37 protein-coding genes (1 of these 37 only partly in view) are annotated in these 57,671 nt (G+C 57.2%); 19 read left to right on the top strand and 18 right to left on the bottom strand.

The window, feature by feature from the left end; genetic code table 11:
- Positions 1-15 precede the first annotated feature (15 nt).
- On the top strand, positions 16-555 hold the full coding sequence (locus tag SK50_RS13140; protein WP_017384500.1) for a DUF2058 domain-containing protein: 540 nt from the start codon (positions 16-18) through the stop codon (positions 553-555).
- A gap of 7 nt (positions 556-562) precedes the next feature.
- On the opposite strand, the gene SK50_RS13145 is transcribed toward SK50_RS13140, so the two are convergent.
- Together SK50_RS13145 and azoR are read right to left on the bottom strand one after the other, a co-directional pair.
- A complete protein-coding gene (locus tag SK50_RS13145) occupies positions 563-1,249 on the bottom strand; it encodes an RluA family pseudouridine synthase (RefSeq protein WP_040117617.1) in 687 nt (228 codons plus the stop codon).
- Between the two features lie 90 nt (positions 1,250-1,339).
- Complete coding sequence (gene azoR / locus SK50_RS13150; RefSeq protein WP_015570577.1) at positions 1,340-1,945, bottom strand: FMN-dependent NADH-azoreductase; 606 nt, start codon at positions 1,943-1,945, stop codon at positions 1,340-1,342.
- A 203-nt stretch (positions 1,946-2,148) separates the two neighbouring features.
- Between azoR and hrpA the strand changes: the two genes are divergently transcribed.
- Positions 2,149-6,051 carry an ATP-dependent RNA helicase HrpA gene (hrpA, locus tag SK50_RS13155; RefSeq protein ID WP_048229527.1) on the top strand — a complete coding sequence of 1,301 codons (3,903 nt, stop codon included), beginning with the start codon at positions 2,149-2,151 and terminating at the stop codon, positions 6,049-6,051.
- Positions 6,052-6,136: 85 nt separating this feature from the next.
- Here the strand turns inward: hrpA and SK50_RS13160 are convergent, their stop codons facing one another.
- The 4 genes from SK50_RS13160 to SK50_RS13175 form a co-directional block, all read right to left on the bottom strand.
- Positions 6,137-6,796, bottom strand: a complete 660-nt coding sequence (locus SK50_RS13160; protein ID WP_045345243.1) for an O-methyltransferase — start codon at positions 6,794-6,796, stop codon at positions 6,137-6,139.
- Positions 6,797-6,869: 73 nt separating this feature from the next.
- Positions 6,870-8,249 (bottom strand): efflux transporter outer membrane subunit, encoded by a 1,380-nt coding sequence (locus SK50_RS13165; protein WP_048229528.1) that lies wholly within the window; start codon positions 8,247-8,249, stop codon positions 6,870-6,872.
- Positions 8,246-9,328: an HlyD family secretion protein gene (locus tag SK50_RS13170; RefSeq protein ID WP_015570574.1), complete on the bottom strand. Its 1,083-nt coding sequence runs from the start codon at positions 9,326-9,328 to the stop codon at positions 8,246-8,248. Before SK50_RS13170 ends, SK50_RS13165 begins: the two co-directional genes overlap by 4 nt.
- A gap of 22 nt (positions 9,329-9,350) precedes the next feature.
- The gene (locus tag SK50_RS13175; RefSeq protein ID WP_048229530.1) at positions 9,351-11,003 is read right to left on the bottom strand and encodes an MFS transporter; all 1,653 of its coding nucleotides are present in this window, start codon (positions 11,001-11,003) and stop codon (positions 9,351-9,353) included.
- A 214-nt stretch (positions 11,004-11,217) separates the two neighbouring features.
- Here SK50_RS13175 and SK50_RS13180 point away from each other — a divergent pair, with 214 nt between their 5' ends.
- The 3 genes from SK50_RS13180 (at position 11,218) to cybB (ending at position 14,268) form a co-directional block, all read left to right on the top strand.
- Positions 11,218-12,012 carry a YdcF family protein gene (locus SK50_RS13180; RefSeq protein ID WP_017384495.1) on the top strand — a complete coding sequence of 265 codons (795 nt, stop codon included), beginning with the start codon at positions 11,218-11,220 and terminating at the stop codon, positions 12,010-12,012.
- Between the two features lie 198 nt (positions 12,013-12,210).
- Positions 12,211-13,650 carry an aldehyde dehydrogenase gene (gene aldA, locus SK50_RS13185; protein ID WP_048229532.1) on the top strand — a complete coding sequence of 480 codons (1,440 nt, stop codon included), beginning with the start codon at positions 12,211-12,213 and terminating at the stop codon, positions 13,648-13,650.
- A gap of 87 nt (positions 13,651-13,737) precedes the next feature.
- Positions 13,738-14,268, top strand: a complete 531-nt coding sequence (gene cybB, locus SK50_RS13190) for a cytochrome b561 (protein WP_015570570.1) — start codon at positions 13,738-13,740, stop codon at positions 14,266-14,268.
- A gap of 41 nt (positions 14,269-14,309) precedes the next feature.
- On the opposite strand, the gene SK50_RS13195 is transcribed toward cybB, so the two are convergent.
- Together SK50_RS13195 and SK50_RS13200 are read right to left on the bottom strand one after the other, a co-directional pair.
- On the bottom strand, positions 14,310-15,377 hold the full coding sequence (locus SK50_RS13195) for an oxidoreductase (RefSeq protein ID WP_023303701.1): 1,068 nt from the start codon (positions 15,375-15,377) through the stop codon (positions 14,310-14,312).
- A 13-nt stretch (positions 15,378-15,390) separates the two neighbouring features.
- Positions 15,391-16,134: a DeoR/GlpR family DNA-binding transcription regulator gene (locus tag SK50_RS13200; protein WP_032653508.1), complete on the bottom strand. Its 744-nt coding sequence runs from the start codon at positions 16,132-16,134 to the stop codon at positions 15,391-15,393.
- A 732-nt stretch (positions 16,135-16,866) separates the two neighbouring features.
- Here SK50_RS13200 and SK50_RS13205 point away from each other — a divergent pair.
- The 4 genes from SK50_RS13205 (at position 16,867) to SK50_RS13220 (ending at position 38,048) form a co-directional block, all read left to right on the top strand.
- Entirely contained in the window at positions 16,867-18,204 is a 1,338-nt protein-coding gene (locus SK50_RS13205) for a TolC family outer membrane protein (protein ID WP_032653510.1), read from the top strand.
- 121 nt (positions 18,205-18,325) lie between these two features.
- Positions 18,326-34,534: an Ig-like domain-containing protein gene (locus tag SK50_RS13210; RefSeq protein ID WP_048229533.1), complete on the top strand. Its 16,209-nt coding sequence runs from the start codon at positions 18,326-18,328 to the stop codon at positions 34,532-34,534.
- A 176-nt stretch (positions 34,535-34,710) separates the two neighbouring features.
- A complete protein-coding gene (locus SK50_RS13215; protein WP_048229535.1) occupies positions 34,711-36,876 on the top strand; it encodes a type I secretion system permease/ATPase in 2,166 nt (721 codons plus the stop codon).
- Complete coding sequence (locus SK50_RS13220) at positions 36,873-38,048, top strand: HlyD family type I secretion periplasmic adaptor subunit (protein WP_032619700.1); 1,176 nt, start codon at positions 36,873-36,875, stop codon at positions 38,046-38,048. Before SK50_RS13215 ends, SK50_RS13220 begins: the two co-directional genes overlap by 4 nt.
- A gap of 33 nt (positions 38,049-38,081) precedes the next feature.
- Here the strand turns inward: SK50_RS13220 and SK50_RS13225 are convergent, their stop codons facing one another.
- Positions 38,082-38,966 (bottom strand): hypothetical protein, encoded by an 885-nt coding sequence (locus SK50_RS13225; RefSeq protein ID WP_023303707.1) that lies wholly within the window; start codon positions 38,964-38,966, stop codon positions 38,082-38,084.
- A 285-nt stretch (positions 38,967-39,251) separates the two neighbouring features.
- Here SK50_RS13225 and SK50_RS13230 point away from each other — a divergent pair, with 285 nt between their 5' ends.
- Positions 39,252-40,709 carry an EAL domain-containing protein gene (locus SK50_RS13230; RefSeq protein WP_048229536.1) on the top strand — a complete coding sequence of 486 codons (1,458 nt, stop codon included), beginning with the start codon at positions 39,252-39,254 and terminating at the stop codon, positions 40,707-40,709.
- A gap of 84 nt (positions 40,710-40,793) precedes the next feature.
- Here SK50_RS13230 and SK50_RS13235 read toward each other — a convergent pair whose 3' ends face one another.
- The 6 genes from SK50_RS13235 to SK50_RS13260 form a co-directional block, all read right to left on the bottom strand.
- Positions 40,794-41,072, bottom strand: a complete 279-nt coding sequence (locus SK50_RS13235; RefSeq protein ID WP_017384011.1) for a biofilm development regulator YmgB/AriR family protein — start codon at positions 41,070-41,072, stop codon at positions 40,794-40,796.
- Positions 41,073-41,095: 23 nt separating this feature from the next.
- Complete coding sequence (locus SK50_RS13240; protein ID WP_048229537.1) at positions 41,096-41,395, bottom strand: hypothetical protein; 300 nt, start codon at positions 41,393-41,395, stop codon at positions 41,096-41,098.
- 119 nt (positions 41,396-41,514) lie between these two features.
- Positions 41,515-41,754: a regulatory protein YcgZ gene (gene ycgZ / locus SK50_RS13245; RefSeq protein WP_003857265.1), complete on the bottom strand. Its 240-nt coding sequence runs from the start codon at positions 41,752-41,754 to the stop codon at positions 41,515-41,517.
- A 187-nt stretch (positions 41,755-41,941) separates the two neighbouring features.
- A complete protein-coding gene (locus SK50_RS13250) occupies positions 41,942-42,214 on the bottom strand; it encodes an ElaB/YgaM/YqjD family protein (RefSeq protein ID WP_003857263.1) in 273 nt (90 codons plus the stop codon).
- Positions 42,215-42,357: 143 nt separating this feature from the next.
- Positions 42,358-42,981 carry a hypothetical protein gene (locus SK50_RS13255; RefSeq protein ID WP_048229538.1) on the bottom strand — a complete coding sequence of 208 codons (624 nt, stop codon included), beginning with the start codon at positions 42,979-42,981 and terminating at the stop codon, positions 42,358-42,360.
- Positions 42,982-43,320: 339 nt separating this feature from the next.
- Positions 43,321-43,632, bottom strand: coding sequence for a hypothetical protein (locus SK50_RS13260; protein ID WP_017693451.1), 312 nt, complete (start codon positions 43,630-43,632; stop codon positions 43,321-43,323).
- 606 nt (positions 43,633-44,238) lie between these two features.
- Between SK50_RS13260 and SK50_RS13265 the strand changes: the two genes are divergently transcribed.
- The 3 genes from SK50_RS13265 to SK50_RS13275 all read left to right on the top strand — a co-directional run bounded on the left by SK50_RS13265 (position 44,239) and on the right by SK50_RS13275 (position 47,516).
- Positions 44,239-44,514: a metal/formaldehyde-sensitive transcriptional repressor gene (locus SK50_RS13265; RefSeq protein WP_003857256.1), complete on the top strand. Its 276-nt coding sequence runs from the start codon at positions 44,239-44,241 to the stop codon at positions 44,512-44,514.
- A 32-nt stretch (positions 44,515-44,546) separates the two neighbouring features.
- A complete protein-coding gene (locus SK50_RS13270) occupies positions 44,547-45,665 on the top strand; it encodes an S-(hydroxymethyl)glutathione dehydrogenase/class III alcohol dehydrogenase (protein ID WP_017693450.1) in 1,119 nt (372 codons plus the stop codon).
- A 159-nt stretch (positions 45,666-45,824) separates the two neighbouring features.
- Positions 45,825-47,516 (top strand): methyl-accepting chemotaxis protein, encoded by a 1,692-nt coding sequence (locus SK50_RS13275; protein ID WP_023296590.1) that lies wholly within the window; start codon positions 45,825-45,827, stop codon positions 47,514-47,516.
- 41 nt (positions 47,517-47,557) lie between these two features.
- Here SK50_RS13275 and SK50_RS13280 read toward each other — a convergent pair whose 3' ends face one another.
- A complete protein-coding gene (locus SK50_RS13280) occupies positions 47,558-48,481 on the bottom strand; it encodes a LysR substrate-binding domain-containing protein (RefSeq protein WP_015570563.1) in 924 nt (307 codons plus the stop codon).
- Between the two features lie 227 nt (positions 48,482-48,708).
- On the opposite strand from SK50_RS13280, the gene SK50_RS13285 reads away from it, so the two are divergent.
- Together SK50_RS13285 and SK50_RS13290 are read left to right on the top strand one after the other, a co-directional pair.
- A complete protein-coding gene (locus SK50_RS13285) occupies positions 48,709-50,052 on the top strand; it encodes a 2-oxoadipate dioxygenase/decarboxylase HglS (RefSeq protein WP_045334836.1) in 1,344 nt (447 codons plus the stop codon).
- 42 nt (positions 50,053-50,094) lie between these two features.
- Positions 50,095-51,600: a carboxylesterase/lipase family protein gene (locus SK50_RS13290; RefSeq protein ID WP_017384004.1), complete on the top strand. Its 1,506-nt coding sequence runs from the start codon at positions 50,095-50,097 to the stop codon at positions 51,598-51,600.
- On the opposite strand, the gene SK50_RS13295 is transcribed toward SK50_RS13290, so the two are convergent.
- On the bottom strand, positions 51,587-52,429 hold the full coding sequence (locus SK50_RS13295; protein ID WP_048229541.1) for a LysR family transcriptional regulator: 843 nt from the start codon (positions 52,427-52,429) through the stop codon (positions 51,587-51,589). The genes SK50_RS13290 and SK50_RS13295 overlap by 14 nt on opposite strands.
- Positions 52,430-52,542: 113 nt before the next feature.
- Here SK50_RS13295 and SK50_RS13300 point away from each other — a divergent pair, with 113 nt between their 5' ends.
- From SK50_RS13300 to rimL, 4 genes are all read left to right on the top strand, one after another.
- On the top strand, positions 52,543-53,712 hold the full coding sequence (locus tag SK50_RS13300; protein WP_045345229.1) for a pyridoxal phosphate-dependent aminotransferase: 1,170 nt from the start codon (positions 52,543-52,545) through the stop codon (positions 53,710-53,712).
- A gap of 10 nt (positions 53,713-53,722) precedes the next feature.
- A complete protein-coding gene (locus tag SK50_RS13305; protein WP_003857237.1) occupies positions 53,723-54,496 on the top strand; it encodes an ABC transporter substrate-binding protein in 774 nt (257 codons plus the stop codon).
- Between the two features lie 230 nt (positions 54,497-54,726).
- Positions 54,727-56,382, top strand: a complete 1,656-nt coding sequence (locus tag SK50_RS13310; RefSeq protein WP_045334842.1) for a glucan biosynthesis protein D — start codon at positions 54,727-54,729, stop codon at positions 56,380-56,382.
- 95 nt (positions 56,383-56,477) lie between these two features.
- The gene (rimL, locus tag SK50_RS13315; RefSeq protein ID WP_017384000.1) at positions 56,478-57,017 is read left to right on the top strand and encodes a 50S ribosomal protein L7/L12-serine acetyltransferase; all 540 of its coding nucleotides are present in this window, start codon (positions 56,478-56,480) and stop codon (positions 57,015-57,017) included.
- On the opposite strand, the gene ydcK is transcribed toward rimL, so the two are convergent.
- A protein-coding gene (gene ydcK / locus SK50_RS13320; protein ID WP_023303715.1) for a YdcK family protein crosses the window boundary here: on the bottom strand, positions 57,012-57,671 show its 3' portion. It continues 321 nt past the right edge of the window; only the last 660 of its 981 coding nucleotides appear in the window; its start codon lies beyond the right edge, outside the window; the stop codon is at positions 57,012-57,014. The two genes, rimL and ydcK, sit on opposite strands and share 6 nt — an antisense overlap.

Raw genomic sequence — 57,671 nt, forward strand, 5'->3', positions numbered from 1 at the left:
CCGGTTTAAACGAACATGACAAAACTCACCCTACAAGAGCAGATGCTGAAAGCGGGCTTAGTCAGCAGTAAAAAGATGGCGAAGGTCCAGCGCACGGCGAAAAAATCCCGCGTCCAGGCTCGCGAGGCGAGAGAGGCTGTTGAAGAGAACAAGAAAGCCCAGCTGGAGCGTGATAAGCAGCTGAGCGAACAGCAAAAACAGGCGGTGCTGGCAAAAGAGTTCAGGGCGCAGGTGAAGCAGCTGATTGAGATGAACCGCATCACCGTGGCGAAGGGCAACATTACCTTTAACTTTACCGACGGCAACCTTATCAAAAAAATCGAGGTCGATAAGCAGACGCAAACCCAGCTGATCAACGGCCGTCTGGCGATTGCCCGACTGGTGATTAACGCGAATGGCGACTGTGATTACGCGATTATCCCGGCGGTAGTGGCGGATAAAATTGCCCAGCGCGATGCGGACAGCATTGTGCTAAACAGCGCCCTGAGTCAGGAAGAGCAGGACGAAGACGATCCGTACGCAGACTTCAAAATCCCTGACGATTTAATGTGGTAATCCCCGCTCAGAACGGCGCGGCGTGACGGGCGTTCATCGTCTCGCCGCTCAGCGGATGAATAAAATTCAGAGCGCTTGCATGCAGCATCAGCCGGGGCGTTTCTTCCGCCCCCGGCCATTCCAGACCACCATACAGATCGCACCCAAGAATAGGGTGGCCTAACTGCTGGCAGTGAATGCGCAGCTGGTGGGTGCGCCCGGTCTCCGGGGTAAGCTCAACCCGCGTCAGCGGCATTATCGTATCCTGGTAAATACGTTCCACCACCCGATAGCGCGAGCGAGCGGGCTTACCGGTGCGGGCACAGATCGTCATCAGCGGAAACAGCGCCGGATCTTTGGCAATCGGCGCATCCACGGTCCCTTCGTCCTGTTCCACATGTCCGCACAACAGGGCGGTGTAAACCTTGTTCACGGCGCGCTGACTGAACTGGTGGCAAAGCGCGGCGTTGATCGCTTTGTTACGCGCAATGACCATCAGACCCGAAGTGCCAAAATCAAGACGATGCACCAGCGTGCAGCCGGGAAAGGTTTGAACAAGACGGTGGTGGACGGAATCGAGGTTTTGCGGATTTTTCCCCGACAGGCTGAGCAGACCGGAAGGTTTATTGATCAGCAGCAGATGCTCGTCCTGCCAGAGGATCTCAATGTCGTCGTGACAGGGTGGTGCAATAAACGTATCGATAATGACAGACATCAGGCCGCCGGGCTGGAGAGTGGGTGCGGATGATAACGAAATACGGGGGAAAAGAAAAACCCTCCCACCGGGCGGTGAGAGGGGGAAAACTTAGGCAGCGACCAGGCTGTCGATAGCGGCTTTCGCGTCGGTCTGCGCTTTGGTGGCCACTTCCGGGCCGTAAGCGATACCTTCAGCGAACACGAAGTTCACGTCGGTAATGCCGATGAAGCCCAGGAACAGCGTCAGGTACGGTGCGACCAGGTCGGTAGGGGTATCTTTGTGAATACCGCCGCGGCTGGTCAGTACAACCGCACGCTTGCCTTTCACCAGACCTTCCGGGCCGTTCTCGGTGTAACGGAAGGTTACGCCAGCGCGCGCCACCAGGTCGAAGTAGTTCTTCAGCTGGGTAGGAATGTTGAAGTTGTACATTGGGGCGTTGATCACGATAACGTCGTGCGCCTGCAACTCAGCAATCAGCTCGTCGGAGAGCGCCAGGGCTTCCTGCTGACGCGGGGTAAGAGGCGCATCGCTCGGACGCAGCGCGCCAACCAGCTCGCCGTCCAGCACAGGAATTGGGTTTGCCGCCAGGTCACGCACGGTGATTTCATCCGCGCTGTGCTGTTCACGCCACTGTTCAACGAAATAGTCAGACAGCTGACCAGACTGTGAATACCCTGCCAGAATACTGGATTTCAACACTAATACTTTGCTCATGGGAAATTCCTGTTTTGTATTTGATTGAGGGGGTTGCCCCGTTGCTTGTTGACACTTTATTCACAATCCTGCCACAGGGATAGCGCAATATATCGAAGCCTATGTTCGAATTTTTTGAATAAGGCGCGAAAAGCGCTGATGTGGTACTCTATACCAATCATTAAAAAGAGATTTTATCCGGCAGTGCACTGCCCGTTAACGCTATGACAGAACACCAAAAATTGACCTTCCCGATGCTGATGCAAAAGCTTGATTCGCTGATGCTGCGCGATAAACAGCGGTTTGCGCGCCGTCTGCACGGCGTTAAGAAGGTTAAAAATCCTGATGCACAACAGGCCATTTACCAGGAGATGGCCAACGAGATTGAACAGGCGGCAGGGAAAGTTGTGCTGCGTGAAGCCGCACGTCCGGAGATTACCTATCCGGAAAATCTGCCCGTCAGCCAGAAGAAACAGGACATTCTTGAGGCCGTACGCGACCACCAGGTGGTGATCGTCGCGGGGGAAACCGGTTCAGGTAAAACCACTCAGCTGCCGAAAATCTGCATGGAGCTGGGCCGCGGGGTGAAAGGGCTGATCGGTCACACCCAGCCGCGTCGTCTGGCGGCGCGCACCGTGGCGAACCGTATTGCGGAAGAGCTGCAAACGGAGCCGGGCGGCTGCATCGGCTACAAGGTGCGATTCAGCGACCACGTCAGCGATAACACCATGGTTAAGCTGATGACCGACGGTATCCTGCTGGCGGAAATCCAGCAGGATCGTCTGCTGATGCAGTACGACACCATCATCATCGATGAAGCGCACGAGCGCAGCCTGAACATCGACTTCCTGCTCGGCTACCTGAAAGAGCTGCTGCCCCGGCGTCCGGATCTGAAAATCATCATCACCTCCGCGACCATCGACCCGGAGCGCTTCTCAAAACATTTCAACAATGCGCCGATTATTGAGGTGTCAGGACGCACGTATCCGGTGGAAGTGCGCTATCGCCCGATTGTGGAAGAGGCGGACGATACCGAGCGCGACCAGCTTCAGGCCATCTTTGATGCCGTCGACGAGCTGGGCAACGAGAGTTCTGGCGACATTCTGATCTTCATGAGCGGCGAGCGCGAGATCCGCGATACCGCCGATGCGCTCAGCAAGCGCGATCTGCGCCATACTGAGATCCTGCCGCTGTACGCGCGCCTGTCGAACAGCGAGCAGAACCGCGTGTTCCAGCCGCACAGCGGGCGCCGCATCGTGCTGGCGACCAACGTGGCCGAAACTTCGCTGACCGTACCGGGCATTAAATACGTGATCGACCCGGGTACGGCGCGCATCAGCCGCTACAGCTACCGCACCAAAGTTCAGCGCCTGCCGATTGAGCCGGTTTCGCAGGCGTCGGCTAATCAGCGTAAGGGCCGCTGCGGCCGCGTGTCGGAAGGGATCTGTATTCGTCTCTATTCGGAAGACGATTTCCTGTCGCGCCCGGAGTTTACCGATCCGGAGATCCTGCGGACCAACCTGGCATCCGTTATCCTGCAAATGACCGCGCTGGGGCTGGGCGATATCGCCGCCTTCCCGTTTGTGGAAGCGCCGGATAAGCGCAATATTCAGGACGGGGTGCGGCTGCTGGAAGAGCTGGGGGCCATCACCACCGACGAACAGGCGACGGCCTACAAGCTAACGCCATTGGGCCGCCAGCTTAGCCAGTTGCCGGTCGACCCGCGTCTGGCGCGCATGGTGCTGGAGGCGCAAAAACACGGCTGCGTGCGCGAGGCGATGATCATTACCTCGGCGCTCTCCATTCAGGATCCGCGCGAGCGTCCGATGGACAAGCAGCAGGCGTCGGACGAAAAACACCGTCGCTTCCACGATAAAGAGTCCGATTTCCTCGCCTTTGTGAACCTGTGGAACTACCTTGGCGAGCAGCAAAAAGCGCTCTCCTCGAACCAGTTCCGCCGTCAGTGCCGGGTGGATTTCCTCAATTATCTGCGCGTACGCGAGTGGCAGGATATCTACACCCAGCTGCACCAGGTGGTGAAAGAGCTGGGTATACCGGTGAACAGTGAACCGGCGGAGTACCGCGAAATCCATATCGCCCTGTTGACCGGCCTGCTGTCTCATATCGGGATGAAGGATGCGGATAAGCAGGAATATACCGGCGCACGCAACGCGCGTTTCTCCATCTTCCCGGGCTCCGGTTTGTTTAAGAAGCCGCCGAAGTGGACCATGGTCGCCGAGCTGGTGGAAACCAGCCGTCTGTGGGGGCGTATCGCCGCGCGTATCGATCCGGAGTGGGTTGAGCCGGTGGCGCAGCACCTGCTGAAACGCTCATACAGCGAGCCGCACTGGGAGCGTGGGCAGGGCGCGGTGATGGCGACGGAAAAAGTCACCGTCTACGGCCTGCCGGTGGTGGCCGCGCGTAAGGTTAACTACAGCCAGATCGATCCGGCGTTGAGTCGCGAGCTGTTTATCCGCCACGCGCTGGTGGAAGGCGACTGGCAGACGCGTCATGCGTTCTTCCGCGAAAACCTGAAGCTGCGCACCGAGGTGGAAGAGCTTGAGCACAAGTCCCGCCGTCGCGACATTCTGGTGGACGACGAGACGCTGTTTGAGTTTTACGATCAGCGCATCAGTCACGATGTGATCTCGGCGCGCCATTTCGACAGCTGGTGGAAGAAAGCCAGCAAAGAGGCCCCGGACCTGCTCAACTTCGAAAAGAGCATGCTGATCAAAGAGGGCGCGGAGTCGGTCAGCAAGCTCGATTATCCGAACTTCTGGCATAAGGGCAACCTCAAGCTGCGTCTGACCTATCAGTTTGAGCCGGGCGCGGATGCCGATGGTGTGACGGTGCACATTCCGCTGCCGCTGTTAAACCAGGTGGAAGAGAGCGGGTTTGAGTGGCAGATCCCCGGCCTGCGCCGCGAGCTGGTCATTGCGTTAATCAAATCCCTGCCTAAACCGGTTCGGCGTAACTTTGTGCCGGCGCCGAACTACGCCGAAGCGTTTTTAGGCCGCGTCACACCGCTGGAGCTGCCGCTGCTGGACGCCCTGGAGCGTGAGTTCCGCCGCATGACCGGAACCACCATCGACCGCGACGACTGGAACTGGGATCAGGTGCCCGATCACCTGAAAATCACATTCCGCGTGGTGGACGATAAAAACAAAAAGCTGCTCGAAGGCCGTTCTCTGACGGAGCTGAAAGAGGCGCTGAAAGGTAAAGTCCAGGAGACGCTCTCTGCGGTGGCCGATGACGGCATTGAGCAGAGCGGGCTGCACATCTGGAGCTTTGGTCAGCTCCCGGAAAGCTACGAGCAGAAGCGCGGGAACTACAGGGTGAAAGCCTGGCCCGCGCTGGTGGATGAGCGCGACAGCGTGGCGATTAAGCTCTTTGACAATCCGCAGGAGCAACAGCAGATGATGTGGCGTGGGCTGCGTCGACTGCTTCTGCTTAACATCCCGTCGCCGATTAAGTATCTGCACGAGAAGCTGCCGAACAAAGCCAAGCTGGGGCTCTACTTTAACCCGTACGGTAAGGTGCTGGACCTGATCGACGACTGCATCTCCTGCGGTGTGGATAAGCTGATCCACGAGGCCGGCGGTCCGGTCTGGACGGAAGAGGGCTTTGCTCAGCTTCATGAAAAGGTGCGCGCGGAGCTGAACGACACCGTGGTCGAGATTGCCAAACAGGTCGAGCAGATCCTTACCGCCGTGTTCAATATCAACAAGCGCCTGAAGGGGCGGGTGGATATGACCATGGCCCTGGGGCTGTCGGACGTCAAGGCGCAGATGGCGGGGCTAGTGTATCGCGGCTTTGTCACCGGCAATGGCTTTAAGCGTCTGGGCGATACGCTGCGTTATTTGCAGGCGATAGAGAAGCGTCTGGAGAAAATGGCGGTCGATCCGCATCGCGATCGTGCGCAGATGCTGAAAGTCGAAAACGTGCAGCAGGCGTGGCAGCAGTGGCTCAACAAACTGCCGCCGGCGCGTCGCGATGACGACGACGTGCGGGAGATCCGCTGGATGATCGAGGAGCTGCGCGTCAGCTTCTTCGCTCAGCAGCTGGGAACGCCGTATCCCATTTCGGATAAGCGTATCTTGCAGGCGATGGAGCAGATTTCCGGCTAAAACCGTTGCCCGGTGGCGCTGCGCTTACCGGGCCTACGGTAAAACATGTAGGCCGGGTAAGGCGTAGCCGCCACCCGGCTTTTGTTCACCCGTTCACCATCGCCAGCGTAAACCCATCCCATCCCTTAATGCCCACCGTTTGCAGCGCAGTGGCGGTTAAGCGCGGGTTATCTCCAGTCATCTCGATAAACTTCCGTACTCCCTGCACGCGTGCATCGTCGCTTTGCCCGTTAATCACCTCGCCGTCACGTACCACGTTGTCGCCGATAATGACCGTGCCGGGGCGGGAGTAGTGCAGCGACCACTCCAGGTAACCGGGATTGTTAGGCTTATCGGCATCAATAAAGATCAGGTCGAAGGGAGGGACGTCACCGAAATTCTCGAGCGACTTTAGCGCCGGGCCTTCAATCAATTCGATACGATCGCTGAGTCCCGCGAGGTGAATGTTCTGGCGTGCAACAGCGCCATGTTTCGGGTCCGCTTCAAGCGTAATCAGCTTTCCATCCGGCGGCAGGGCGCGCGCCATCCAGATTGAGCTATACGCACCCAGCGTACCGATTTCCAGTATTCGACGCGCCTGTGTCATGCGGACAAACAGCGCCAGCAGTTGCCCCTGATTAGCGGCAACATCGTGCTCGGGCAAACCGGCGCGTTTGTTGTTTTCAAGCACGCTCTGGAGAACCTCATCCTCAGGAATAAGCGAAGAAATCATGTAAGTATCTACTGAACACCACTGTTGTTGCATAGATTGACTCCCTGGAGGGTATCGTCGGGTGCGAAATGTAGGCCCGGTAAGCGCAGCGCCACCGGGCATGTTTTCAGGCACTGCTCCAGCCGCCGCCCAGCGCTTTATACAAATCAATTTGCGCCAGCAGCAGGTTGTTTTTCACCTGTACCACGCTGGTCTGCACCGAGAACAGCGTGCGCTGCGCATCGAGCTCATCCAGATAAGAAGAGTATCCGTTGCGGTAGCGGTTTTGCGCAATCCGCAGCGTCTCCTGCGCGACCGTCTGCTGTGCCAGCAGCTCGGTAAGCTGTTCCTGATAGCGGGTGATGGCATCAAGGCTGTCATTCACCTCAGCAAACGCGTTACGCACGGTTTTTTCGTAGCTATACAGCGCCTGATTCCGCTGGGACTGAGAGATATCTACCTGCGCATTCAGCGCCTGACGGTTCAGCAGCGGCGCAAGAATACTGCCGCCCACGCTCCAGAGCTGTAGCGGGTTATCCAGCAATCCCGACAGCGTGCGATCCTGCACCGATCCCGTGGCCGTGAGGTTGATCGACGGCAGCAGGCTGGCGCGCGATGCCGCCAGCGTCGCGTCCGCCGCAATCAGCTGACGTTCAGCCTGGACGATATCCGGGCGTCGGTTCAGTAGCGTCGACGGCAGCTGGGAGGGCAGTTTCAGCGGCGTCAGGGCATCAAAGCTTTCACCGCGCGCAACGTCACCCGGGTTGCTGCCCAGCAGCAGGCTAAGCGCATTTTCCTGCTGCGCAATCTGGTGCTGAAGCAGTGGAACCTGGGCGCGGGTGGCGCGCAGCTCAGAATCCGATTTCATCAGCTCAAGGCGAGAGCTGTATCCCGTCTCAAACTGTCGCTTGGCGAGGTTGAACGCCTCTTCACGCGACTTCAGCGTGGACCGGGTAACGCGCAGCTGTTCGTCCAGCGACAGCAGGGTGACGTACCCGGAGGCCACCGAGGATGCGACGGTAAGATCAGCCGCCGCAGCCGCCGCCTTTTGTGCCTCCAGCGACGCTTCAGCGGCACGGGAGGTGCTGCGGTTTACGCCCCAGATATCCACGTCGTAGCTGGCGGTCAGGCTGCCTTTGTACAACGTACCGTATACCGGAAGCCCCGTGGCGGCGGACTGCGAGCGCGCGCGCGTCCCGGTCACGCCCGCGTCAAGCGACGGGAACAGGCTGCCGTCAGCAGCGTACACCCGGGCCTGGTACTCGTTAATCCGCTCGCGGGCAATCAGCACGTCGCTGTTATTCTTCAGCGCCTGATCCACATAGCGATTCAGATTGCTGTCGTGAAAATTTCGCCACCAGAGCTGCTCTGTCGGGCTGGCTGGCCCCGACGTCGCGCGCCACTGGGCCGGTATGTGCAGGGACGATTTGGCGGGCTCAACGTCTACCGACTGGCATCCCGCCAGGATAGTCATTATCAGCAGGCCGGCTATCGGGCGAAGCGTCATTGTTTCGCCTCCCGCGTGTCGATGGTCACCTGCACCGACATGCCAGGACGCAGCAGCCGGTACTCCTCCGGCTCACCGAGTACCTCAATGCGTACCGGGATGCGCTGGGCGATTTTAACAAAGTTGCCCGTGGCGTTGTCCGGGGTGATAGCGCTGAACTCGACCCCTGTGGCCGGGGATATGCTCTCCACGCGGCCCTGATAGGCTTTATCGTTTAAGGCATCGACGGTAAATTTCACCGGCTGTCCGACGCGTAAATTCGCCAGCTGCGTCTCTTTGATATTGGCGATCACCCAGTGCTGCGGCGGGACCAGCGTGGTAAGGTGCGTCCCGGCGGTGACGTACGCCCCCAGACGCACTGCAATCTGCCCGAGCTGACCGTCACGCGGCGCGACAATGCGGGTGTTTTGCAGATCGATCTGCGCCAGCTCCAGCGCGGCTTTCGCGTTCTCAACGTCCGCTTCCAGCGAACCGCGATTGACGATGACCGTTTGTAAATCCTGACGCGACATCTCAAGCGTTGCTTTCGCCTGGTCGATATCGGCGCTCCCCTGGGCGGCACTGGCCAGCGCCGAATCGCGCTCGCGAATGGAGAGGGAGCCGTCCGCGGTCAGCTCTTTCACGCGTTTCAAATCCGCCTGGGTTTTCAGACTTTGGGCACGGGCGTTTTTCAGCGCCGCCTCGTTTTTGGCAATCACCGCTTCCGCGCTTTTGCGCTGTTGCAGGTTGTTATTCAGGGCTGCAATTTTCATTGCCAGCTGCGCCTCGGCCTGATGGACGCGCTGGCGATAGATGCGGTCATCTATCTGCAACAGCAGCTCGCCTTTTTTAACCTGCGCGAAATCCTGAACATGGACCTCGGTAATGTAGCCGTTTACCTGGGGACTGATGAACGTGGTCTGGCCGCGCACGTAGGCGTTATCGGTAAACTGGGCATGACGCGTGAACGGGGGCAGCTGCCAGGCATAAAGGATCACCAGTACCCCGACAATGCCGATAGCCGCGGCGGTGAAAATGGAAACGACGCGCACATTTTTGCGGGTGTTGGCCTGCTCTTTGGCGGCATCCTGCTGACTCATAACTTCTCCTGAAAAATAGTCATTACTTGTTGCCAGTGGCGTTCTTAAGGGCCATACGGGCGGTGATGCGCAGACGCAGCAAGCGCCATAAAATCCAGACCAGCGTGGCAGTGGCAATGCTCGCCGTCAGGAGATAAGTATCGTTGTAAGCCAGAATATTCGCCTCAAGCGTCGTCACCGACTGAAGCTGGGTAATGGCCTGGGTTCCCAGCAGGGAACTGTCGCCAACCAGGCTTTTGTACATCTGGGTGTAAAGCTGTATGCGTTCGTTCACCAGCGGGTTAAGGGTGGTGAGCTGGTCAGCCAGCAGGCTGGAATGGTACTTCTCGCGCCAGGTCTGGAAGGTGCCGAGGATCGCGGAACCCAGCAGGCCCCCAAGGTTCTGACTCATGCCAAACATCACGGAAAAGCTGACCAGATTGCGCGGATCGGCGATCACCCCGCCAATGGCGGCCAGCATCGCAGGCGCAAGGAAGAACGCGCTGCCGAAGCCCAGCAGGAACTGGCTGAATATAAGCTGATCCGGCCGGGTCAGGTTGTTGGACTGGCTGTCCAGCAGCGAGGCAACGATCATCAGCGCCAGCGAGGTGATAATCGGCCAGGCCAGATTAGTGGGCTTAATCGTCAGACAGCTGGTGACGATACCGCAGACGATCCCGGCGAAAATAGCCCACGCCAGATGGGTCATCTGTTCATTCTGTAAGCCTACATATTGCAGCCAGCCGATGACGCCCGTGTTCTGCTCCGCCAGTACGATGCGGATCAGCAGCATAATCAGCCCCAGGCGTACGATGCTGCCGCTGGAGAGCCAACGGGTATTAAGCAGCGGGTTGTTGCGGTTATGTTCAAACACGATCGCGGAGACAATCAGCACCAGCGAGAGAGCCAGCGCCCAGCCGATCCACGGCGCTTCAAACCACCAGTCCAGACGCCCTAACGACAGAACCGCGCACAGCAGCGCCATGCCGGGCGAAAGCAAAAAGAAGGTGATGAAATCTTTCTTCTCGAAGACCTTGCGTCGATCGCCCGGCGGCAGCTTGAGCGCCATCACGCAGGCCAGGGAGATCAGGGCCAGACCCAGCTCGAAGAAGTACAGCCCGCGCCACTCATCAAGCTGTAACAGCTCGGTGGAGAACAGCCGCGCCAGCGGGATCGCCAGCGACGACCCGGTTATGCCGATGGTCAGCGCCTTCAGTCGGTGCTTCGCGGGCCAGGCCTGTATCTGGTAATAAATGCCGAGCGAGCTGAGCGCGGCGGCGACCATCCCGTGTGCCGCCCGTACCATCAGCGCCGAGCTGAGATCGTTCACAAACAGGTGGAAAAAGGTGACCAGCACATACAGCACCAGGAAGCCTTCCGTAAAGGCGCGCAAACCGTACTGCTGGCGAAATTTTACCAGCAGCAGGTTGATGGAGACGTTGGTCATGACATAGACGGCGGGGAGCCAGGCGATTTCAGTCGACCAGGCGCCAAAGGTGCCTTGCAGATTTTGCAGATTGGCGGTGACGACCGCGTTACCCAGCGCCCCGGTCAGACACACCAGCAGGCCGACCACGCCATAGGCGATTCGTTTCGACGTTGGATGTTCCGGGGTGGAAGGGGAACCCAGCAGGGCGGGTTTCTCGTGTGGCTGCCACTCGCGAGGAGCATAAGGGTCGCGTTGGGGCAGGCGCATAACGGGGTTTACCTTTCAAAAAGTTGAATTGTGAGCGGGCTAATGATTCTAAGGCTGACGCAAATCATAATTCAAGTGAATACGATTTTCTCATGTTAATCAAATGTGAGTGCTTTTTGAGCACATCCCGGCCCGTTTTTTCAGCATTCATGCCATAGCATGACGCAAAGAAAGGGGGATAATCGAAGGCTCTGTATGCTGTAAGGAGGTAACGATGACAATGGCACTTTTTCCCTGTCTGCCTGGCACAACCCTCGACGCCGTGAATACCGTTGGGGCGTGGCTTGCTCAGGACGACTATCAGGACAACCAGCCCGTTGATCTGGTGATTCTGGCGGGTAATGCGGTGATCCCCGCGATTGATGCTGCCTGTAAAATCGCGGCTGAACAGGGTGTTCCTCTGATCATCAGCGGCGGGATCGGTCACTCGACGACCTTCCTCTACGCCGCGATTGCGAAACACCCCCGCTATAACAGGATACCCACCACCGGACGTGCTGAGGCGGCTATTCTGGCCGACATCGCCCGTGAGTTCTGGAACATTCCGGCCGAGCATCTTCACGTTGAGGATCAGTCGACCAACTGTGGCGAAAACGCCCGCTTCAGCCGGGCGTTGATGAAACAATCCGGACTGAACGCCGCCCGGGTGCTGGTGGTGCAGGACCCGACAATGCAGCGTCGCACAATGGCTACGTTTGCCCGCGTTTGCCGCGACGAGGCCGCATCGCCCGCATGGGTGAGTCATCCCGGCCTGACGCCCGTGCTGCAAAACAGCGACGACGGTCTGGTGTTTAGCGGCCCGGTCGAGGGGTTATGGCCGGTAGAGCGCTACTTGTCGCTGGTGCTGGGTGAATTTCCGCGACTCAGGGACGACATCAACGGCTATGGTCCGGCGGGACGTGATTTCATTGCCCATGTCGATATCCCTGCCGATGTGGACGCCGCGTGGCAGATCTTGCGAAACGACGTCATTCTCACCGACGCGCTGGTGAGCCGTTCCCTGCTGTGATGCTCTGCCCGTTTGCGCCATCTTTTACGCAAACGGGCATCCTGTGTTGCCGATTTGTGATTTTGGAAACGGGCTGACCCGTTTCTTTTATGAGATATCTCACAAAAACAGACTCATAGAGTAGGCAATTGCCCCGGTAATTATAGTTTTTAACATTAAGTTTACTTGTTAAAAACAGTGTGATTACAGGAGCAGGTTATGACAGTACCCGTACAACATCCTATGTATATTGATGGACAGTTTGTTGCCTGGCAGGGTGATGCATGGATTGACGTGATCAATCCGGCCACCGAAGAGGTCATTTCCCGTATCCCCGACGGCAGCGCCGAGGACGCCCGCAAGGCCATTGACGCGGCAGATCGCGCGCAGGCTGGCTGGGAGGCGCTGCCTGCCATTGAACGCGCCAGCTGGCTACGCAAAATTTCCGCCGGGATCCGCGAGCGCGTCAGTGAAATCAGCGCGCTGATTGTGGCCGAAGGCGGCAAGATCCAGCAGCTGGCGGAAGTGGAAGTGAACTTTACCGCTGACTATATCGACTATATGGCCGAGTGGGCGCGCCGCTATGAAGGGGAAATCATTCAGAGTGACCGTCCTGGCGAGAATATTCTGGTGTTTAAGCGTGCCCTGGGCGTCACCACCGGCATTCTGCCGTGGAACTTTCCCTTCTTCCTGATTGCCCGTAAGCTCGCTCCCGCGCTGATCACCGGTAACACCATCGTTATCAAACCGAGCGAATTTACCCCAAACAACGCCATTGCGTTTGCCAAAATCGTCGATGAGATTGGCCTGCCGAAAGGCGTCTTTAACCTGGTGCTGGGCCGGGGTGAAACCGTCGGACAGGAGCTGGCCGGGAACCCGAAAGTGGCGATGGTCAGCATGACCGGCAGCGTCGGGGCAGGTGAAAGGATCATGGCTGCGGCGGCGAAAAACATCACCAAAGTGGGGCTGGAGCTGGGCGGTAAAGCCCCGGCCATCGTGATGGACGATGCCGACCTCGAGCTGGCCGTGAAGGCCATTGTGGATTCACGCGTCATCAATACCGGACAGGTGTGTAACTGTGCGGAACGTGTCTATGTCCAGAAGGGGATCTACGACCGCTTTGTGAATCGTCTGGGCGAGGCAATGAAAGCCGTCCAGTTTGGCAATCCGGCTGAGCGAACGGATATTGCCATGGGGCCGCTGATCAACGCCGCCGCGCTGGAGCGCGTGGAGCAGAAGGTGGCCCGCGCGGTGCAGGAGGGGGCTAAGGTGGTCCTTGGCGGTAAAGCGGCAGAAGGCAAAGGGTATTTTTATCCCCCAACGCTGCTGCTGGACGTACGTCAGGATATGACCATCATGCACGAAGAGACCTTTGGCCCGGTGCTGCCGGTGGTGGCTTTCGACACCCTGGAAGAGGCGCTGAAAATGGCCAACGACAGCGACTACGGTTTAACCTCGTCTGTTTATACGCAGGACCTGAACGTCGACATGAAAGCCATTAAGGGGCTTAAGTTCGGCGAGACCTACATTAACCGTGAAAACTTTGAAGCGATGCAGGGCTTCCATGCAGGCTGGCGTAAATCCGGTATCGGCGGGGCGGATGGCAAACACGGTCTGAATGAGTATTTGCAGACGCAGGTGGTCTATTTGCAGTCGTAATCAGGAGCCCCCTCCATGCGAGGGGGTTCACATTTTCAGGAAAGGTGGTTATGTTGGCGCGATAATGATTCTTTATCGGGAAACAACATGCGCACAAAATATACGGGTCTGCAAATCAGCATTCACTGGCTGGTTTTTCTGTTAGTCATTATGGCCTATTGCGCCATGGAGTTCAGAGGGTGGTTCCCAAGAACCGATCGTCCGCTTATTAATATGATCCACGTTTCCTGCGGGATCAGCATCCTGGTGCTGATGGTGGCGCGCCTGCTTATCCGCCTCAAATTCCCGGCTCCGCCTATTCAACCGAAACCAAAAGCGATGATCACCGGGCTGTCCCATCTCGGGCATCTGGTAATCTACCTGCTGTTCATTGCGCTGCCGCTGATCGGTATGGTGATGATGTATAACCGGGGAAATGACTGGTTTGCGTTTGGCCTGACGATGCCGCATGCGGCGGAGGGGAATTTTGACCTGGTGGATACCCTAAAGGAGTGGCACGTAACGCTGGCGAATCTGGGGTACTTCGTGATTGGTTTGCACGCCTTTGCCGCGCTGATGCATCACTACTTCTGGAAGGACAACACGCTGCTGCGCATGATGCCGAAAAAGCGCCAGTAACCGATAATGCCCTGCGAACCCGCAGGGCATTTTTTTGCGGCTTATTGCAGTTGCGCGCGCTCCTGCGCCGTTAAGTCCAGTTCCTGAGTTGAACCCGTTTCCGAAGATTTTACCGCCGCTTCCAGCACCGCCATCACCGCCAGGGCTTCCACCGGATGGACCGGGTTGTCAATCTTGCCGTTCAGGGCATCGCGCACGTTTATATAGTACTGCCGCTGGTCGCCTTTTGGCGCAGGGATAGCGCTGGCTTCACCCTGGGCATTAAACAGCACCATAGCGTCGCTGTCTTCACCCCAGCTTTCGCTACCCGGAGCGACGCCTGCCAGCAGCTGGGCTTCCTGCTGATCGATGTGCGCTTTCACCACGCTGGCCTTATCGCCGTGGACGGTAAAGCGGGCAACGCCACCCGCCACCAGCATGCTGCAATGGAGGACCACTTTGTGTTCCGGATAATTCAGCACCACGTGCGCCCAGTCGTTAATCTCCGCGCCGTCACGCAGGGTGGCGATGTTGCCCTGTACCGACTGCGGCAGACCAAAAAGCTGTAGCGTCTGGTCAATCATGTGCGGGCCTAAGTCGAACCACAGGCCGCTGCCGGGCACGTTTTGCTCTCTCCAGCGCACGCGAACCTCCGGACGGAAACGATCGATATGCGACTCAAAATGTTTCACCTTACCGATACGGCCTTGCTCAATCACCTGCTTAATGCCGAGAAAATCGCTATCCCAGCGGCGGTTATGGAAGACCGAGAGCAGGCGCTGTTTTTCTTGCGCAAGCGCAATCAGATCTCGCGCTTCCTGCATATCCAGCGTAAACGGCTTATCCACTACCACATGCTTGCCGGCATTGAGCGCCAGGGTGGCCAGCGGCGCATGGGTCGCGTTAGGGGAGGCGATAACCACCAGGTCGATATCCGGGTGCTGAATGGCCTCTTCCGGCGTGGCGACAACGAGGACGTCCGGCAGGTCGCGTTTCACTTTCTCTTCATCCCGGGATGAGACCACCGCCAGCTTCAGGCCTTCGACGGACTGGATCAGCGGGGCATGGAACGTCTTACCTACAAAACCATACCCGATCAGCGCAATATTCATTGTCTTCACTTTATTCATGACCTTCTCCACGTTAATGCGCGCCAACGGTAACCTGCAAGGCGCTATGGTCCCCGAGCTCTGCCCAGGGACGATCTAAAAACAGTTGATGAATCTCGGATAACCCTGACACCAGATACGGTTCGCACTGGTTGAGTTTTAGATGGTCGGCGACTACCCAGTGCGCCTGGCTTGCGGCCAGCATGGCACGCTTCACTTCGGCATCCGCCTCCTGACTGGCGCTCAATCCGAGTTCGGCATGGATGGCGCATGCGCCAAGGATGGCAATATCCGCCCGGTAGCGAGAGAGCAGGGAAAGGGTGGCGCTTCCGGCAAACAGGCGTTGTTTCTGATCCCACTTTCCACCGAGCAGGATCAGGTCAATATCTTCCCGATCGCTAACCTGCTGGGCGATATCAAGAGAAGGGGTGATGATGGTCAGCGGCCCCTGAAGGAAAGCGGCAACGGCCAGCAGTGTGCTTCCGGCGTCCAGAAAAAGCGTCGAGCCCGCAGGCACGCATTGCGCAACCTGTTTACCCAGCCGCTGCTTAATTTCAGGGAGCAAGCTATTCCTGCTTACTCGGGTCATCGTCGAGAGATTCAGCGCGATGGCGCCGCCATGGTTTTTTTGTGCCAGTCCCTGTTTTTCCAGGTCGGTCAGATCGCGACGGATGGTGTCCGCCGAAACCTGCAATCGCTCTGCCAGCTCGTTAATGCTGGCCTGGCCTTGCTCAGTAATGATATCAAGCACATATTTCTGTCTGGCGGTTTTATGCATGGGGCAGTATCCTGCAAAATGTCGCAATACTTCGCAGTTTACAGCATTTTGCAGGAAAGGGAATCGGGACAGGTGCGGGATGTTATCCAAAAACAGTTTGATGGTGTGATTATTGATATTGCATTAATCAGTCATCAAAAACATGTATGTATCTTTTAGGTATGTTGTTATCGCTATGTTTTACTTGAAAATTTGGCTTAAGCTGCCGGATTATTGGCTCTAACCAGAATGTTTAACTAATTTGTAATTATAAATTAGTGCATATATCTATTAGTTTTTATTTTTAAAGTAAAATAATTCAATTTTATTCGGTGTATTACTTAAGTTGACATTTCTTTGAAAATCTTTGTGTCTGATTCGGGGTGAAATTAACGCAAAAATGTACACCGGGGCATTTTAGAATTTTCTTTATATTACAGGGGGTTTATTTGTTTCATCTGAAAGGCCTTTTATAACGTTTTGTCCAGAAACCCCATCTTTTTTCTTATTTGTAACACCGCATTAACATTACGGGTGTGGTTGCTCATATCACATTTTGTTATGCTGCGAATCAATAAATATTTAAGCAAATTCTTAAAAGAAAAAAAGAGAATGAACGGCTCTCATCTCAATTGAAATGGGTATGGGGAACTATTACCCGAATTAATCGAGAAGGAGTAAGGGATTTCTGGCGAATTATTTGTACCTCTTCCTGGGTATTTATTTGGCTATCACCTGGAGTCGGGGGATATTATGAAGATGAAATGCAATAACAGGTTACTCAGACTATCTGCCTCCCTGACCTTAATTTCGTTGGTGGTGACTGCGGCTAATGCAAATAACGGCCAGGCGGGGATATCTCCCGTTGCGGCAATGACGATGAAAGAAAGTATTCTTTTCGCTCTCGATCGCGACCCCTCAGTGAGCCAGCAGGCAGCGCAACTGGGGATCGGCCAGGCACAAATAGACGAAGCGCGCAGTGGCTGGATGCCACAAATAGCCCTGAACGGGAGTACGGGTCACAGCCAGACCACCGATTCAAGCGGCTCGTTGCGAAATTCCGCAGCCTGGGGCCTGAGCCTGACGCAGCTGGTGTACGATTTTGGCAAGACCAATAACAGCATCAGCCAGTCTTCAGCTCAGCGTGACAGCTATCGCTACCAGCTGATGAGCACGATGTCTGCCGTCGCGGAAAAAACGGCCCTCAGCTATGTGGAAGTAAAACGCTACAGCGATCTGTTGCAGGCGGCAAAAGAGAATGTGCAGGCGCTTAAAAACGTTGAGCAGCTGGCAAAACTCCGCGCCGATGCTGGCGTAAGCTCCACCTCTGATGAGCTTCAGACCCGCACCCGTATTGCCGGGATGCAGGCAACGGTAGAGCAGTACAATGCGTCCCTGAACAGCGCCCGCGCGCGGCTGGCGGTATTAACTGGCATACAGGCTGAACGCTATTCACCGGTTCCGGGAGGTCTGGCCGTGGAGCCGGATTCTCTCAATCGGATTGATTATTCACTGATCCCAACGGTGATGGCCGCGCAGAACATGGAGCGTTCAGCCCAGTACGGCGTAGAAACCGCCAGGTCTCAGCACTGGCCGACCTTAAGCCTGAAAGGGGGCCGCACCCGCTATGAGTCTGATAATCGCGCGTACTGGGATGATCAGATCCAGCTCAATATTGACGCACCGCTTTATCAGGGCGGCGCGGTCTCGGCGCGCGTCCGTCAGGCCGAGGGCGCAAGGGCAATGGCATCGTCCCAGGTCGATCAGGCCCGTTTTGATGTCCTGCAAAAAGCCTCCGTCGCACAGGCCGACTGGACCGGGGCGCGTGGACGAATGGAAGCCGGGAAGCGTCAGCTGGAAAATGCGTTGCGCGCCCGCGATGTCTACAAAAATGAATATACCCTGAGCAAGCGCAGCATTAACGATCTGCTCAGCGTGGAGCAGGATGTCTGGTCTGCCACCTCAGCGAAAATAATGGCTGAATACGATGGCTGGAGTGCGGCGATTAATTACGCCTCCGCGGTGGATAATCTCATGCCGCTTATCGGAATAGAGAAAAACGCTGCCGCGAAATTACCTGATTTAAGTTAAAAAAAGGCGCGCCTTTCTGCGCGAAATAAGTCAGACAATAATGGGTGATTTTTCCCAAGGATAGCTACATCCCTCTGGTGGACATATCCACAGGAATACGCGCACCTGCAAGGAGAAGAATATGAGTACCGCAAAAGTTGTTGATGTCATCATTCGCAAAACGGCAGAGAAGACGAAATTAACCGGTGAAGGGAATCTCTCGGTCTCTATTTCATCGCCGAGCGTGATTGAAATTCAGGGTTCTGCTCAGGACGTGGTGCGTTATGTCCGCCAGGGGAATGACCTCCTCATTTATATGAAAGATGGCAGCGTGATCCGCTGCAATAATTATTTTGTCGAAGACACGGAAACCCATAATCATTCCGAGCTGGTATTTAACGATAACCAGGCGTTGACGCATATTTCATTTGCCGATGCCGGGGAAGCATCAGGCGTTGCCGCCACCGAATTAACCGCCCAGGCTGCACCCATTAGCAGCATTGAACCTTTCCTGGAGCAGGGAAGCGTCTTAAGCGATGCGCCGTGGGGCTGGATTGCCGGTGCGGCGTTAGGGGGCGGTGCGATCGGCGCACTGCTGGCTCACGGCGGCGATGGTGAAACCAAAACCAAAGTTATTGATAATACAAAAGAAGTCGAAAGCGCCACGCCGACATTTTTGCTGACGGACAACGCGGGTGACAAGCAGGGCGTGCTGAGTGCAAAAGCGGTCACGGATGACAACACCCCCACCTTCAGCGGTACCGGGCAGCCGGGCGCGACCATTCAGGTTAAAGACGGCAGCGGCAGCACTATCGCCAGCACCATGGTCGCGAAGGACGGCACCTGGACGGTAACACTCCCGACCCAGGCCGACGGGGAACATACCTGGTCCGTCGTACAGATCGACGGCAGTAAAACGACCTCTGCGGGCAGTATTACCGTAACCGTTTCTACAGCGGATACCAGCGTGACGCTCGCCACCACGGCGGGCGATAACGTGATCAACGCCAGCGAGCAGGCCGCTGGCTTTACACTGTCCGGCACCAGCAAAAACCTGGCCCAGGGAACGGCGCTTACCGTCACGCTCTACGGTAAAACCTATACCGCAGAAGTGGGGGCAAACGGCGCATGGAGCGTGAAGGTCCCTGCGGTCGACGCACAGGCGCTGGGCGATGGTACCTGGACGGTCAACGTCAGCGGAAAAGACGCGGCGGGCAACACCGTGTCCGGCAGCCAGACGATTGGCGTGGATACCGCCTCGCCAGTGATCTCTGTCGACACGATCGCCCAGGACAACATCATCAACGCGGCTGAACATAATCAGCCGCTGACGCTGACCGGGAAAACCGATGCGGAAGCGGGCCAGATTGTGACGGTCACGCTGAACGGCAAAAATCACACGGCGACCGTGGGCAGCGACGGCAGCTGGTCCGTTACGCTTCCGGCCAGTGAAGTACAGGCGCTGGCTAACGGCGAGCACACCCTGACGGTAAACGTCAGCGACAAAGCGGGTAACGGGTCATCCACCACCGCCGATTTCACGGTCGATACCGCAGCGCCAGTGGTCACTATCAACACCGTCGCGGGCGACGACATTCTGAACACCAGCGAGCAGGGGCAGGCGCAGATTATTTCCGGCCAGGCGAACGGCGCGGCGGAGGGCGACATTGTCACCGTGACCGTTGGCGGCAAGACCTTTACCGGTGCCGTCCAGGCGGACGGCAGCTGGAGCGTCGGTGTGCCTGCCTCCGTCATTGGCGCGCTGGGGGAAGGTAGCCACAGCATTTCGGTCTCCGTGACCGATGCGGCGGGCAACACCGGCAGCGCGACGCACGGCATTACGCTGAGCGGCAACCCGCCGGAATTTACCCTTGACCCCATCAGCCAGGATAACGTCCTGAATGCGCAGGAGGCCATGCAGCCCCTGAGCCTGAGCGGGACCAGTAATCTGCCGAACGGCAGCGCTGTCACCGTGACGCTGAACAACGTTAACTATCAGGCCACCGTTGAGAACGGTCGCTGGTCCGTTCAGGTGCCGGTTTCCGACGTGCTGGATCTGGCGAATACCCTTTACACCGTCAGCGTCAGCGGCACCGACAGCGTGGGTAACAGCGGCTCCGCCGAGGCGAATCTGCTGGTAGACACCGTGCTGCCGCAGGTGATCGTCAACACCTTTGCCGGGGATAACCTGGTCAATAACGCCGAAGCGGCGGTTGACCAAACCCTCAGTGGACGCGTCACCGGCGCGGCGGCGGGCGATACCGTCTCTGTCACCGTGGGCGGCAAGAGCTATACCGCGACGGTTGGCAGCGACCTGAAATGGAGCGTGACAATCCCATCGGCCGACCTCCAGGCGTTTGGCGACGGCGATTTAACCTTCAGCGCCTCTGTCACCAATGCGCACGGCAATACCGGCACCGGCGAACGTGATATCAACATCAACGCCGAACTGCCGGGCCTGCGCGTGAACACGATCTCTGGCGATGACGTGATTAACGCCATCGAGCAGCAGCAGGATCTGGCCGTAACCGGCTCCAGCACTCATCTGGCCGAAGGCACACAGATCACCGTTACCATCAATAATGTCGAATACGTCACCACGGTTAACGCCAGCGGCAACTGGCAGATTGGCGTGCCGGCGGCGGACCTTCAGGCATGGACGGCGGGAGGCATGACCGTCAGCGTCAGCGCGGAAGATGCCTGGGGCAACACTGTGGCGGCTGAACACCCGATCGAGCTTGACCTGAATGCGGTGGCCGTCACCATCGATACCGTAACCACTGACGATATGCTCAACGCGGCGGAAAAAGGCGCGGATGTCACGCTTTCTGGTCAGACGCAGGGCGTGGAGGCCGGGCAGACCGTGGTGGTGAAATTCGCGGATCAAACCTTTACTGCACAGGTGCAGCAGGACGGCTCCTGGCACCTGACCGTTCCGGCGAGCGCGATGGAAACGCTGATCGACGGGCGTGCGCAGGTGAGCGTCAGCGTGACTAACGTCAACGGCAACAGCGCGGACGCCTCACGCGTGGTGATCGTCGATACGCAGCCGCCAGCCATTACGCTTGATAACCTGACCGACGACAACATCATTAATGCGGCAGAAGCGCAGCAGGATCTGGTGCTCAGCGGCAGCACAACCGCTGAAGCGGGCCAGACGGTCACCGTGACGCTGAACGGTAAATCTTACCAGACCACGGTACAGGCGGACGGTCGCTGGCAGCTGAACGTGCCTGCCGCCGACGTAGGCGCGCTGACCGATGGCAATGTCACCGTGACGGCCACCGTCAGTGACGTGGCGGGCAACAGCAGCAGCGCGGACCGCGTTGGGCTGGTGGATGCCACCGTGCCGCAGGTGACCATCAACGATTTCGTCACCGACACCAACACCGTTAACCAGCTGGCCCATGCTCAGGCGCAGATCCTGAGCGGCTCCGTCACCGGCGCGGCGGCGGGCGATTTGGTCACCATCACCATCAGTAACGTGGACTACACCACCGTGGTGGATGCGGCAGGCAACTGGAGCCTCGGCCTGCCTGCGTCCGTCGTTCAGGGGCTGACGGACGGCACCTGGACCATTAACGTCTCCGTGACCGACCAATCCGGCAACACCGGCAGCAGTTCAGTGGATGTGGTGGTCAATACTGTGACGCCCGTTATCGGTATTAACACGCTGGCCGCGGATGACGTGATCAATGCGGCAGAGAAGGGCGAAGATCTGCTGCTTTCCGGTACCAGCAACCAGCCGGAAGGAACCACCATCACCGTTAATCTGAACGGTATCAACTACACCGCCACCACCGACGCCAGCGGCAACTGGAGCGTTACCGTCCCCGCTTCTGCGGTGAGCGCGCTGGGTGAAGCCAATTACACCGTGACGGCGAGCGTCACCGATAATGTGGGCAACAGCGCCGCTGCCACGCACGATGTGCTGGTGGACAGCTCGCTGCCGGTTGTTACCCTCAACAACTTCGCGGGCGACAATATCGTCAACGCGGCGGAAGTGGCCGCAGGGCAAACCCTGACCGGAAAGGTTTCTAACGCGGCATCGGGCGATACCGTCACGATTATCCTCGGCGGGCAGACATACACGGCCACCGTACAGGACGATCTCACCTGGAGCCTGCCGTTAACCCAGAGTCAGTTAACCGCGCTCGGTAACGGCGACCTGACCGTATCGGCCAGCGTGACAAACGCGCACGGCAATACCGGATCGTCTTCCCTGGATGTCACCATTGACGCCCAGCTGCCCGGCCTGCGCATTGATACCGTCGCCGGTGACGACGTCATTAACGTTATTGAACACGCGCAGAACCTGGTTATCTCCGGCACCAGCACCGACCTGGCGGCGGGTAGCACCGTCACCGTGACCATCAACGGCAAGAGTTATTCCGCCTCGGTACTGGCGGATGGCACCTGGCAGGCTGCGGTTCCGGCTGCCGACGTCTCCCGGTGGGCGGACGGGTCGCTCACCATCAGCGCCAGCGCGCAGGATACCTCCGGCAACCCGGTGAATATCGGTACCGTTGTGGATGTCGATCTCGCCCCGGTGGCGATAAACATCAACAGCGTGACGGACGACAACGTGCTTAACGCGGCAGAAAAAGGCCAGGATCTGGTGCTGTCCGGCTCCTCCTCGAACGTTGAAGCGGGCCAGACCGTTACCATTATCTTTGCGGGTAAAACCTGGACCACGACGGTCGATGCCAACGGCGACTGGACCTGCACCGTACCGGCTGCCGATCTGAGCGGCCTGAAGGACGGCGACGCCAGCGTACAGGTCAGCGTCACCAACGTGAACGGCAACGCGGCCTCTTCCTCGCAGGCATTCAGCGTCGATACCGCCGCGCCAGCGGTCACCATCAACACCATCAGCGGCGACAACATGCTGAATGCGGCAGAGGCGGCGCAGGATCTGACCCTGAGCGGGACGTCTACTGCCGAAGCAGGCCAGACGGTCACCGTGACCTTCAACGGCAATCAGTACACCGCCCAGGTGCAGGCGAACGGCAGCTGGACGCTGGACGTTCCGGCGGCGGATCTGGCGGGGATCGCCGACGGCAGCGCGGCGGTCACGGTGACCGTGTCCGATAAAGCGGGCAACCCGGCCAGCGCGGGGGCGTCCGTGCTGGTCGACACTACCGTGCCGCAGATTACCTTCAACATTGTGGCGGGCGACGACATTGTTAATATTGCCGAGCACGGCCAGGCGTGGATTGTCACCGGCAAGGTGACGGGCGCGCAGGCGGGCGATGTGATTACCCTGACCCTGAACGGCAAAGACTACACCGCGATGCTGGACGGTGCCGGTAACTGGAGCGTGGGCGTTCCGGCGGCGGACGTGGGCGCGCTGGTTAACGGCGACCAGACGATTTCCGCGACACTCACCGATAAAGCGGGCAACAGCACCAGCGCGACGCACGCGTTTGACGTCTCCCTGACCACGCCGGTGATTGCCATCAATACCCTGGCGGTTGACGACGTGATCAACGCGACCGAAAAAGGCCAGGACCTGTTGATCTCCGGCACCAGCAACCAGCCGGACGGGACCCGCATCACCGTAACCCTGAACGGTATCAGTTACGCCGCCACCACCGATGCCAGCGGTAACTGGAGCGTCACCGTTCCGGCGGCAAACGTCTCGGTACTGGGCGAAGCGAGCTACAGCGTGACGGCCAGCGTGACCGATACCGCGGGTAATAGCGCGAATACCAGCCATAGCGTGCTGGTCGACAGCGCGCTGCCGCAGGTCACCATTAATGCGGTTGCCACCGACGACGTGATTAACGCGGCGGAAGTGGCTTCCGGACAAACCCTGAGCGGGAAAGTGAGCGGCGCGGCGAGCGGTGACACTGTCACGATCGGTATCGGGGGCAACACCTATACCGCGACGGTTCAGGACGACCTGAGCTGGTCGGTTAACGTGGCGTCTGACGTCTTAACCGCTATCGGTAACGGCGATCTCACCGTAACAGCGAGCGTGACCAATGGCCACGGCAACACCGGCACCGGCGAACGCGACATCACGATTGATGCCAGCCTGCCGGGCCTGCGCGTGGATACCGTAGCAGGCGACGATGTGATCAACAGCATCGAACATGGTCAAAACCTGATTATCACCGGCTCCAGCGACGGGCTGGCGAGCGGATCGGCGCTGACGGTCACCGTCAACGGCAAAATCTACGCGGCAACCGTGCTGGCGGACGGCACCTGGACGGCGGCTATTCCGGCGGCGGACGTCGGCGCGCTGAGCGCAGGCACGATCACCGTGACCGTTGACGGCCAGAGCGCGGCGGGTAACCCGGTTTCCATCAGCCACGACGTGAAAGTGGATCTGGCGGCAGTCGCCATCAGCATTAATCCGATTGCCTCGGACGACGTAATCAACGCGGCTGAGAAAGGCGCGGATCTGGTGCTGTCTGGCTCGACCACCAACGTGGAAGAAAACCAGACCGTTACCATCACCTTCGGCGGCAAGTTGTACACCGCGACGGTGGATGCCAGCGGCAACTGGACGGCGACCGTACCGTCTGCCGATTTGGGCGGACTGAAAGACGGCGACGCCAGCGTGCAGGTCAGCGTCACCAACGTGAACGGCAACAGCGCCTCGGCGGGCCGCGAGTACAGCGTGGACGCCACCGCGCCGACGGTGTCCATCGAGATCGTCAGCGACAACAACATCATCAACGCGGCCGAAGCGCAGCAGGATCTGGTCATTAACGGTGTCTCCAACGCCGAAGCGGGCCAGACCGTGACCGTGACGCTGAACGGCGTGGACTACACCACCACCGTACAGGCGAACGGTAGCTGGAGCGTCACCGTACCGTCTGCGGATATCGGCGCGATTACCGACGGCGATTACACCATCACGGCAGCCGTCGCGGATAAGGCGGGTAACCCGGCCTCGGCGGACCGCGATGTGCTGGTGGATACCACGGTGCCACAGCTGACCATTAACACCGTTTCCGACGACGACGTGATCAACAGCGCCGAGCATGCGCAGGCGCTGATTGTCACCGGTTCCGTGACCGGTGCGGCGGCGGGCGACGTGGTGACCGTCACCATCAATAACAAAGATTACACCGCGACCCTGGACACTTCCGGCAGGTGGAGCGTGGGCGTGCCTGCGACGGACGTGAGTGCCCTGGCCGCCGGGGATTACACCATCACCGCGGCGCTGACCGATAAAGCCGGAAACAGCAACAGCACAACGCACGAGGTTGAAGTCAACCTCACCGCGCCGGTGCTGACCATTGACACCGTGTCCGGTGACGATGTGATCAACAGCAGCGAGAAAACGCAGGATCTGACCATCACAGGTACGGCTTCCGGGCTGGCAGCGGGCGCGGTGGTCACCGTGATGCTCAACGGCAAAGCGTACAGCGCCACGGTGGACACCAATGGCCAATGGACCACAACCGTTCCGGCGAGCGAGGTGGGGCAACTGGGTGAAGCGCTTTACACCGTGTCGGCCTCCGCGACGGACAGCGTCGGCAACAGCTCCAGCACCTCGCACACCGTGAACGTGGAATCCGTGCTGCCTGGCGTCATCATCAACACCGTGGCGGGCGACGACGTGATCAACGCAGCGGAGCTGGCAACCGGCCAGACCATTAGCGGCACAGTGGTGAATGCCGAAGCGGGCAACACCGTGACTGTGTCTGTTGGCGGCCACAGCTACACCGCAACGGTACAGGACAATCTCACCTGGTCCGTCAGCGTACCGGATTCTGTGCTCACCGCGCTGGGCAATGGCGATCTGACCGTGACCGCCAGCGTCACGAACGGCGCGGGCAACAGCGGCAGCGGCGAGCGCGATATCACTATCGACGCGAATCTGCCGGGCCTGCGCGTGGACACCGTAGCGGGCGATGACGTGATTAACAGCATCGAACACGGGCAGAATCTGATTATCACGGGTTCAAGCGACGGCCTGACGGCGGGTACGGCGCTGACCGTCACCGTAAACGGTAAAACCTATCCGGCTACTGTGCTGGCAGACGGCACCTGGAGCGCGGCGATCCCTTCTGCGGACGTGAGTGCCCTTGCCGCAGGCACGGTCACCGTGAACGTTGAAGGCCAGAGCAGCGCGGGCAATCCGGTGACTATCAACCATGATGTGACGGTGGATCTGGCAAACGTCGCCATCAGCATTGACGCCATCGCTTCCGATGACGTGATCAACGCCGCCGAGAGGGGTGCGGATCTGGTGCTCTCCGGCACCACCTCGAACGTCGAAGAAAACCAGATCGTCACCATCACCTTCGGCGGCAAGAACTACACCGCCACGGTGGACGCTGAGGGTAAATGGACCGCCACGGTGCCGTCTGCGGATCTGACCGGTCTGAAAGACGGCGACGCCAGCGTGCAGGTCAGCGTCACCAACGTGAACGGCAACAGCGCGTCTGCGGGACGCGAGTACAGCGTGGATGCTACCGCGCCGTCCGTGACCATCAACACGATTGCCACCGACGATATCCTGAACGCCTCAGAAGCGCAGTCCGACCTGGCAATCTCTGGCACCAGCACCGCCGAAGCAGGCCAGACGGTGACCGTATCGCTGAACGGCAAAGATTACACCACAACCGTCAGCGCGAACGGCAGCTGGACGCTGAACGTGCCGGCAGCTGACCTTGCAGGATTAACCGACGGCAGCGTCACCGTGACCGCGGCCGTCAGCGACAAGGCGGGTAACCCGGCGTCGGTGGACCACACCCTGACGGTGGACGTCACCGTTCCGGCAGTGACCATCCACACCGTTGCAGGCGACGATGTGATTAACGTGGCTGAACACAATCAGGCGCAAATTATCAGCGGCTCCGCGACCGGCGCGGCGGCGGGCGACACCGTCACCGTCACGATCGGCGGCCAGACTTATACCACCGTGCTGGATGCGGCGGGTAACTGGAGCGTGGGCGTTCCGGCGAATGTGATTTCAGGCCTCAGCGACGGCAGCGTGACCGTCACTGCGTCAGTCACCGACGCGGCGGGCAATACCGGCAGCGGCACGCATAATGTGACCGTCGATACCGGTCTGCCGTCGGTCAGCTTCAACGCCATCAGCGATGACAACGTCCTGAACGCGGTAGAAAAAGGGCAGGATCTGAGCGTCAACGGCACCAGCGCCAACCTGGCGGAAGGCACCGTGGTCACCGTGACCCTGAACGGTAAAAACTACACGGCGACGACTGCGGCAGACGGCACCTGGAGCCTGACGGTTCCGGCTGCGGATCTGTCAGGCCTCGGTGAAGCCAGCTACACCCTGAGCGCGACGGCCACCAACGGCGTGGGCAACAGCATCAGCACTACGACGAACCTGCTTGTCGATACCGCGCTGCCAACCGTCACCATCAACACCGTGGCGGGGGATAACGTCATCAACGCGGCGGAAGTGGCCGCAGGCCAGACCATTACCGGTAAGGTGGCGAACGCGGACATCGGTAACACCGTGACGGTGAACATCGGCGGCAACACCTATACCGCGACGGTGCAGAGCGATCTGACCTGGTCCGTTAACGTGCCGGAATCCGTCCTGACGGCGCTGGGCAATGGCGATTTAACGGTGTCAGCAACCGTCACTAATGACCATGGCAATACGGGAACGGGCGAGCGCGATATCACTATCGACGCCAGCCTGCCGGGCCTGCGCGTGGATACCGTCGCGGGCGACGATGTGATTAACAGCATCGAGCATGGACAGAACCTGATTGTCACCGGCTCCAGCGACGGACTGGCGGCAGGCACTACGCTCACCGTGACCGTCAATGGCAAAACCTATGCGGCCTCCGTGCTGGCAGACGGTACCTGGAGCGCGGCGATCCCGGCAGCAGACGTCGGGGCCCTGGCTGCGGGCACGGTTACCGTGACCGTTGCAGGCCAGAGCGCGGCGGGCAATCCGGTCTCTATCAGCCACGACGTCACCGTCGATCTGGCAGCCGTGGCGATCAGCATTGATGCCATCGCCACCGACGACGTGATTAACGCGGCGGAGAAAGGTGCGGATCTGGTGCTTTCCGGCAGCACCTCCAATGTGGAAGAGAACCAGACCGTGACCATCACCTTTGGCGGCAAGTCTTACACCGCCAAAGTCGATGCCGACGGCAACTGGACGGCCACCGTGCCTTCCTCGGATCTTGCGGGTCTGAAAGACGGCGACGCCAGCGTGCAGGTGAGCGTTACCAATGTGAACGGCAACAGCGCGTCTGCGGGCCGGGAGTACAGCGTCGATGCCACGGCGCCAACCGTGACCATTGACACGGTAGCCGGCGACAACGTGATCAACGGCAGCGAAGCGGCTGCGGGCGTGGCCATTTCCGGCACCACCACGGCTGAAGTCGGTCAGACGGTAACCGTTAACCTCGGTGGAAACAGCTATACCGCACAGGTTCAGCAGGGCGGCGTCTGGAGCATTAACGTGCCGGCCGCCGATCTGTCCACTCTGGCGGATAACGGCTACACCGTGCAGGTGAGCGTGAGTGACGCCGCGGGTAACCCGGGCAGCGCGGGCAAAGCGATTACGCTCGATACCACGCCGCCGACCGTCAGCTTTAACGTCGTGGCGGGCGATGACGTCATCAACAGCGTTGAGCACGGGCAGGCGCAGGTCGTCAGCGGCACCGCAACCGGCGCCAGCGTCGGCGATAAGCTGGTCATCACGATAGGTTCGAACCAGTACACCACCACCGTTGACGCCAGTGGCAAATGGAGCGTGGGCGTTCCTGCCAGCGACATTTCTGCCCTGACCGACGGCACCGTGACCCTCAGCGCGACAATCACCGACAGCGCGGGCAACAGCAGCACCCAGACCCATGACGTGGTGGTAAATACCGCATCGGTCGCGCTGACCGTCAACACCCTCAGCGGCGATGACGTGATCAATGCGGCAGAAGCGGGGGCGTCGCTGGTCATCAACGGCTCCAGCGCGCAGTTTGCTAACGGCACGCAGGTCACTATCACCCTGAATGGTAAGAGCTATACGGCCACTATCCAGAGCGATGGCTCCTGGACAACCACCGTACCGGCCGCCGACGTGGGCACCCTGGCCGACGGCGCGAGCTACCAGGTTTCTGTTTCGGCGCAGGACAGCGCCGGGAACAGCGCCTCGGCGACGCACACCATCAGCGTGGACACCACCGCGCCGGTGATTAGCGTGAACACGTTGTCGGGCGACGATGTGCTGAATGCGGCGGAAGCCCAACAGCCGCTCACCGTACACGGCTCTTCCAGCGCGGAAGCAGGCCAGACGGTGACCGTCACGCTGGGCGGGAAAACCTACACTGCGCTTGTGGCAAACGACGGCACCTGGACGCTCGACGTCCCGGCCGCCGATCTTGCCAACCTGAGCGAAGGCGCGCTGACGGTCACCGCGTCGGTGAACGACAAGGCGGGTAATAACGGCCAGACGACGCATACCTTAACGGTCGATACCGTCGCGCCAGCCGTGACCATCAGCACCGTGGCCGATGACGATATCGTCAACAACGCCGAGCAGCTGGCGGGACAGACCATCAGCGGGACCACCACCGCGGAGCAGGGCCAGACGGTGACCGTCTCCTTCAACGGCCACAGCTATCAGGTGACCGTGGCGGCGAATGGCTCCTGGTCCGTCTTCGTGCCGGGGCGCGACTTCCTCGGACTGAGCGACGGGGATTACACCATTACGGCTACGGTGAGCGATAAGGCAGGTAACCCGGGCAGCGCAACGCACGACGTGACGCTGAACGGCGACGTGCCGACCATCGCCATTAACACCTTTGCGCAGGATGATATCGTCAACGCCGCCGAGCACGGCACGCCGCTGGTTATCAGCGGCACCACCGATGCGCCAACGGGCCAGACGGTGACCATTACGCTTAACGGTAAAACCTACACGGCTACCGTTCAAAATGACGGCACCTGGAGCTATACGGTCGGCAGCGCAGACGTGACCGCGCTGGCGGACGGCGGTTCGTACGTGATTAACGCGCAGGTGAGCAACGCCATCGGCAACAGCGCCAGCGATAACCATACCGTTACCGTGGATCTCACCGCACCGTCGATGGGGATCAGCATTGATTCCCTGCAAAACGATACCGGCCTCAGCGCGAATGACTTCATCACCAACGACAGCCAGGTGGTGGTGAATGGTTCCCTGACCGCGCAGCTCGGCAATAACGAGAAGGCGCAGATCAGCCTTGACGGCGGTACCACCTGGATTGACCTGACCGTCACCGGCACCACCTGGCGCTGCACCGATGGTCGCACCCTGACCGACGGTACGTACCAGTACCAGGTGCGTGTGATCGACAATGCAGGCAACGTTGGGGCAACGGACAGCCAGGACGTGGTAATCGATCTGACGAAGCCTGCGGCGGCGACCATTACCGTGGATTCCGTCTCGCAGGATACCGGCCTGTCCGACAGCGACTTTATTACCAGCGACAACCAGATCAGCCTGAAAGGGACGCTCGGCGCGGCCCTGGGCAGCGGCGACCACGCTCAGATCAGCCTCGACGGTGGCGCAACCTGGACTGACGTGAGCGTCAGCGGCCTGAGCTGGACCTACGTTGACGGCCGCACGCTGGCCGACGGAGACTACAACTATCAGCTGCGGGTGATTGACGACGCGGGGAATATCAGCGCCACTACCAGCCAGGTGGTGACCATTGATACCGTCGCGCCGGACGCCAGCAAAACGATCGCTATCGACAGCATCAGCGACGATACCGGCCTGAGCAGCAGCGACTTTATCACCAATGATACCTCCCTGACGCTGCACGGCTCGCTCGGCGCAACGCTGGCCGACGGCGAATATGCCCAGATCAGCATCGACGGCGGGGTCACCTGGCAGAACGTGATCGTCACTGGCAACAGCTGGTACTACGTGGACGGCCGCACGCTGGGTAACCAGACCTATGACTACTACGTTCGCGTAGTGGATGCGGCGGGCAACGTGGGTGCCAGCGCTCATCAGCAGGTGACGGTCGATACGGTCGCGCCGGATGCGGCGATTACGGTGACCGTGGATAACATCACCGTCGATACCGGCTTCGACAATAACGACTTCCTGACCAGTTCGACCTCGTACACGCTCAACGGGACGCTCGGGGCCGAACTCGGGGCCGGTGAGTATGTACAGGTGAGCATGGATGGCGGCACCACCTGGGTTTACGCCACGGTAAGCGGCACCCGGTGGAGTTATAACGACACCCGCACCCTGGCCGACGGCGACTACCGCTATCAGGTGCGGGTTGTCGATCAGGCGGGCAACGTCGGGGCCACCACCACGCAGGACGTGACGGTGGATACCCAGGCGCCGCAGTACGGCATCACCATTGACAGCATCAGCGAAGATACCGGGCAGTCCGGAAGTGATTTCATCACCATGGACACCTCGCTGACGATCAACGGCTCGTTGGGCAGCGCGCTGGCCAGCGACGAGCGCGTACAGATCAGCCTCGACGGCGGTAATACCTGGATTGACACTACCGTCACTAACCAGCGCTGGAGCTATACGGATACCCGCGATCTGGCAGACGGGGATTACACCTACCAGGTGCGGATCATCGACCAGGCGGGCAACGTCGGCTCAACCTCTTCGCAGGTGGTAACGGTTGATACCACGCCGCCTGACACGGTGGGAACGGTGGTCAGCTATACCGACGGGGAAGGTGAACGTACAGGCACGTACGGCGCATCAGTCGCGACGGACGATACCTCGCCGCTGATCAACGGTACGCTTAACCGCGCTCCGGAAGATGGCGAAATCGTGCAGCTTTACCGGGACGGGATCTTGCTGGGTCAGGTCACGATGAACGGCAGCGCAAGCTGGTCCTATCAGGACAACGGCCTGCTCGACGGGAATCACACCTACATTCTGCGCGTCACCGACAAAGCCGGTAACTACACGGAATCGGATGGCTTTGTGCTGAACGTCGATACCAGCATCCCGACCACCACGGCGGCGATTACTGCCCAGACCACCTCGGATACCACGCCGATTGTCAGCGGTACGGTCTCCGCAGACCTGGTGAACGGTGAATATCTGGTGGTGACGGTGAACGGGAAAACCTACACCTCCCAGACCGGCGGTGCGGTGGTCGTCGACCCGGATCACAATACCTGGTATCTACAGATCCCGGACAGCGATGCCCTGAGTGTGGCGAGTTACGACGTAACCGCGCAGGTGAAGAGTAGCGCGGGCAACGGTAACACCACCGGTACGGCAACCGGTAGCCTGGTGATCGATACCACCTCGGTGAATACCGACTGGGCGACCACTGCGGGGAACAGCAACAACTCAACCATGACTCTCGGCATGAACAGCAGCGGGCTGTGGAATATCATCGCTAATGGACAGTCTTATTCCAGCAGCGATGATTCAACCTATGCCGGGAATACGTTAACTAACACCCGTAGCTACTATGTGGTGAGCCAGACGGCAGCTGACTTTGACCGTAACGGCACGCAGGATATCTTTGCGACGGAGAACACCTACGCGGGCTCTACGCAGGTGATGTGGACCAACGATGGCAGCAGCTACACCGCCAGCCAGCTGGCGATGGGAACCACCATCTGGTACGGCGGCGTAATTGCCTACGACAAAACCGGCGATGGCTATCTTGATCTGGCGTACGGCGATGCCGGTATGGACTCCCTGACCTACCTGGTGAATACCAACGGCGTTCTGTCGCCGGACGGCACCGGCGGGGAAGGTGGATTCTACGGCCAGTTCGATTCCGGGCGTGAAATCTCCGGCGTCGACCTGAACAACGACGGTACCGTGGACATCGTGCAGCACACCAACCGCAGCGGGGCGTACTCGCTCACCGTGATTAACAACAACGGGAACGGTACGCTTTCCATTGGCCAGAACCTGACCAACGTGTTTGTGGCCAACGCCTCGAATACCACCACGGCGGCCTCCATGACGTGGGCGGACTTTAACGGCGATGGCTACATGGATCTGTACCTCGGCAGCAGCTACAACAACAACGGCGGGGTGATTTACTACAACGACGGTACCGGGCAGCTTTCCACGACCAAAAGCGCGGTGGAAGCCTCTAACGCCACGGCGGGCTATCTGTCGGTGGCGGTAGACTGGAACGGTGACGGGCAGATGGACATCATCAAGCTCAGCACCTACGGCAGCTCACAGACGGCGACCCTGTTCACCAACAACGGCTACGGCTCAACCTGGACTTCAAGCCAGCTGGCTTCTGGGCTGGCCAACGTCACCGGTGTCGCCGCGGTGGACTACAACTGGGACGGTGCGCAGGATCTGCTGGTGTCTCAGCAGAACGGTAAGGTGGTGCTGGTGCAGAACAATGCGGAGATCGCTGACGGTACCGCGATGCATCTGCACATTGTCGATAGCGAAGGCATCAACGCGTACTACGGCAATACGGTCAATCTGTATAACGCTGCGGGCGTGCTGGTGGCCTCGCAGATCATCAACGCTCAGTCCGGCATTGGCTCGAACGATACCTCTGCGCTGGTGAGTTTCTACGGGCTGGATCCGAACGAAACCTACTCGGCGGAGATCGTGAAGATCACCAACGGCGTCTCGGATAACGTCACCTGGACCGGCCTGGACGCGGGCAACGGCAAAGAGGGTTATGTTCTCACCGCCGAAGCGGCCACCGGCGGCCACAGCGGAACCATCACCGGTACCGGGTATAACGACACCTTTATCGCAGAGGATGGGACCTATACCTATAACGGCTCCGGCGGCTGGAATACCCATTCCGACTACGACACCTGGAGCAATACCGGCGGCATGGACGTGGTGGATTATCGTAATGCCACCTCTGGGATAACCGTTGATTTGCGCCTCTCAACGGCGCAGGACACCGGATTCGGTACCACGCGGTTGTTGAATATTGAAGGGATTAACGGCTCCGACTATGACGACGTGATCACCGGCAACAGCGGTGATAACCAGTTCGAAGGCCGGGGCGGGAACGACACCTTCAACATCGGCAGCGGCGGTCACGATACGTTGCTCTATAAGCTGATCAACGCGTCTGACGCGACGGGCGGCAACGGTAGCGATGTGGTGAACGGCTTTACCGTCGGCACCTGGGAAGGGACGGCGGATACGGACCGTATCGATCTGCGCGACCTGCTTTCCGACAGCGGCTATACCGGCACCGGCTCGGCGAGCTACGTGAACGGCGTGGCGACGCTGGACAGCAGCGCGGGCAACATCGCCGACTACATCCGCGTTGTGCAAAACGGCAGCAACACCGAGATCCAGGTTGACCTGGACGGGACGGGCGGTCAGTTCACGCCCACCACGCTGGTGACGCTGAACGGCGTGCAGACGGATCTGGCGACGCTGTTGGCCAATCATCAACTGTTAATTGCGTAAAACAACGCCGCGGGGAGCGCTCCTCGCGGCCTTTTGCGTTTCTTTACACGAATAGCCATAACCCTATATTTCACAAGATTATTTTGCGGGCTCGTTTAGACAGTGTTCGATTTCTAATCATCCCGGAAAGGTATCATTTCAGTGCGAAATCATCGCCCTGAACAGGACGTAGCATTATGAAGACACATCCGCAGTACGAACCCTGGTTGCAGGGCATGCTCATCATCGCGAAATATTATCGGCTGGATTTTTCGGCGGAGCATGTTCGGGTCACGATTAACCATGAAAGCCAGTCTCCACGCCAGCTGGTGCTGGAGGAGATGGCGCGCCAGCTTGGGCTGGGGATGCGTTGGGTGGCGGCGGGAGCCGTAGCGCTCGATCCGTGGCGTTTACCGCTGCTGGCGGAGTTCACCGGCGGGCAAATTGCGGTCATCAACCGTATGGACAACGAAGGGAACGTCAGCGTGCAGTTTAGCGGCGACGGGGGCCTGGAGACGACGCTGACGCGCGACGAACTCGGTTCGCGGTTAAAGGGGCTGATGGTGCTGCGTCCCCTGGAGTCCACGCCGGATGCGCGCGTGGATGATTACATCAAACCCTATGAGAAAAACTGGTTCTGGCAGCTGGCGCTGAAAGACTGGCGTCGTTACAGCGACATAATGCTGGTGGCGCTGGTCGCCAACGTGCTGGCGCTCTCCGGCATGGTCTTTTCCATGCAGGTATATGACAGGGTGGTGCCGTCCCAGTCGGAGGCCACGCTGTGGGTGCTGTTTGGCGGTGTGATGATCGCCATCGTGTTTGAATTCATCATGCGCATGCTGCGGGTGCATATTTCGGACGTGGTAGGGAAACGCGCCGACCTGCGTATTTCCGAGCGCGTGTTTGCCCACGCCCTGAGGATTAAAAACGGCGCACGGTCGAAATCGACCGGGTCGTTTATCGCCCAGATCCGCGAGCTGGAGTCGGTGCGGGAGCTGATCACTTCCACCACCATTGCCGCTATCTCCGATCTGCCGTTCTTCCTGCTGTTCGTCTTCATTCTGTGGATGATTGGCGGCCCGCTGGTGCTGGTGGTGCTGCTGGCCGTACCGCTGCTGCTCATTCCCGGCCTGCTGGTGCAGCGCCCGCTGGGAAAACTCTCCAGCGAAGGGATGCGTGAATCGGCGATTCGTAACGCCACGCTGGTGGAAGCGGTGCAGGGGCTTGAGGACATCAAGCTAATGCGCGCCGAGCAGAGGTTCCAGAACCAGTGGAATAACACCAATGACGTTGCCGCGAGCGTCGGCATGAAGCAGCGCTGGCTGACGGGGCTGCTGCTGACCTGGACCCAGGAGGTGCAGTCTATCGTCTACGCCGTGGTGCTGCTGGTGGGGTGTTATCTGGTTATCAGCGGCGACATGACCACCGGTGCGCTGGTGGGGACCTCGATTCTGGCGTCCCGCACCATCGCGCCCCTGTCGCAGATTTCCGGCGTGCTCTCCCGCTGGCAGTCGGCAAAGGTGGCCCGCAAGGGACTGGATGACCTGATGCAGCGCCCGATTGACGATCCCCAGCACGGCAAAAAAGTGCATAAAGCCCATCTGCGCGGTGATTATCGGCTGGACGACGTCGGGTTTTATTACGATGAAGAAGAGAAGCTTACCGTGCTGAATATCAGCAAACTGCGCATTCGCGCAGGGGAGCGCGTGGCGGTGCTCGGGCGGAATGGTTCGGGGAAAAGCACCTTGCTGCATCTGCTGGCGGGAATGCAGGAGCCACAGCAGGGCAGCATTTTGCTGGACGATATTGCTCTCAATCATCTTGACCCGGCCGACGTGCGCCGCGACATGCAGTTGCTCAGCCAGCAGGCGCGGATGTTCTTCGGCTCCGTACGCGACAACATCCTGATGGGTAATCCGCTGGCGACAGACGAGGAAATCCATCAGGCGCTGGTCAACAGCGGCGCGCTGGAGTTTGTGCGCAAGCAGAAAATGGGGCTGAACACCATCATCAATGAGGGCGGAACGGGGCTTTCCGGCGGGCAACGTCAGGCGCTGCTGCTGGCGCGCGCGCTGATCACCTCGCCGAATATTCTGCTGCTGGATGAACCCACCGCCTGGCTGGATGAGGTCAGCGAGAAGCAGTTTATCCAGCATCTGCACCAGTGGCTCGGTAAGCGCCGGACGCTGGTGGTGGCGACGCATCGTCTGCCGATTCTGGACCTGGTTGACCGCATCATCGTCCTGGAAAACGGCAAAGTGGTGATGGATGGCCCTCGTGATGCCATTTTACGCCAGCACGGAATGGCCCCGCAGCAGGCGCCGCAGCGCACGGTTAAACTGAAAACGGAGGGCGTGGCATGAATGATTTCTCCCGCTTTAACAGCCGGCTGAAGGAGCCCCGCCTGCCGCGTTCGTCGCTGGTGGCATGGTCGCTGTTTGCCCTGCTGGTGGTCTTTATTACCTGGGCCAGCCTGTTCCAGCTGGATGAGGTCACGACGGGCAGCGGCAAGGTGATCCCGTCCTCCCACGAGCAGGTGATCCAGTCCCTGGAAGGGGGGATTATCCACAGTCTGATGGTGCGCGAAGGCGATATCGTCGAGCGTGGTCAACAGCTTGCCCAACTGGACCGGACGAAAACCGAGTCCAGCGTGCTGGAGAGCGAGTCTCGATTAAACGCTGCGATGGCGACGGCCGCGCGTCTGAATGCTGAGGTGAACGACACCGCGCTGACATTCCCGGCAGAGCTGGATGACGACGTTGAGTTGGTCAAACAGGAAACGGCGCTTTATCAGTCACGTCGCGAAAGCCTGGAAAAAGGGCTGGCGGGTTTACGCCAGGGAGCGGATCTCGTGCAGCGTGAACTGGCATTAACGCGCCCGCTGGTGACGCAGGGGGCAGCCAGTAAGGTCGAAGTCTTACGCCTTGAACGTCAAAAAAATGAGCTGGAGAGCAAAATCACCGAGATGAAAAACCAGTACTACGTTCGCGCCCGCGAAGAACTGGCGAAAGCGAACGCAGAAATGGAAGCGCAGCGTTCGGTCATGAAAGGGCGCGAAGATTCACTCACCCGCTTAACGTTTAATGCACCGGTGCGTGGCATCGTGAAGGACATTGACGTGACGACGGTGGGCGGGGTGATCCCGCCGAACGGCAAACTGATGAGCCTGGTACCGCTTGATGACCAGATGGTGATAGAAGCGAAAATCTCGCCGCGCGATGTCGCGTTTATCCATCCCGGGCAAAAAGCGCTGGTGAAAATCACCGCCTATGACTACTCGATCTACGGCGGGCTGGAAGGGGAGGTGACGATGATTTCCCCGGATACCCTTCAGGACGAGGTGAAACGGGATGTTTATTATTATCGCGTTTATATTCGTACTGACAGTAACCATCTGACCAACAGGCAGGGCAAGGAATTCCCGGTGTTCCCGGGCATGATAGCCACGGTTGATATCAAAACCGGCAGTAAATCCGTCATTGATTATCTGCTGAAACCATTGAATAAGGCAAAAGAGGCGCTGCGCGAGCGATAAAAAAGGCGTTCAGCAAACCGAACGCCCGTCAGATCAGAGTGTAGGCGTCATGTTGACAGCATGGCGTCGTTCTTTTGGTACCACGTTGATGTAATGTGTGACATACGCAAAATATAATCCGGCATAATTTTCGACCAGCTCGATAAAGGCCGGGTAAATTGACATCCGGCCATCGCCGCGATCTTTAAGATAACCTGCCTCCTGCGCCGATTTGATAATCCGTTTAACATGAATACGCGAAACGAAAAATTCTTTTGCCAGCGTGCTGGCTGAATACGCTATTATGGCACCATGTGCTGTTTTGTTTTTGATGGCCTGCAAATAGAGATAGAGCATAATCATTCGGCCACCATCCTTATCAATAAATAAACCCACCTCCGGAAGCACTTTCCTGAATGTTAATCCGCGGAAAAGGTACTCTGCGGCGCGCCGGAAAAAGTTGTGCCTCAGAATATCATTGTCCAGAAGGTTAGCATTTATATTGAATGTCGGAAAAAGAATGCTAACAGGCGTAAACGCCCCGGACATATAGCGTTTCAGCTCATCCAGTCCTTTTTCCGTTGGCGCGATTTTTGTTTTTCGGCGATCTTCGGTACAGCGCCAGGTCTTAATTCGCCCGGTGGTCTTAAGTATGGTGATGATCGCGATAACACTGTTAGGACTGGCGATATTATAGCGGGTACACAGTGCCTTTATCTCTGAAACTGACTCAGCCTGATTACCAAATACAAAACAACACATTGACAGTATTATGTTGAAGCGTGATTCCTGAAGCATCGTTTTGTAGAACAAGGGTTGTTTTTTATAAATGGCATCATTAATTCTGTAGTGCTCTGTTATAGCTTCACCAAATCGCGGGTTGTTTTTAATAACATCCCTTCGATGTAGCAAAGCCCTGGATGAAATGTGATTATCCATAGCATTTTCTCTTTTTGTCTGGGCCGATAAGATGAAGTGTCTGGTCTTCTTTTTCGGAATTTTCATTATACCTTGTGAAGTGCATATTTACTGTCGTTATATGAAAAGAAAGTAATATTTATGCTGCATATGGATGAGTGGGTTGATTAACGCAAAGATGTTCCCGTGCATAACATTGATAACGGTTTATTAACCAAATGGGGTGCGGTAAAATTATTCAATGCGACAAAGAATATTGGCTTTAATCACATTTGGGAATGATATTTACATTCTCAGGAGCAGGTTATGTCTCAAAACTTACCTTTTATGCAAGGTACTTGCTACAAGCAACGATTCGTTATTTCAGCCTGCGGTTTCACCTTCGAGGGGTATAGCCTGCTTCTGAAGTCTCGTGGCGTAAACGCCACGCGGCTCCATTTTGAAGAGGATGAAGTTTGCTCAGGTGATGTGCAAAAAATGATGCAAAATCAACAGCCTGAAGTTTCTGTTTTTCCTGGTCGCGACGTCGCTGCCTTTCTTGAAAGCCTGAAACGGTTGGTCTCGGTTCTGAATGCACTGCCGGTTATTTGTAGCGTGACCCTGTATGGTGCAATACCAGAGAGATGGCTTTATGCCACGCTGAAAAGTCTCGTTAATAATACCAAATCGTTGTCGAGGATCAGGGTGGCGAATATTTCAGAGGTAATGAATTGTGTAGAGAGTATTTCTGATGTGCATGCCGATTCGTCACGTTTATTGCGTGAAGGACCTGAGAAGGAAGGTAAGGAAAGCCTGCATGGTTTAACAAAACGTGAGTTAACCGTATTGCTGAATTTTTATCGGGGTATTTCGATAAAAGAGCAGTCAGCGAGGTTAGGTTTGTCAGATAAAACCATTTATACTCATCGTAAAGTGGGGTTGGGTAAATTATATCTTATCAGAGTGTGGTTTAGCGATGCACGTGTCTTAAGGGATGAGGTCTGTGCAGTAAAGAACAAAACGCAGGGGTTTTCGGAAGCAGAAATAAATATATTGCAGGCGTTACATAAGCGGGAAATCTTTGCGGCTTATCAAATTATTACCGATGGCGATAAAAAAGGAGTGGGCTTTGAAATTCTGCTGCGCTGGCATAAAAACGGTCAGGTCCTGAAACCAGGCCAATTTCTGGATGGGATAAAAAATGGCGAAATTTGGCTCAAGCTGACGGCGTTAGTCATTCACGCGGCCGTATCAGGTATCAACAGATACAATGGAAAATATTATTTTTCGGTTAAGATTCCTCCTCAACTGGCTGCCGGGAACGCGCTGCCGGGAATGGCGAAAAAAGCCGTTGAAATGTTACTGAAACCGCAGTGGGCCGGGAAACTTGTCTTCGAATTAGCTGAAACCATTGATGTAACAAAGGATCCAAATATTCCTGTCATTCTCCAGCGTTTACGCGCCGAGGGATGCCGGCTGTTTCTGGATGATTGCTTTTCCAGACATTACGCTATGTTACCCATCCGACAGATTAATTTTGATGGACTGAAGCTTGACCGCGATATAGTTGAGCACTTTGTTGCTAACGACAATGACAATAGCATTATTAAAGCGATACAGATATACAGCGACATGACGGGAAGGGAATGCGTTGCGGAAGGCGTCGATAGCGAAGAAAAATTTGAAAAACTTGTCGCATTAGGGGTTAAGCGCTTCCAGGGATATTATCTTTCCCGGGCGGTTAAAGAAGATGAGCTGGATCGAATGGTACGGCTATTTAGTTAATGGCTTCACTATACTGGTGGTACGACAGACTTAACTCTTCGACCACCAGCAAAAACAGTCACTCACCAGGGCAATAATCTGTTATCAGATATCATCGCGCGTAAAACCGACAACAATTTCAAGCGTGTTTCGAATGACATCGCAGGCTTCGGGCTCCTCGGTAATTTCGAGGGCGTGAATCAGTTGCAGGATAATCTCTTTATTTGAGAGATTGTCACCGGTCAGCATAATACAGCGTATTGCCGAGCCCAACACTTCAACCTCACCACTGAGATGCTTTCCAGCATTAAGAAAATGTTCCGCCAGTTCTTTATCGTGCAGGGCTTCAAAATTATACGTCTGCTGCATAATCGCTTTACTCATGGTGGTCACCGTTTCGGTTAAAATTAGTGTTTCTTGTCTAGGGTCAGAAGCGTGTTGTGAGTAAAGAGAGAGCGCATGCGCCCAATTTCATAATCGCCCATCACTCTTCCCCGGTCGTGCGATACGCCGGTTACACGCTGGCGCACTTCATCTTCAGCGGCAATCAATGCATTTTTACGTTCATCATTTGATTCAACGTTAGCCATCGCCCGCAGGCGACCAGCAAGAGACGCAAAGGTAATAGGTCCGTTCTCTTTCAGTATGGATAATACGGCCTCACCGATAAGGTCATCCTTAAGTCGTTCAAATTTAGTTCTATGCATAGCTTCAATCTCACTCTGCTACACGCAGGAGGCTGTAGCATGGGGTTAGTCATCGCATTCAGGAGCTCTATTCTCACTCAGCATGACTAACTTAGTAAGTTAAAAAAACAGTGTTCAGGTTAACGCTCGAAGAAGAGGGCTATCAGACCGTTATAGTGCGCTTTCTCAACGTCAGACGTTGACTCTTCGATTCTGCGCAACAGCTTTGTACAGATTGTCATTCTGCTCAGTTGTACATTTTCTTTTATGATCTCACTGACGATAGCACCAAGGGTTTCCTGCTGTGTTGGGACGTTATCCTTGTTAAAATACAAGGTGATAGCGCTTTCTGCTGTAGAGGGAGCATGGTTGCGACGCATAATTTTCCACCGTTAACAAACAATTTTGTAACATCAGTGGCATTGAATTTATACTATTCGATCAAATCTGTACATTAAAATTGTACAACTTTTCACGTGGATCGTGTTTTTGTCAGGAAAACTATCAACTATAGGGGGGGAAAGAGCAGGAAAGAGGGGAAAAGGAAAGGCCCCGAAGGGCCTGAAATTATTTACGTCCCAGCAGAAGTCCCAGAACGATACCTACCGCACCCGCAGCGATTAAGCCCGTTAAGGGATTGTTTCTGACGGCTTCAGTGACATCCGAGACGGCATCACTGGCCTGGGCAGCATATTTTTTCGCTGCACCTTTCACCTGGTGTTTAGGGGAATCAACGAATTCACCAAACTGCTGCTGCGCAGAGCCGGATAATTCATCAAGTTTGTTTTTGGCTTTATCGCCAGCGTACTGTGCATTTTTATCAGTGTCGAAATCAGACATTCCAGCCTCCTTTTGTTGGTAGTCTAAGGATAGACGCTGATTGCAGGAGTGAGCGAGAATTCGCTGAAATCGACGGCAGATTGCCCCTTTTTAGGACATGTCTTTCTTACATGACCACCATAAAGTCCAAAAAATGTCGTTCTCTACGCAGCGCGAAGAGACTGTTTCTGCCGTGCGTGAGTGCGAAAGGTAACGTAATAGCCAAGGGATGCGGCCAGGCACAGCATATAGCCGAATGATTCCGAACCTTCCTCCACGGCGTTTTTCACGACACGCATATAGCCATGCTCAAGGATGTCGTGCCACAGCACCTGCATTCCAAAGAGGCGGGAGAAGACCAGTACAGCCAGCAGGCCGCTCAACAGAATGCCGTACCAGGGGGATTGGGTATATTTTGCCAGCTGTTCCAGGGTAGCGCGAAAATGCATAACGGGGCGAATTAACGCCAGCAGAGCCGTAATCAGCGCGAACCACACCCAACTCCCATGAGAAATGAGATCAAAAAGCGCGTCCAGTTCACGAATTAGCATTGTCAGGAAAAATCCGCCCACCAGAATATTACAGTAACGCATGGATTCGTCCATTTTCGCCAGACGAAAATGGAGAAAGACAATAGTCGCTAATACCGTTTCCTGCATAATTTTGGTCAGTGATAATTCCGGAATATCATGGCCGACAAACCGCATATCAACCCAAAGACACAGTACGATAAGTGCGCAAGCGGCCGCCGCGCCAACGAAGAATAAAAAGCTCTTTAGTACAATCATTAACACCACCATTTTGTTTGTAGCGAATATGTTAGGTGACGAGAATGTTATTTCTGTTCACATTGTGCCATATAAGTGCGGATTTTTAACATTTTGAGCTAATTAGGGTTGGTCGCGACGAGACGAAAGCGTAAATATCGTCAGCCTCGTCTGTGCTGTTTAGGCGGGCGCTGTCATTACGGAGGGTGCCTTCAGGCAACGGGATGTCAGGGTATTGAGGGACCAGCGAGAGGTGGAAAACACAGCTGCGGAACTATCTTGTCGATATTTTCTTAAGAACGTACTCTGATAGAGAAAGCGTTCAGTTCCACAAAAAATGCTGTTTCTCCACCCTGGCAATTATTTTTCTTCTGTGTACTCACCTTTTGATTTCAGTTTATCTCTAACAAGGTTGGCGCAACTGGTTGCATTCTGTAAACTCTGATCGTTTACAATAGAGGACCGAGATTTTAAAACTTCGTTGTAAGCATCTTTAACTTTCGGACTGACTGTTGCAGCATAACTATCTGGCGGGAAGTCACCCAAAGGTTCTTTGTCACCGCTTAAGGCCTTAGCGCAAGCATTATTAATTTGGTCATCAATGCTTAATTGATTTGCGTTAGCAGATAACGAAAAAGATAAAACCAAAGAGGCGAGAACAATTCTTTTCATACTTAGTCATTCCTTAATGATGAAGCGTTGTGATCCGAATTCAATTTGTAAAACCCAATTGTGATAGTAATATTTATCAAAGTGTATAGAAATTCTATTAGATAAACCGGATCCGAACCAGTTTCAGCAATGTTTTCTGTCCGAACATGCTGTATCCGACTTATTTTGTTTACTACAGGCTAAATGTTATCAAAGATAAATATATCCAACATGTATTAGTCTATTCTTTTTCGTATTCTTATGACACCTACATTCTTTAGTGGGGGGTAGTGTGCTTGCACAAGTCTTTAAAAGTAGGATTTTTAAGGGAGAATGACGTTGTATGTCTTCATCTGTACCACACCTGCATTACACTTAATAACAAGAACGACCAACACGTTAATTTTAAAGGAGCAGTGCATGTCTGCCATGGATTTATCCAATCTACTTTTCGCTCATGACGCACCTGATTGCCCACTTCTGGTATATCAGCGAGTCACCAATATTAACTCCAGACGCTGATTTTTCACATTACCTACGGCTCTACTTAAAACCCACACTAAACTTCATGTTTACATAAAATCGTATTAACAGATACAATACCCCCCTATAGTATCAGGAGGGCGTATGCCGCATTCACCCGAAGATAAAAAACGTATTCTGACCCGCGTCCGCCGCATTCGGGGCCAGGTTGATGCCCTTGAACGCGCCCTGGAATCGGGCGATCCCTGTCTCGCCATTTTGCAGCAAATTGCCGCCGTGCGCGGCGCTGCCAATGGCCTGATGGGTGAAATGGTCGAAATTCACCTCAAAGATGAGCTGGTGACGGGGGAGACCACCCCGGATCAGCGGGCAGTGCGGATGGCGGAAGTCGGCCATTTACTGCGCTCTTATCTAAAATAAACCCACACACCTCACAACAAGGGAAAGACATCATGAAATCTCGCGCAGCTGTCGCGTTCGGCCCAGGCCAGCCGCTGAAAATCGTTGAAATTGATGTTGCTCCGCCGAAGAAAGGCGAAGTGCTGATCAAAATTACCCACACCGGCGTTTGCCATACCGATGCGTTTACCCTGTCTGGTGACGATCCGGAAGGCGTATTCCCGGCGGTGCTCGGCCACGAAGGGGGCGGTGTGGTGGTGGAAGTGGGTGAAGGCGTCACCAGCCTGAAGCCCGGCGACCATGTGATCCCGCTCTACACCGCAGAGTGCGGCGAGTGTAAGTTCTGCAAATCCGGCAAAACTAACCTCTGCCAGGCCGTGCGCGCCACGCAGGGCAAAGGACTTATGCCGGACGGCACCACCCGTTTCTCCTATAACGGCGAGCCCATTTATCACTACATGGGTACCAGCACCTTCAGCGAATACACGGTGTGCGCCGAGATCTCACTGGCGAAAGTGAATCCGCAGGCCCCGCTGGATAAAGTCTGTCTGCTCGGCTGCGGTGTCACCACCGGTATCGGCGCGGTGCATAACACGGCGAAAGTGAAAGAGGGGGACACCGTGGCGGTGTTCGGCCTGGGCGGGATCGGTCTGGCGGTTATCCAGGGCGCGGTACAGGCGAAAGCTGGGCGTATCATTGCTGTGGATACCAACCCGGAGAAATTTAAGCTCGCAGGTGAGATGGGGGCGACCGACTTTATCAACCCGAAAGACTACGACAAACCGGTTCAGGACGTGATCGTTGAGCTGACCGACGGCGGCGTGGACTTTAGCTTCGAATGTATCGGCAACGTCAACGTAATGCGCTCAGCGCTGGAGTGCTGCCACAAAGGCTGGGGCGAGAGCATCATTATCGGTGTGGCCGGCGCGGGTCAGGAGATCAAAACCCGTCCCTTCCAGCTGGTGACAGGGCGCGTATGGCGCGGGTCAGCATTTGGCGGCGTGAAAGGCCGTACTCAGCTGCCGGGCATGGTTGAAGATGCGATGGTCGGTAAAATTCAGCTTGATCCGTTCATTACGCACCGCCTGCCGCTGGAGCAGATCAACGAAGCCTTCGATCTGATGCACGAAGGAAAATCCATTCGCACTGTTATCCATTTCGGCGACAACTGATTATTCTGCCAGCGGTTTTTTCCGCTGGCATTTCTTCCCTGATCTTCTCTAAAGTGTGACCTGTCCGGCGCTTTTAGACGTAATTTAATTCCCTGGCGTGCCGATGACTCTTTTACAGGCGTGTTATTACGCATCTTACCTATAAGAGAGTCGACGGTCATGGACAACACAACATCGATGCAGGCGCAGCCTAAGCTGAGTTTCTTGCATCACATCCGGCTGGTTCCGCTGTTTTCCTCCATTCTCGGTGGCATTATTCTCCTGTTTGCATTGAGCTCGGGTCTGGCAGGCTATTTCCTGCTCCAGGCCGATAACGATCAGCAGGATGTCACGGCAGAAATCCAGGTGCGCACCGGTCTGTCAAACAGTTCCAACCATTTACGTACCGCCCGTATCAACATGATCCACGCGGGGGCGGCGAGCCGTATCGCGGAGATGGAGGCGATGAAACAAAACATCGCTGAGGCTGAGACCCGCATCAGGCAGTCGCAGGATGGATTTGCCGCCTATATGAAGCGCACCGTTCGCACCCCGGCTGATGAAGCGCTGGATGGCGATCTGAAAGCCCGCTATGACGCCTATATCGCCGGTATGCAGCCGATGCTGAAATATGCCAAAAATGGCATGTTTGAAGCCATTATTAACCACGAAAATGAGACCGCGCGTCCGCTGGACGATGCCTATAACGCGGTGCTGCTGAAGGCGATAAAAATCCGCACCGAACGCGCCAACGCGCTGACGGCACAGGCTCACACCCGCACCCGGCTGGGGCTGATGTTTATGTTCGGCGCGTTTGGCCTGGCGCTGGCGCTGGCGGTGATCACCTTTGTGGTGCTGCGCCGTACGGTGATAAACCCGCTCCAGCGAGCCGCTACGCGTATCGAAAATATCGCAAAAGGCGATTTGACCATGCCGGACGAACCGACCGGACGCAGCGAAATTGGCCGCCTGACGCGCGATCTGCAAACGATGCAGCACGCGCTGGTGACAACCGTGGGCACCGTGCGGCAAGGGGCGGAGGAGATCTATCGTGGAACCAGCGAGATCTCCGCGGGTAACACCGATCTCTCTTCCCGTACCGAGCAGCAGGCGGCGGCGATTGAACAGACGGCGGCCAGCATGGAGCAGCTCACCGCGACGGTGAAACAGAACGCCGATAACGCGCATCATGCGAGTAAACTGGCAGAAGATGCCTCCGGTAAGGCCAGCCGCGGGGGGCAGATGGTCTCCGGCGTGGTGAAAACCATGGGTAATATTTCCACCAGCTCGAAGAAGATCTCTGAAATTACCGCCGTGATTAACAGTATCGCGTTCCAGACCAATATTCTGGCGCTCAACGCGGCGGTCGAGGCGGCGCGTGCGGGTGAACAGGGACGCGGCTTTGCGGTCGTGGCGAGTGAAGTCCGCACCCTGGCAAGCCGCAGCGCGAATGCGGCGAAAGAGATTGAAAGCCTGATTAATGAATCTGTGTCGCTTATCGATCAGGGTTCCGGGGAAGTGGTTGCGGCGGGCAATACCATGAATGAGATCGTCGAGGCGGTTAAACGCGTCACCGATATTATGCTGGAGATTGCAGCGGCGTCCGATGAGCAGAGCCGCGGCATTGTTCAGGTGAGCCAGGCGATTTCCGAGATGGACAAGGTGACGCAGCAGAATGCCTCGCTGGTGGAAGAAGCTTCTGCGGCGGCGGCCTCGCTGGAAGAGCAGGGCGCACGTCTGACGGAGGCTGTTGGCGCGTTTCGTCTCATCGGGGCAGGGGCTGGACGGACTACAGCCCCTGCAACCGCAGCGAAATCCGCGCCTTTAACCCCGGCGGCGGCCGTCTCAGGTGATAACTGGGAAACGTTCTGAGTAAGACAGACCCGCCTTCGCGGCGGGTTCTGCATTTAGGGTCAGAGAGGCATTGATTTACGAATGGCGCTTAACAGCGTTTGCGCGCCTTCAGAGAGCGGGGCATCTACCCGCGTCAGGATCCCAATCGGTTCTCCCGCGCCGGGCGATGTTACCGGCAGCGCCGTAAGCACGCCGCGTCGCAGATCGTCCTTCACCGCGCCGGACGGCACAAACCACACGTAGTCGTAATCCACCGTAAGCTGGCGCGACAGCGACGCCGAGAGCGTTTCAATACACCCGGAAGGCAGCGTGCAGCCCTGCATTTGCAGCAACGCTTCCGCATTCTGACGCGGAACGGTTCCTTTTGGTGAGACCACCACCGGCCACTCCATCACGCGGCTCAGGGTCACGGTGTCCTGCAACAGGGGATGATTCGGACGCACGACCAGCTTCAGCGATTCCAGGAACAGCAGCTCGTAATTCAGGCCGCTCATCAGTTCCGGATCGGACATCCGCCCAATGCCCAGATCCAGCTCGCCTGACTTCAGGCCCGCCAGCAGCATGGTGTTATTCATGGTCGCGACCTGAAGCGTGGCGTGCTTTTGCTGACGGTGGAACTGGCCGATCGCCGCAGGCAGTATTCCCAGCGCCGCCGTTGGCAGCGCGCCCACGCGCACGATGTCGCTGGCCGACTCCTCTTTGCGGTTGAGCGCCTGACCGGCGGTATTGAGGGCATCGAGAACTTTAACGGCATGCGTCAGGAACTGTTCACCCACGAGAGTAAGCTGAGCGCCCAGACGGCCGCGATCGAACAGGCGGGTTCCGGTAAGCTGTTCCAGTTCGTTCAGCGTTTTGGATAGTGCAGGCTGACTGAGGTTAAGGGTTTCAGCCGCTCGCCCCAGCGTTCCCTGTTGAGCGACGGCCACAAAAGTATGCAAATGGCGCAAGCGTATGCGCTGACTGAACAGACCATTTTTTTCCATAGGCGATGTTAAAAACAGAGCGACGCGGGTGACAAGTTAAGATGTTTGAATTTGATAACCTGATAGCAAAATATTTTTAACATTTGATCTATTTGAGTTACAACCGTTTTTCGAAAATGCCCACGCTTTGACCACTGGTCTGCCTGGATCACAATTCGTAAATTCTTCCCAACGAAAGGAACGGGCTTCTCTACACTCCAGGTAGTATTCACTGGAGGCATGACATCATGGCGAACACCATCACGGCTGATGATATTCGGGAACACTTTTCGCAGGCTATGTCGGCGATGTACCAGCAGGAAGTTCCGCAGTACGGCACCTTGCTGGAACTGGTGGCGGACGTTAACCTGGCGGTTCTGGAAAATAACCCACTTTTACATGAACAACTGGCAAACGCAGACGAACTGGCGCGCCTGAATGTTGAACGTCACGGTGCGATCCGCGTTGGCACCGCGCAGGAGCTTTCCACCCTGCGCCGGATCTTCGCCATTATGGGCATGTATCCGGTCAGCTATTACGATCTCTCCCAGGCGGGCGTGCCCGTCCACTCGACGGCGTTTCGTCCGACAGACGATGCGGCGCTCTGCCGTAATCCGTTTCGCATTTTTACCTCGCTGCTGCGCCTGGAGCTGATTGAAAACGTTGCGCTGCGCGAAAGGGCGGCGGAGATCCTCTCCCGGCGCAACATCTTTACGCCGCGCTGCCTGGAACTGATCGACCTGCATGATGCGCAGGGACACTTTACTGAGGCACAGGCGCGCGAATTTGTGCAGGAAGCCCTGGAAACCTTCCGCTGGCATCGCCATGCGACGGTCGATCAGGAAACCTATCTGGCGCTGAGCAACGAACATCGCCTGATTGCCGACGTGGTCTGTTTCCCGGGGTGCCATATCAACCATCTCACGCCGCGCACGCTGGATATCGACCGGGTGCAGGAGCTAATGCCGAATTACGGCATTGAGCCGAAAATTCTGATTGAAGGCCCGCCGCGCCGCGAGGTGCCGATCCTCCTGCGCCAGACCAGCTTTAAGGCGCTGGAGGAGCCGGTGCTTTTCGCGGGAGAACACAAGGGCACCCATACCGCGCGTTTCGGTGAGATTGAGCAGCGCGGCGTGGCCCTTACGCCGAAAGGGCGCGAGCTGTACGACAGTCTGTTAAATCAGGCCGGGACCGGCAAAGACAACCTGACCCACCAGCTTCACCTGCGCGAGATCTTCAGCGCCTTCCCGGACAGCGAAATGTTCCTGCGCCGTCAGCGGCTGGCTTATTTCCGCTACCGTCTGACCCCGACAGGTGAGGCGCATCGCCACGCATTTCGTCCCGGCGACGATCCGCAGCCGCTGATCGAACGCGGCTGGGTTGTGGCACAGCCCATCACCTACGAGGATTTTCTGCCCGTCAGTGCGGCGGGGATCTTCCAGTCGAATCTTGGCAATGAAACGCAGGCGCGCAGCCACGGCAATGCCAGCCGCAATGCCTTCGAAGCCGCGCTCGGCTGTGCGGTGTACGACGAGTTTTCGCTTTACGAGGAGGCGGAAGCGCGCAGCAAACAGCGTTGCGGTTTGCTCTGAAACCGTTACTCTGCAAGGGTGTGATGGAAAAAGAAGGTTGGTATGGAAAATCCCTCCGCCCCTGTGGTTGAAACGCGCCAGGGCGCATTGATTGGTTTTACTGAAGGCGATACTCATGTGTGGTGCGGTATTCCCTATGCGGCACCGCCCGTAGGCCAATGGCGGTGGCGCTCCCCGCGTCCTCCCGCGCGCTGGGATGGCGTACGTCCGGCGACGGCGTTCTCCGCCTCCAGCTGGCAGAGCAGCGAAAGCTGTCAGGAGCTGGGTGGCGGCGATCCCGGCCAGTTCTCTGAAGACTGCCTGTACCTTAACGTCTGGTCGCCAGTCGCACGCGCCGATCCGCTTCCGGTGATGGTCTGGCTGCACGGCGGAGGATTTACCCTCGGCGCTGGCGGGCTGCCTCCGTATAACGGCAGGGCGCTGGCGAAGCGCGGCACGGTGGTGGTGACGATCAATTACCGTCTCGGACACCTCGGCTTTTTTGCCCATCCGGCGCTGGAGGGGGAAGAAGAGCGCGTGGTGCATAACTTTGCGCTGCTCGATCAGATCCAGGCCCTGGAATGGGTGCGCGATAACATCGCCGCGTTCGGCGGCGATCCTGAGAACATCACCGTATTTGGCGAGTCGGCCGGCGCGCGCAGCGTGCTGTCGCTGATGGCCTCTCCGCTTGCGCGAGGACTGTTCCATAAAGCCATTGTGCAAAGCGGGTACACGCTGCCCGACACCCCACGCGGGCAGGCCATGCATAAAGGCGAAGCGATTGCCGCCCATTTCGGCCTGCAAAATGCCACCGCCGAACAGCTTCGCGCGATCCCGCCTGAGGCGTTCTGGCCGCTGACCTCGCCGCTGAATATCGCCCCTGCGCCCATCGTGGGGGATTGCGTTTTGCCTGAGGCCATGCTCGACGTTTTCTTCGCGGCCCGCCAGCATCCTGTACCGGTGATGATTGGGTCAAACAGCGACGAAGCCAGCGTGATGTCGGTGTTCGGGGTCGATCTGGCCGGGCAGATCCAGAAGCTTCGCCGCGAGCGGCGCTTTGGCCTGGGGCTGATTAAGCTGCTTTATCCTGGCGTGAAGGGCGATGAGGAACTTGGCAGGCAGGTATGCCGCGACATGGCCTTCACCACCATGGGATACGTGGTGATGCAGGCGCAGCAGCGGGCGGGCGGCCTGTGCTGGCGATACTGGTTTGATTATGTGGCTGAAGCGGAGCACGCGACGTACATCAACGGCGCCTGGCACGGCAACGAAGTGCCCTACGTGTTCGATACCCTTGGACAGGTGGAACCCTCGCGGCAGTATGTAAATGAACGCGATCTGGCCTTCGCCGCTCAGGTGGCGGACTACTGGGTGAGCTTCGCCCGGGATGCGGGGGCACGCGATAGCCTGGCAGGGCCCACACGCTGGCCCGCCTGCCGGAAAGGGCGGGACGTGCTGTTACGTATTGGTGTGAATAAACATGCAGGTTTTCGGCTTGAAAACCGCTTCATGCGTGCCCGTATGAGCCTCTTCAAACGGGTGATGAAACACCACGTCAGCCTCGACTGAGCAGACAGGCGCGAAACGCATCCAGTCCGTTTTCCCGGCCGGGTGCGTCGCGTAATACCAGCCGGTAGCTCGCCCCCGTCTTTATGCTTGTGTCAAAAGGCCGCATCAGCCGTCCGGCGCGCACGTCCTCCTCCACCAGCGTTTCATCCGCGATGGCGATGCCCAGCCCCTGAATGGCGGCGGTAATGGCCAGATCCATGGTTTCGAAGTGTTGATTTTTGAGCATAGCTGGCGGCGGACCCGGCTGTTTCGCCAGCCACAGCGTCCAGTCCGTTTTGTCCCGCGTGGGGTGAAGGAAGGTGAGAGTTTCCAGCGCAGAACCGGCCCGTAGCGGGCTCATCACCGGGGTTAAGGCCTCTTCGAACAGCAGATCGCCGGCGCTCATGTGCGTCCCAAACACAATCGCCGCGTCACAGGATTCGGTTTTGAAATTGACGTTATGATCGGTGGTGGTGGTCAGCGCAATCTGGAGTTCCGGCTGTTCGCGCTCCACCTGTAGCAGACGCGGCACCAGCCAGCGCATCGCGCAGGTAGGCGCTTTCAGACGAATAACGGTCTGGTGCGTTCGCGCCTGTTCAGCAACGTTCAGCAGGTGCTCAAACGCAGATTGCAGCTCCGGCAGCAGGGCGCTTCCCTGAGAGGAGAGACGCAGGCCGCGCGCATGGCGCTCGAACAGCGGGAAGCCGAACCAGCTTTCCAGCGAGGCGATTTTGCGGCTTACCGCCCCCTGCGTCAGACAAAGCTCCCTGGCGGCATGGGTAAGATTCAGGTGACGCGCGGTCACGATGAACGTCTCTACGGCATTGAGCGGAAATGAACGACGCGACATATCTCACCTTAGCTATGCGTTTTTGTCATGGCTATTATGACAACAATTCGATTGTCCCGGCAATGAAGTTGTTGTTTGAATAGTTATGCATTCACCACGAGAAGGGACAGAGGATGACTTTGAAAACGCCGGTGCAGACACGATCCAAATTGCCCGATGTGGGAACCACCATTTTTACCGTTATCGGCCAGCTTTCAGCCCGGCATAACGCCATCAACCTTTCTCAGGGTGCGCCGAATTTTTCCTGCGACCCAAAACTTATCACCGGCGTGACCCGCGCCATGGAGGCAGGGCATAACCAGTACGCCTCCATGACCGGGCTGCAACCGCTCAGGGAGCGCATTGCGGACAAAATTGCCACGCTCTATGGCACGCGCTATGACCCGGCGAGTGAGGTACTGGTGACCGCCAGCGCCAGCGAAGGGCTTTACTCAGCCATCAGCGGCCTGGTTCATCCTGGGGATGAGGTGATCTATTTCGAGCCCTCCTTTGACAGCTATGCGCCGATTGTGCGTCTGCAAGGGGCGACGCCGATCGCCATTAAGCTGACGGTACCGGATTTTGCCGTGAACTGGGATGAAGTACGGGCGGCTATTACCCCGCGCACGCGGATGATCATCGTCAATACGCCGCACAACCCGAGCGGACAGGTGTTTTCAGCCGCCGATCTGGACCAGCTGGCAGCGCTGACGCGCCACACCGACATCATCATTTTGTCTGACGAAGTGTACGAGCACGTCGTTTTTGATGGCGAACCGCACCACGGAATGGCGACGCACCCGCAGTTGGCGGAGCGCAGCGTGATTATTTCTTCTTTCGGAAAAACCTATCACGTCACCGGCTGGCGCGTGGGTTATTGTGTGGCGCCCGCGGAGCTGATGGATGAGATATGTAAAGTCCATCAATTTTTAATGTTCTCGGCCGATACGCCGATGCAGTACGCGTTTGCCGAACACATGACCGATCCGCAAACCTGGCTGTCGCTGGCGGCGTTTTATCAGCGCAAGCGCGATCTGCTGCAAAGTTTGCTCGCCGACTCACCGTTCAGGCTGCTACCAAGTGCCGGTTCGTTCTTCCTGCTGGCGGATTACAGCGGCTTTAGCGACGAGCGCGACAGCGAGATGGTGAAAAGGCTGATTGTCGAGTACGGGGTTGCCACCATTCCGCTGTCGGCGTTTTATGCCGATGGCACGGACAATAAGTTAATCCGTCTCTCTTTTGCGAAAGATGAGGCGACGTTACGGGCAGGTGCCCAGGCCCTTTGTCGGGTTACACCACGTTAAGGAATTTGAGATGAAATTACGCGCGTTAGTTGTCGGCATGGGACTGTTGTGTTCATTCTCGTCGTTTGCCGCTACCGAGTTGCGATACGGGCTGGAAGCGGAATATCCGCCGTTTGAAAGCCGCAATGCGTCAGGGGAGCTGGAAGGGTTTGACGTAGAGCTGGGAAATGCCATCTGTAAAGCCGCCGCGCTGAAGTGCAGCTGGGTTGAAACCTCGTTTGATGCATTGATCCCCGGTCTGGTGGCGAAAAAGTTCGACGCCATAAACTCGGCGATGAACATCACCGAACAGCGTCGCAAAAGCATTGATTTCACCCAGCCCATCTATCGCATTCCCTCCCAGCTGGTGGGCAAAGCCGGTTCTGCGGTAGAGGCTACCCCCGAAGGGCTGAAGGGCAAAACCATCGGCGTTCTTCAGGGTTCAATTCAGGAAACTTACGCCAAAGAGCACTGGGAAAAGCACGGTGTCACCGTGGTGTCTTATAAAGATCAGAATATGGCCTGGGGAGATCTGCTGAATGGCCGCATCGATGCCTCGCTGGTCATGTCAGCGGCCGGGCAGGCAGGTTTCCTCAGTAAGCCGCAGGGTAAAGGGTTTGGCTTTATCGGCAAACCGGTGTCGGACGACACCATCCTCGGCAGTGGGATCGGCTTTGGGCTGCGTAAGGGGGATGAGGCCACCAAAAAGCAGCTTGATGCCGCAATTGATAAAGTACGTGCCGACGGCACGATCGCTAAACTGGCTGATAAGTACTTCCCGGGTATCGATGTCAGCGTAAAATAACCGCCTCGTTGGTCCCGGCTGTCGATGTCCAGCCGGGACACTTTTATACATAACTTTACCCCTTTTTCAGGCCGTTCTGGTCGACAGAAAATATTTCTCGGTTTGTTCAGATAATCACCCGCCAACAATTGGATTCTTAACCGTTTTTGTTTAGGCTGTGCGTTCTTTCTTGCCGTCATTTCGCTGCGCGCGAAACTCATTCACACGACCATAAGGACGTTTTCTCAGGCATGAATCGCAGACGTTTTCTCAAAGGTTCCCTGGCAATGGCTGCCCTGAGCGGCACTTCTGGCCTTGCTTCTCTGTTTTCCCAGGCGGCGTATGCTGCTGACTCCGACATTGCCGACGGTCAGAGCCGTCGCTTTGACTTCTCTGTTCTGCAATCCATGGCGCACGATCTGGCGAAAACCGCGTGGGGCGGTGCGCCGCGTCCACTGCCGGAAACGCTGGCCACCATGACGCCGCAGGCGTACAACGCCATCCGTTACGATGAGAAACAGTCGCTGTGGAATAACATTGAAGGCCGTCAGCTGGACGCCCAGTTCTTCCATATGGGGATGGGGTTCCGCCGCCGCGTGCGCATGTTCTCGCTGGATCAAACCACCTCTCAGGCGCGTGAGATCCACTTCCGGCCTGAGCTGTTCAGCTACGGCGATACGGGCGTGGATACCCGCCAGCTTGAAGGGCAGAGCGACCTCGGCTTCGCCGGATTCCGCGTCTTTAAAGCGCCGGAGCTGGCGCGACGCGATATCGTTTCGTTCCTGGGCGCGAGCTACTTCCGCGCGGTGGATGATACCTACCAGTACGGCCTCTCTGCGCGTGGTCTGGCGGTGGATACCTTTACTGACACCCCGGAAGAGTTCCCGGATTTCACCTCCTTCTGGTTTGAAACCGTGAAGCCGGGTGATACCACCTTTACCGTCTATGCGCTGCTGGACAGCCCGAGCATTACCGGTGCCTATAAGTTTGTGATCCACTGTGAGAAGAGCCAGGTGATCATGGACGTCGAAAACCATCTCTATGCGCGCAAAGACATCAAGCAGCTTGGCATCGCGCCAATGACCAGCATGTTTAGCTGCGGTAACAACGAACGCCGCATGTGCGACACCATTCATCCGCAGATCCACGATTCAGACCGCCTGGCGATGTGGCGCGGTAACGGGGAGTGGATCTGCCGACCGCTGAACAACCCGCAAAAGCTGCAATTTAACGCCTACCTGGATAAAAACCCGAAAGGCTTTGGTTTGTTGCAGCTTGACCGTGACTTCTCCCATTACCAGGACGTCATGGGCTGGTATAACAAGCGACCAAGCCTGTGGGTCGAGCCGCGCAACAACTGGGGGAAAGGTTCCATTGCTCTGATGGAGATCCCGACAACCGGCGAGACGCTCGATAACGTGGTCTGCTTCTGGCAGCCAGAGAAACCGGTGCAGGCGGGTGATGAGCTGGACTTCAAATACCGTCTCTACTGGAGCGCGCAGCCGCCGGTGCGTTCCCCGCTGGCAAACGTCTACGCCACCCGTACCGGTATGGGAGGCTTCCCGGAGGGCTGGGCGCCGGGTGAAAATTACCCGAAAGTGTGGGCCCGTCGCTTTGCCATTGATTTCGTCGGGGGCGATCTGAAGGCCGCCGCACCGAAGGGCATTGAGCCGGTGATCACCCTGTCCAGCGGTGAAGCGAAGCAGGTGGAGATCCTCTACGTCGAGCCGTTCGACGGGTATCGCATTCTGTTTGACTGGTATCCAACCTCTGACTCCACCGAGCCGGTGGATATGCGCCTGTTCCTGCGCTGTCAGGGCGATGCCATCAGCGAGACCTGGCTGTACCAGTACTTCCCGCCCGCGCCGGACAAACGTAACTACGTTGACGACCGGATCATGCGCTAGTCCTTATGGGTTTGTGCCGGGCGGCGATCCGGCCTGCTCTGGACGCATTTGTAGGCCGGGTAAGCGTTAGCGCCACCCGGCAATTAAGAGGCACCATGTCTTCAGAAATCATCCCCGTTAACCAGGAAATCGAGCTTCGCGCCGTCGAAGAGCGCTATACCACCGATCTGCATAACCTCGTAATCAAAAACAAAACCTGGCTGCAAACCGCCTTTGACTGGGCGCAGCATGTCGGCAGCGAAGAGGACACGCGCCGCAACGTGCAGAGCAACCAGATGTTGCACCAGCGCGGTTACGCCAAAATGTTCCTGATTTTTATGAATGACGAGCTGATAGGCGTGCTCTCCTTCAACGCGATCGAGCCTGCGAATAAGGCCGGGTATATCGGCTACTGGCTTGACGAAGCGCATCAGGGGCAGGGTATTCTTTCTCAGGCGCTCCAGGCGTTTATGCGCTATTACGTTGAGCGCGGTGAGATCCGCCGTTTTGTGATCAAGTGTCGCGTGGATAACCAGAGCAGTAACCGGGTGGCGCAGCGCAACGGTTTCACGCTGGAAGGTTGTTTGCGGGAAGCGGAAATGCTCAACGGTCGCTACGATGACGTGAACCTGTACGCCAGAATCTTCCCGCTATAGCGCCCCCAGCAGCGGCGTCCGGGTGATCCGCGTGTCGCCGTTGATCACTTTGGCTCCCCGGACGTGAATGCTTTCACCCTCCAGCGCCTCGATAACCGCATCGTCCGTTATTTCCACCTGATGCTCAATCAGGACATCGCCGCTGATACGCGCCCGCCCCTGAATGACCACTTTGTCATCAATCAGGATCGGCCCGCCGCGTAACCACGCCTCGCCGCCTATTAATACGTGGTGTTTAATGACGCAGTTGCCTTCGACGAGGGCGTTTTCCGCGACCTGTGAACTGTACCGCACGGTCGGGATGGCATCATCCTCCAGACCGGCCAGCAGACGGGCGTTGCCGTACACTTTGGCGCAGTCGCACACCCAGACGTTATTCAGCGCGTTGCCCTCAAGAATGGCGCGATCGAACACCTCGGCGCGGTGCTCAACAAAGGCCCAGGTCACCATGGCATCGCCGTAGATTTGTGCCTGATGCACAATACGCGACTGGCTGACCGTGGCTCGGTCATAGATTTGCAGGATCTGCTCACGGTCGGGTGTCAGCCCTTTGGCTGCAATCACCAGGCTGTTATGCAGCACCCGCGCGTCACCCGCGATACGGCATTCCCCGCGTACGGTGGAGTGCTGAATGGTGACGTTGTCACTTATTAC

The sequence above is a fragment of the Enterobacter sp. BWH64 genome, from assembly GCF_001037645.1.
In the GTDB taxonomy this organism is placed as follows: domain Bacteria; phylum Pseudomonadota; class Gammaproteobacteria; order Enterobacterales; family Enterobacteriaceae; genus Enterobacter; species Enterobacter hormaechei_C.

What these genes read in the sequence shown, in the direction of transcription:
- SK50_RS13305 (WP_003857237.1), top strand. Translation starts at nt 53,723, where the DNA reads ATGAAATTACGCGCGTTAGTTGTCGGCATGGGACTGTTGTGTTCATTC.
- SK50_RS13275 (WP_023296590.1), top strand. Translation starts at nt 45,825, where the DNA reads ATGGACAACACAACATCGATGCAGGCGCAGCCTAAGCTGAGTTTCTTG.
- SK50_RS13260 (WP_017693451.1), bottom strand. Translation starts at nt 43,632, where the DNA reads ATGAAAAGAATTGTTCTCGCCTCTTTGGTTTTATCTTTTTCGTTATCT.
- SK50_RS13215 (WP_048229535.1), top strand. Translation starts at nt 34,711, where the DNA reads ATGAAGACACATCCGCAGTACGAACCCTGGTTGCAGGGCATGCTCATC.
- SK50_RS13205 (WP_032653510.1), top strand. Translation starts at nt 16,867, where the DNA reads ATGAAGATGAAATGCAATAACAGGTTACTCAGACTATCTGCCTCCCTG.
- SK50_RS13250 (WP_003857263.1), bottom strand. Translation starts at nt 42,214, where the DNA reads ATGTCTGATTTCGACACTGATAAAAATGCACAGTACGCTGGCGATAAA.
- SK50_RS13230 (WP_048229536.1), top strand. Translation starts at nt 39,252, where the DNA reads ATGTCTCAAAACTTACCTTTTATGCAAGGTACTTGCTACAAGCAACGA.
- SK50_RS13170 (WP_015570574.1), bottom strand. Translation starts at nt 9,328, where the DNA reads ATGAGTCAGCAGGATGCCGCCAAAGAGCAGGCCAACACCCGCAAAAAT.
- SK50_RS13290 (WP_017384004.1), top strand. Translation starts at nt 50,095, where the DNA reads ATGGAAAATCCCTCCGCCCCTGTGGTTGAAACGCGCCAGGGCGCATTG.
- cybB (WP_015570570.1), top strand. Translation starts at nt 13,738, where the DNA reads ATGCGCACAAAATATACGGGTCTGCAAATCAGCATTCACTGGCTGGTT.
- SK50_RS13285 (WP_045334836.1), top strand. Translation starts at nt 48,709, where the DNA reads ATGGCGAACACCATCACGGCTGATGATATTCGGGAACACTTTTCGCAG.
- SK50_RS13300 (WP_045345229.1), top strand. Translation starts at nt 52,543, where the DNA reads ATGACTTTGAAAACGCCGGTGCAGACACGATCCAAATTGCCCGATGTG.
- SK50_RS13225 (WP_023303707.1), bottom strand. Translation starts at nt 38,966, where the DNA reads ATGGATAATCACATTTCATCCAGGGCTTTGCTACATCGAAGGGATGTT.
- SK50_RS13255 (WP_048229538.1), bottom strand. Translation starts at nt 42,981, where the DNA reads ATGATTGTACTAAAGAGCTTTTTATTCTTCGTTGGCGCGGCGGCCGCT.
- SK50_RS13145 (WP_040117617.1), bottom strand. Translation starts at nt 1,249, where the DNA reads ATGTCTGTCATTATCGATACGTTTATTGCACCACCCTGTCACGACGAC.
- SK50_RS13210 (WP_048229533.1), top strand. Translation starts at nt 18,326, where the DNA reads ATGAGTACCGCAAAAGTTGTTGATGTCATCATTCGCAAAACGGCAGAG.
- SK50_RS13240 (WP_048229537.1), bottom strand. Translation starts at nt 41,395, where the DNA reads ATGCATAGAACTAAATTTGAACGACTTAAGGATGACCTTATCGGTGAG.
- SK50_RS13165 (WP_048229528.1), bottom strand. Translation starts at nt 8,249, where the DNA reads ATGACGCTTCGCCCGATAGCCGGCCTGCTGATAATGACTATCCTGGCG.
- SK50_RS13195 (WP_023303701.1), bottom strand. Translation starts at nt 15,377, where the DNA reads ATGAATAAAGTGAAGACAATGAATATTGCGCTGATCGGGTATGGTTTT.
- SK50_RS13180 (WP_017384495.1), top strand. Translation starts at nt 11,218, where the DNA reads ATGACAATGGCACTTTTTCCCTGTCTGCCTGGCACAACCCTCGACGCC.
- SK50_RS13175 (WP_048229530.1), bottom strand. Translation starts at nt 11,003, where the DNA reads ATGCGCCTGCCCCAACGCGACCCTTATGCTCCTCGCGAGTGGCAGCCA.
- hrpA (WP_048229527.1), top strand. Translation starts at nt 2,149, where the DNA reads ATGACAGAACACCAAAAATTGACCTTCCCGATGCTGATGCAAAAGCTT.
- azoR (WP_015570577.1), bottom strand. Translation starts at nt 1,945, where the DNA reads ATGAGCAAAGTATTAGTGTTGAAATCCAGTATTCTGGCAGGGTATTCA.
- SK50_RS13280 (WP_015570563.1), bottom strand. Translation starts at nt 48,481, where the DNA reads ATGGAAAAAAATGGTCTGTTCAGTCAGCGCATACGCTTGCGCCATTTG.
- SK50_RS13265 (WP_003857256.1), top strand. Translation starts at nt 44,239, where the DNA reads ATGCCGCATTCACCCGAAGATAAAAAACGTATTCTGACCCGCGTCCGC.
- rimL (WP_017384000.1), top strand. Translation starts at nt 56,478, where the DNA reads ATGTCTTCAGAAATCATCCCCGTTAACCAGGAAATCGAGCTTCGCGCC.
- SK50_RS13235 (WP_017384011.1), bottom strand. Translation starts at nt 41,072, where the DNA reads ATGAGTAAAGCGATTATGCAGCAGACGTATAATTTTGAAGCCCTGCAC.
- SK50_RS13310 (WP_045334842.1), top strand. Translation starts at nt 54,727, where the DNA reads ATGAATCGCAGACGTTTTCTCAAAGGTTCCCTGGCAATGGCTGCCCTG.
- aldA (WP_048229532.1), top strand. Translation starts at nt 12,211, where the DNA reads ATGACAGTACCCGTACAACATCCTATGTATATTGATGGACAGTTTGTT.
- SK50_RS13140 (WP_017384500.1), top strand. Translation starts at nt 16, where the DNA reads ATGACAAAACTCACCCTACAAGAGCAGATGCTGAAAGCGGGCTTAGTC.
- SK50_RS13220 (WP_032619700.1), top strand. Translation starts at nt 36,873, where the DNA reads ATGAATGATTTCTCCCGCTTTAACAGCCGGCTGAAGGAGCCCCGCCTG.
- SK50_RS13295 (WP_048229541.1), bottom strand. Translation starts at nt 52,429, where the DNA reads ATGTCGCGTCGTTCATTTCCGCTCAATGCCGTAGAGACGTTCATCGTG.
- SK50_RS13160 (WP_045345243.1), bottom strand. Translation starts at nt 6,796, where the DNA reads ATGCAACAACAGTGGTGTTCAGTAGATACTTACATGATTTCTTCGCTT.
- SK50_RS13200 (WP_032653508.1), bottom strand. Translation starts at nt 16,134, where the DNA reads ATGCATAAAACCGCCAGACAGAAATATGTGCTTGATATCATTACTGAG.
- ycgZ (WP_003857265.1), bottom strand. Translation starts at nt 41,754, where the DNA reads ATGCGTCGCAACCATGCTCCCTCTACAGCAGAAAGCGCTATCACCTTG.
- SK50_RS13270 (WP_017693450.1), top strand. Translation starts at nt 44,547, where the DNA reads ATGAAATCTCGCGCAGCTGTCGCGTTCGGCCCAGGCCAGCCGCTGAAA.